At 61.9% G+C, this 56672-nt stretch carries 56 protein-coding genes and 2 pseudogenes (1 of these 58 only partly in view); 16 read left to right on the top strand and 42 right to left on the bottom strand.

What is annotated here, in order from left to right; all coding sequences use genetic code 11:
• The 9 genes from DWV00_RS03495 to DWV00_RS03455 form a co-directional block, all read right to left on the bottom strand.
• A protein-coding gene (locus tag DWV00_RS03495; RefSeq protein ID WP_115532097.1) for a dihydroxyacetone kinase family protein crosses the window boundary here: on the bottom strand, positions 1-1712 show its 5' portion. 4 nt of this gene lie to the left of the window's left edge; the window shows 1712 of its 1716 coding nt (coding positions 1-1712); it begins with the start codon at positions 1710-1712; its stop codon lies off the left edge, out of view.
• Positions 1713-1785: 73 nt separating this feature from the next.
• On the bottom strand, positions 1786-2508 hold the full coding sequence (locus tag DWV00_RS03490; protein ID WP_115532096.1) for an MIP/aquaporin family protein: 723 nt from the start codon (positions 2506-2508) through the stop codon (positions 1786-1788).
• Positions 2509-2533: 25 nt separating this feature from the next.
• Entirely contained in the window at positions 2534-3520 is a 987-nt protein-coding gene (gene dhaK, locus DWV00_RS03485) for a dihydroxyacetone kinase subunit DhaK (RefSeq protein ID WP_115532095.1), read from the bottom strand.
• Complete coding sequence (locus DWV00_RS03480; protein ID WP_115532094.1) at positions 3517-3969, bottom strand: hypothetical protein; 453 nt, start codon at positions 3967-3969, stop codon at positions 3517-3519. Before DWV00_RS03480 ends, dhaK begins: the two co-directional genes overlap by 4 nt.
• Positions 3970-4049: 80 nt before the next feature.
• Complete coding sequence (gene ptsP / locus DWV00_RS03475; RefSeq protein ID WP_115532093.1) at positions 4050-5657, bottom strand: phosphoenolpyruvate--protein phosphotransferase; 1608 nt, start codon at positions 5655-5657, stop codon at positions 4050-4052.
• Between the two features lie 19 nt (positions 5658-5676).
• On the bottom strand, positions 5677-5967 hold the full coding sequence (locus DWV00_RS03470; protein WP_115532092.1) for an HPr family phosphocarrier protein: 291 nt from the start codon (positions 5965-5967) through the stop codon (positions 5677-5679).
• Positions 5968-5990: 23 nt separating this feature from the next.
• Entirely contained in the window at positions 5991-6380 is a 390-nt protein-coding gene (gene dhaM, locus DWV00_RS03465; RefSeq protein WP_115532091.1) for a dihydroxyacetone kinase phosphoryl donor subunit DhaM, read from the bottom strand.
• Positions 6381-6383: 3 nt separating this feature from the next.
• Positions 6384-6986: a dihydroxyacetone kinase subunit DhaL gene (dhaL, locus tag DWV00_RS03460; RefSeq protein WP_115532090.1), complete on the bottom strand. Its 603-nt coding sequence runs from the start codon at positions 6984-6986 to the stop codon at positions 6384-6386.
• A 365-nt stretch (positions 6987-7351) separates the two neighbouring features.
• Entirely contained in the window at positions 7352-7789 is a 438-nt protein-coding gene (locus DWV00_RS03455) for a DUF29 domain-containing protein (RefSeq protein WP_115532089.1), read from the bottom strand.
• A 545-nt stretch (positions 7790-8334) separates the two neighbouring features.
• Between DWV00_RS03455 and DWV00_RS03445 the strand changes: the two genes are divergently transcribed.
• Positions 8335-8562 (top strand): SymE family type I addiction module toxin, encoded by a 228-nt coding sequence (locus tag DWV00_RS03445; RefSeq protein ID WP_115532087.1) that lies wholly within the window; start codon positions 8335-8337, stop codon positions 8560-8562.
• A gap of 131 nt (positions 8563-8693) precedes the next feature.
• On the opposite strand, the gene DWV00_RS03440 is transcribed toward DWV00_RS03445, so the two are convergent.
• The 5 genes and pseudogenes from DWV00_RS03440 to DWV00_RS03415 all read right to left on the bottom strand — a co-directional run bounded on the left by DWV00_RS03440 (position 8694) and on the right by DWV00_RS03415 (position 12407).
• Positions 8694-9287, bottom strand: coding sequence for a hypothetical protein (locus DWV00_RS03440; RefSeq protein ID WP_115532086.1), 594 nt, complete (start codon positions 9285-9287; stop codon positions 8694-8696).
• Positions 9288-9354: 67 nt separating this feature from the next.
• Positions 9355-9876 (bottom strand): DUF4410 domain-containing protein, encoded by a 522-nt coding sequence (locus DWV00_RS03435; RefSeq protein ID WP_181885335.1) that lies wholly within the window; start codon positions 9874-9876, stop codon positions 9355-9357.
• Positions 9877-10014: 138 nt separating this feature from the next.
• A pseudogene (locus tag DWV00_RS03430) lies at positions 10015-10652 on the bottom strand (two-partner secretion domain-containing protein); the annotation flags it as partial.
• An 862-nt stretch (positions 10653-11514) separates the two neighbouring features.
• Positions 11515-11802, bottom strand: a complete 288-nt coding sequence (locus tag DWV00_RS03420; protein WP_115532084.1) for a DUF1330 domain-containing protein — start codon at positions 11800-11802, stop codon at positions 11515-11517.
• Between the two features lie 137 nt (positions 11803-11939).
• On the bottom strand, positions 11940-12407 hold the full coding sequence (locus tag DWV00_RS03415; RefSeq protein ID WP_115532083.1) for a VOC family protein: 468 nt from the start codon (positions 12405-12407) through the stop codon (positions 11940-11942).
• Positions 12408-12753: 346 nt separating this feature from the next.
• Between DWV00_RS03415 and DWV00_RS03410 the strand changes: the two genes are divergently transcribed.
• From DWV00_RS03410 to folE, 7 genes are all read left to right on the top strand, one after another.
• Positions 12754-13401 carry a hypothetical protein gene (locus tag DWV00_RS03410; RefSeq protein ID WP_115532082.1) on the top strand — a complete coding sequence of 216 codons (648 nt, stop codon included), beginning with the start codon at positions 12754-12756 and terminating at the stop codon, positions 13399-13401.
• Between the two features lies 1 nt (position 13402).
• Positions 13403-13678, top strand: coding sequence for a hypothetical protein (locus DWV00_RS34290; RefSeq protein ID WP_220274648.1), 276 nt, complete (start codon positions 13403-13405; stop codon positions 13676-13678).
• 20 nt (positions 13679-13698) lie between these two features.
• Entirely contained in the window at positions 13699-14109 is a 411-nt protein-coding gene (locus DWV00_RS34285; RefSeq protein WP_220274647.1) for a hypothetical protein, read from the top strand.
• Positions 14106-14792 (top strand): hypothetical protein, encoded by a 687-nt coding sequence (locus tag DWV00_RS03400; protein WP_147297826.1) that lies wholly within the window; start codon positions 14106-14108, stop codon positions 14790-14792. Before DWV00_RS34285 ends, DWV00_RS03400 begins: the two co-directional genes overlap by 4 nt.
• A 318-nt stretch (positions 14793-15110) precedes the next feature.
• On the top strand, positions 15111-16436 hold the full coding sequence (locus tag DWV00_RS03395) for an MFS transporter (protein ID WP_220274657.1): 1326 nt from the start codon (positions 15111-15113) through the stop codon (positions 16434-16436).
• A gap of 198 nt (positions 16437-16634) precedes the next feature.
• On the top strand, positions 16635-16883 hold the full coding sequence (locus DWV00_RS03390; RefSeq protein ID WP_115532079.1) for a hypothetical protein: 249 nt from the start codon (positions 16635-16637) through the stop codon (positions 16881-16883).
• 125 nt (positions 16884-17008) lie between these two features.
• Positions 17009-17680 carry a GTP cyclohydrolase I FolE gene (gene folE / locus DWV00_RS03385; protein WP_181885334.1) on the top strand — a complete coding sequence of 224 codons (672 nt, stop codon included), beginning with the start codon at positions 17009-17011 and terminating at the stop codon, positions 17678-17680.
• On the opposite strand, the gene DWV00_RS03380 is transcribed toward folE, so the two are convergent.
• The 4 genes from DWV00_RS03380 to DWV00_RS03365 all read right to left on the bottom strand — a co-directional run bounded on the left by DWV00_RS03380 (position 17643) and on the right by DWV00_RS03365 (position 20923).
• The gene (locus DWV00_RS03380) at positions 17643-18608 is read right to left on the bottom strand and encodes a DMT family transporter (RefSeq protein ID WP_115532077.1); all 966 of its coding nucleotides are present in this window, start codon (positions 18606-18608) and stop codon (positions 17643-17645) included. The two genes, folE and DWV00_RS03380, sit on opposite strands and share 38 nt — an antisense overlap.
• A gap of 143 nt (positions 18609-18751) precedes the next feature.
• Complete coding sequence (locus tag DWV00_RS03375) at positions 18752-19603, bottom strand: AraC family transcriptional regulator (protein WP_115532076.1); 852 nt, start codon at positions 19601-19603, stop codon at positions 18752-18754.
• A complete protein-coding gene (epsC, locus tag DWV00_RS03370) occupies positions 19600-20562 on the bottom strand; it encodes a serine O-acetyltransferase EpsC (protein WP_115532075.1) in 963 nt (320 codons plus the stop codon). Before epsC ends, DWV00_RS03375 begins: the two co-directional genes overlap by 4 nt.
• A gap of 124 nt (positions 20563-20686) precedes the next feature.
• Positions 20687-20923: a hypothetical protein gene (locus DWV00_RS03365; protein ID WP_115532074.1), complete on the bottom strand. Its 237-nt coding sequence runs from the start codon at positions 20921-20923 to the stop codon at positions 20687-20689.
• A 397-nt stretch (positions 20924-21320) separates the two neighbouring features.
• On the opposite strand from DWV00_RS03365, the gene DWV00_RS03360 reads away from it, so the two are divergent.
• Together DWV00_RS03360 and DWV00_RS03355 are read left to right on the top strand one after the other, a co-directional pair.
• On the top strand, positions 21321-21791 hold the full coding sequence (locus DWV00_RS03360) for a hypothetical protein (protein WP_147297825.1): 471 nt from the start codon (positions 21321-21323) through the stop codon (positions 21789-21791).
• A gap of 60 nt (positions 21792-21851) precedes the next feature.
• Positions 21852-22454 carry a short chain dehydrogenase gene (locus DWV00_RS03355; RefSeq protein WP_115532072.1) on the top strand — a complete coding sequence of 201 codons (603 nt, stop codon included), beginning with the start codon at positions 21852-21854 and terminating at the stop codon, positions 22452-22454.
• Between the two features lie 104 nt (positions 22455-22558).
• Here the strand turns inward: DWV00_RS03355 and DWV00_RS03350 are convergent, their stop codons facing one another.
• The gene (locus tag DWV00_RS03350) at positions 22559-24139 is read right to left on the bottom strand and encodes an aldehyde dehydrogenase (NADP(+)) (RefSeq protein WP_115532257.1); all 1581 of its coding nucleotides are present in this window, start codon (positions 24137-24139) and stop codon (positions 22559-22561) included.
• Between the two features lie 677 nt (positions 24140-24816).
• On the opposite strand from DWV00_RS03350, the gene DWV00_RS35030 reads away from it, so the two are divergent.
• Both DWV00_RS35030 and bluB read left to right on the top strand, forming a co-directional pair.
• The gene (locus tag DWV00_RS35030) at positions 24817-25332 is read left to right on the top strand and encodes a c-type cytochrome (RefSeq protein WP_115532070.1); all 516 of its coding nucleotides are present in this window, start codon (positions 24817-24819) and stop codon (positions 25330-25332) included.
• Between the two features lie 102 nt (positions 25333-25434).
• Complete coding sequence (gene bluB / locus DWV00_RS03335; protein WP_115532069.1) at positions 25435-26109, top strand: 5,6-dimethylbenzimidazole synthase; 675 nt, start codon at positions 25435-25437, stop codon at positions 26107-26109.
• Positions 26110-26131: 22 nt separating this feature from the next.
• Here bluB and DWV00_RS03330 read toward each other — a convergent pair whose 3' ends face one another.
• The 8 genes from DWV00_RS03330 to DWV00_RS33900 all read right to left on the bottom strand — a co-directional run bounded on the left by DWV00_RS03330 (position 26132) and on the right by DWV00_RS33900 (position 37536).
• Positions 26132-26377, bottom strand: a complete 246-nt coding sequence (locus tag DWV00_RS03330) for an H-NS family nucleoid-associated regulatory protein (RefSeq protein WP_115532068.1) — start codon at positions 26375-26377, stop codon at positions 26132-26134.
• 676 nt (positions 26378-27053) lie between these two features.
• Positions 27054-31505: a response regulator gene (locus tag DWV00_RS03325; protein WP_245964692.1), complete on the bottom strand. Its 4452-nt coding sequence runs from the start codon at positions 31503-31505 to the stop codon at positions 27054-27056.
• 672 nt (positions 31506-32177) lie between these two features.
• A complete protein-coding gene (locus tag DWV00_RS03320) occupies positions 32178-32750 on the bottom strand; it encodes a flavodoxin family protein (RefSeq protein ID WP_115532066.1) in 573 nt (190 codons plus the stop codon).
• A 403-nt stretch (positions 32751-33153) separates the two neighbouring features.
• Positions 33154-34551: an aminotransferase-like domain-containing protein gene (locus DWV00_RS03315; RefSeq protein ID WP_115532065.1), complete on the bottom strand. Its 1398-nt coding sequence runs from the start codon at positions 34549-34551 to the stop codon at positions 33154-33156.
• Complete coding sequence (locus DWV00_RS33905; protein ID WP_181885333.1) at positions 34548-34691, bottom strand: hypothetical protein; 144 nt, start codon at positions 34689-34691, stop codon at positions 34548-34550. The genes DWV00_RS03315 and DWV00_RS33905 overlap by 4 nt, the downstream gene beginning before the upstream one ends.
• Complete coding sequence (locus tag DWV00_RS03310; protein WP_115532064.1) at positions 34688-36406, bottom strand: pectinesterase; 1719 nt, start codon at positions 36404-36406, stop codon at positions 34688-34690. Before DWV00_RS03310 ends, DWV00_RS33905 begins: the two co-directional genes overlap by 4 nt.
• A gap of 157 nt (positions 36407-36563) precedes the next feature.
• On the bottom strand, positions 36564-36767 hold the full coding sequence (locus tag DWV00_RS33590; protein WP_147297824.1) for a hypothetical protein: 204 nt from the start codon (positions 36765-36767) through the stop codon (positions 36564-36566).
• Between the two features lie 310 nt (positions 36768-37077).
• The gene (locus DWV00_RS33900) at positions 37078-37536 is read right to left on the bottom strand and encodes a hypothetical protein (protein ID WP_181885355.1); all 459 of its coding nucleotides are present in this window, start codon (positions 37534-37536) and stop codon (positions 37078-37080) included.
• 193 nt (positions 37537-37729) lie between these two features.
• Between DWV00_RS33900 and DWV00_RS03295 the strand changes: the two genes are divergently transcribed.
• Positions 37730-39400, top strand: coding sequence for a glycoside hydrolase family 28 protein (locus DWV00_RS03295; protein ID WP_245964691.1), 1671 nt, complete (start codon positions 37730-37732; stop codon positions 39398-39400).
• Positions 39401-39536: 136 nt separating this feature from the next.
• On the opposite strand, the gene DWV00_RS03290 is transcribed toward DWV00_RS03295, so the two are convergent.
• Entirely contained in the window at positions 39537-39866 is a 330-nt protein-coding gene (locus DWV00_RS03290) for an H-NS family nucleoid-associated regulatory protein (protein ID WP_115532060.1), read from the bottom strand.
• Between the two features lie 769 nt (positions 39867-40635).
• On the opposite strand from DWV00_RS03290, the gene tcuC reads away from it, so the two are divergent.
• Positions 40636-41934, top strand: a complete 1299-nt coding sequence (gene tcuC / locus DWV00_RS03285; RefSeq protein WP_115532059.1) for an MFS transporter — start codon at positions 40636-40638, stop codon at positions 41932-41934.
• A 54-nt stretch (positions 41935-41988) separates the two neighbouring features.
• Positions 41989-42771: a substrate-binding domain-containing protein gene (locus DWV00_RS03280; RefSeq protein WP_115532058.1), complete on the top strand. Its 783-nt coding sequence runs from the start codon at positions 41989-41991 to the stop codon at positions 42769-42771.
• A gap of 5 nt (positions 42772-42776) precedes the next feature.
• Here DWV00_RS03280 and DWV00_RS03275 read toward each other — a convergent pair whose 3' ends face one another.
• From DWV00_RS03275 to DWV00_RS03220, 13 genes and pseudogenes are all read right to left on the bottom strand, one after another.
• The gene (locus DWV00_RS03275; protein ID WP_115532057.1) at positions 42777-43700 is read right to left on the bottom strand and encodes a LysR family transcriptional regulator; all 924 of its coding nucleotides are present in this window, start codon (positions 43698-43700) and stop codon (positions 42777-42779) included.
• 121 nt (positions 43701-43821) lie between these two features.
• Positions 43822-44841, bottom strand: a complete 1020-nt coding sequence (locus DWV00_RS03270) for a methyl-accepting chemotaxis protein (RefSeq protein WP_245964690.1) — start codon at positions 44839-44841, stop codon at positions 43822-43824.
• Positions 44842-44931: 90 nt separating this feature from the next.
• Positions 44932-45408 (bottom strand): annotated as a pseudogene (locus tag DWV00_RS35025) (Tar ligand binding domain-containing protein); the annotation flags it as partial.
• A 53-nt stretch (positions 45409-45461) separates the two neighbouring features.
• Positions 45462-45803 (bottom strand): L-rhamnose mutarotase, encoded by a 342-nt coding sequence (locus DWV00_RS03265; protein ID WP_115532055.1) that lies wholly within the window; start codon positions 45801-45803, stop codon positions 45462-45464.
• 26 nt (positions 45804-45829) lie between these two features.
• The gene (locus tag DWV00_RS03260; RefSeq protein WP_245964689.1) at positions 45830-46150 is read right to left on the bottom strand and encodes a hypothetical protein; all 321 of its coding nucleotides are present in this window, start codon (positions 46148-46150) and stop codon (positions 45830-45832) included.
• A gap of 9 nt (positions 46151-46159) precedes the next feature.
• The gene (locus tag DWV00_RS03255) at positions 46160-47695 is read right to left on the bottom strand and encodes a UxaA family hydrolase (protein ID WP_115532053.1); all 1536 of its coding nucleotides are present in this window, start codon (positions 47693-47695) and stop codon (positions 46160-46162) included.
• A 23-nt stretch (positions 47696-47718) separates the two neighbouring features.
• On the bottom strand, positions 47719-48852 hold the full coding sequence (locus DWV00_RS03250; RefSeq protein WP_115532052.1) for a mannitol dehydrogenase family protein: 1134 nt from the start codon (positions 48850-48852) through the stop codon (positions 47719-47721).
• 31 nt (positions 48853-48883) lie between these two features.
• Complete coding sequence (locus DWV00_RS03245; RefSeq protein WP_115532051.1) at positions 48884-49894, bottom strand: zinc-binding alcohol dehydrogenase family protein; 1011 nt, start codon at positions 49892-49894, stop codon at positions 48884-48886.
• A gap of 21 nt (positions 49895-49915) precedes the next feature.
• The gene (locus DWV00_RS03240) at positions 49916-50800 is read right to left on the bottom strand and encodes an amidohydrolase family protein (RefSeq protein ID WP_115532050.1); all 885 of its coding nucleotides are present in this window, start codon (positions 50798-50800) and stop codon (positions 49916-49918) included.
• Entirely contained in the window at positions 50797-51813 is a 1017-nt protein-coding gene (locus tag DWV00_RS03235; protein ID WP_115532256.1) for an aldo/keto reductase, read from the bottom strand. Before DWV00_RS03235 ends, DWV00_RS03240 begins: the two co-directional genes overlap by 4 nt.
• A gap of 99 nt (positions 51814-51912) precedes the next feature.
• Positions 51913-52860, bottom strand: coding sequence for an ABC transporter substrate-binding protein (locus tag DWV00_RS03230; RefSeq protein WP_115532049.1), 948 nt, complete (start codon positions 52858-52860; stop codon positions 51913-51915).
• A 38-nt stretch (positions 52861-52898) separates the two neighbouring features.
• Positions 52899-53930 (bottom strand): ABC transporter permease, encoded by a 1032-nt coding sequence (locus tag DWV00_RS03225; protein WP_115532048.1) that lies wholly within the window; start codon positions 53928-53930, stop codon positions 52899-52901.
• Positions 53923-55473 (bottom strand): sugar ABC transporter ATP-binding protein, encoded by a 1551-nt coding sequence (locus DWV00_RS03220; protein WP_115532047.1) that lies wholly within the window; start codon positions 55471-55473, stop codon positions 53923-53925. Before DWV00_RS03220 ends, DWV00_RS03225 begins: the two co-directional genes overlap by 8 nt.
• Positions 55474-55705: 232 nt before the next feature.
• On the opposite strand from DWV00_RS03220, the gene DWV00_RS03215 reads away from it, so the two are divergent.
• A complete protein-coding gene (locus tag DWV00_RS03215) occupies positions 55706-56407 on the top strand; it encodes a FadR/GntR family transcriptional regulator (protein WP_115532255.1) in 702 nt (233 codons plus the stop codon).
• A 4-nt stretch (positions 56408-56411) separates the two neighbouring features.
• Here the strand turns inward: DWV00_RS03215 and DWV00_RS03210 are convergent.
• Positions 56412-56672: aldehyde dehydrogenase family protein (locus DWV00_RS03210; protein WP_115532046.1), on the bottom strand; the 261-nt coding region annotated here is incomplete at its 5' end.

Genomic DNA, 56672 nt, shown 5'->3' with positions numbered 1-56672 from the left:
CTGGCGGCGATGTAGGGCTGCAGGGCCTTGAGCCAGCAGGCGATCGCGACGGCACCGCCGTCGGGCGAACCGATGGCGCGCGCGCCGAGATAGCTGGCCCGCCCAGCGCGCGGGGTCATGTGCGCCGTCGCTTCGGCGCTGGACTCCGCGGCGCTGACCGCGCCCGCCCAAGCCTTGCTCGCGTCATAGCCGGATTTGAGCTCGCGCTCGAACGCGTCTACGGCAGGGACCAGCGCATCGAGCATCGTGCGATCCCCGGGCTTCGCTCCGCCCAATTCGCCGATGGCGTCCGCCGCGCCGCGCATGGCCGCGGCCCAATCCAACGCCGTCGGATGCGGATGGTCCGCTAAGATCCGAGCAGCCCGCACCAGGGCCGTCGCGTAGAACGGCCCCGAGCTGCCGGCGATCGCCCTGCGCAACGCCATGCCGAGCGCGGCCAACGCTTTATCGGGCGCGACGAGAGCCGTTGGCGGGACGGCCAGAATCGCTTCGGCAGCACGCTTCATGCTGGCGCCGAGGTCGCCATCGCCGGCCTTCGAATCGAGTTCGGTGAGGATCGCTTCTTTGTCGATCAGCGCGTGCGCCACGGCTTCCAGAGCCGGCTTGATCTTGCCGGACCATGCCCGGCCGTTATCGTCCATGGCCGCTGCGCCGATCTCCGAGGCGGGTGCCGTGCCGGCGGGTTCGATCAGGATATGGTGGTTGACTGCCCCGCCGCCGGGCCATGCGCGCGCCTCGGTATCGGCATCGAGCAACGCCAGCATTTCATCGTCGAGACGCAGGACCGAAATAGAACAGCCCGGCATGTTGAGCGCCGACAGAAACGTCCCGGCCCACGCGCGTTCGACGCTGATGTTCCTGCGCTTCAGGCTCTCGAACGCGTCCCGAAGCACGACCGCCAATTCCATCTCCGGCGTGGCACCGAGCCCGTTCACGAGCAATGCGACACGTTCGCCGCTCTTCAACGCGAGGTCTTCGATGATGTTGGCAAGCAGCGTTTCGGTCAGCTCGTTGGCTTTCATCGGGGCCGTGCGCTCGACACCCTTCTCGCCATGAATGCCGAGGCCCAGTTCGATCTCGTCGTCCGCGAGGTGAAAGCCTGCCTTTTCCGCACCGGGCAGCGTGCATCCGTCCAGCGCGACGCCCATCGTCCCGAGGTTCTCGGCCGTCCTGCGCGCAATGGCCGCCACCTCGTTCAACAAGCGCCCCTGGGCCGCGGCGGCGCCGGCGATCTTATGCACGAACACCGTCCCGGCAATGCCGCGGCGCTGATGGCGCTCGATTCGACCGCGCAGCGATACGTCGTCCGCTACGGTCACGATTTCGACTGGTATGCCTTCGGATCGCGCCATCTCGGCGGCGAGACCGAAGTTCAACCGGTCTCCCGTGTAGTTCTTCACGATCAGCAACGCACCGTTGTCACCGGCGGTAGCGTGAATCGCGGCATGGACCGCATCGGTGGACGGCGAAGTGAACACCTCGCCGCACACGGCCGCACTGAGCATGCCACTGCCCACGTAGCGGCCGTGTGCCGGCTCATGGCCGCTGCCGCCGCCCGAGATCAGCGCGACGGAGCGCTTCGACGGTTCGGGGAGCGCCTGGCGAACCAGGACGTTCTCGTTGCCGAGAATGGCGACATGAGGCGCTTGTCGTGCAATCCCTTCGAGCATCTCGCGAACGACAGCGGACGCATCGTTGATCAGTTTCTTCATTGACATTCTCTAAGTCTAAGCAGAGTTTGAGAAGCGATAGACGCAAATCCAGCAAACGGCCGGGTCAATACGATCACATCATCCCGGCGAGCCTGGCCACGCCGATCGCACTGATTCCGCCCAGAATCGGGCCTACGACAGGCACCCATGCATACGACCAGTCGGACGAACCTTTTCCAGGAATCGGCAACACCGCATGGGCAAGGCGTGCGCCGAGATCGCGGGCGGGATTGATCGCAAAACCGGTGGGGCCGCCCAGCGAGAGCCCGATGCCATAGACGATCAATGCCACGGTGAGCGGACCGAGCACACCGGTGGTCCCAACCGACTTATTGAAAATCGCGACGACCAGGAAAACCAAGACGAACGTGCCGATGAACTCCGTGAGCATATTGGCGAACGGCGCGCGAATAGCAGGCCCCGTTGAAAAGCACGCCAATTTGATCGCCGCATCTTCGGTGCTTTTCCAATGCGATAGATACGTCAGCCAAACGAGTACCGCCCCGATGATCGCGCCGATGATCTGACCGGATAAATACGGCAGAAGCTCATCTTTCGGAAAGTGTCCCAGCGCGAAGAATGCAAGCGTGACAGCGGGGTTGAGGTGCCCTTGACTACCCAGTGCGACGGCAGTCACGACACCTGCCAGTACTGCGAAGGCCCAGCCGGTTGCGATGACGATCCAGCCGGAGTTTTGTCCCTTCGATTTATTCAACAACACGTTCGATACGACGCCATTGCCCATCAATACCAGGATGGCCGTACCAACCATTTCACCAACGAATCCGCTTTCCATGTCTCTCTCCATCTTTCCATTTGGTTTATCCCCAGTGCAACGCCGACGTATGGACCGGCGCATCCCAGAGTCTTGTGAATTCAGTGTCGAGTTCCGTCAGCGTGATCGAGCAACCTGCCATCTCGAGCGACGTGACGTAGTTGCCGGTCAAGAATCGCGTGACCGGAATGCCGCGGCCGCGCAGCATCCGCGTTGCCGCGTTGACCATCAAATAGAGCTCCACCATCGGCGTGCCGCCGAAACCGTTGACGAACAGCAGGCACTCGCGCCCGCTGCGCGGCTGGAGATCCTGGACGATCGCGTCGACCAATTCCTCGGCAATCACATTCGCGGATTGCAGCTTGACGCGCCGGCGGCCGGGTTCGCCATGGATGCCCACGCCCATTTCCATTTCGTCGTCGGCGAGCGTGAAGGTCGGACTACCGGCTGCCGGTACCGTGCATGACGTCAGCGCCACGCCCATCGAACGGGTGCGATTGTTCACGGCTTGGCCCAGCGCCTGAAGCTCCTTGAGCGAGCGCCCTTCCTCGGCCGCGGCGCCCACGAGTTTCTCCACCACGAGCGTGCCGGCCACACCGCGACGACCGATCGAGTAGGTCGATTTCTCGACGGCGACATCGTCATCGACGAGCACCGTCATCACCTGCCCATCGGCAAGCTCGGCCGCCATTTCGAAGTTCATCACATCGCCTTCGTAGTTCTTGACGATGAGCAGGCTGCCGGCGCCGGTATCGACATCCTTGATCGCCTCAGCGATTTGATCGGGCGTCGGCGACGTAAAGATCTGTCCCGGACAGGCGGCATCGAGCATGCCCGCGCCGACGAAGCCCGCATGCAGCGGCTCGTGCCCCGCACCGCCGCCCGAGATGAGCGCGACTTTGCCGGACTTGAGCGTCCTGCGCCGGATGAACTTGTGCTCCGCGCCGAGCGTGATCAAGTGTTCATGAGCCGCGGCAAAGCCGTCGAGCGACTCGTAAAGCACCTTCTCCGGCGCGTTAATCAACTTTTTCATTGCGTCTCCTCCTTATCGTTCGGCGATGCAGCGAACGTGCTCGCCATGTGTGTAAGCGTTCGAGCAAAATCGGCAATCAGTTGATCCATCTTCAGATTCAGCTCGGCATCGTCGAGGTCCGGCACCGTCACGCTGACCGTACGGGTCCGATGCTGCGAGCCCGGTGGCAACTGGTGCCGCGGATGGGCCTGGCGATAGAGATCGAGAAAAGCCCCCCGCTCCGCGGCAGAGAAATGGCAAACCGAAAAGATCGTGTTCAGGTGATCGACGGGAATCGGCGTCGCGTACGCGGGATTGGTAATCTGCGAGACGAACGAACGATGTTTTCCCAGAGCCTGAGCCAAGTGTTGGCGCGTGCCTGAAGGGCGATTGTCCAGAACGCCGGTCAGAACGCGCTTGTATTCGGCTACCAGATCTTGCCGCGCGGGAGATTTCTCTTCTTGGTTCATGACGAATGCTTGCTTGGGTTCTCGGTTTCTTGAATCAATGTTCGATGAGTGTTCGGCGAATGCGCTTGGCGCCGCGCAGTTCACGCACTCAAATCGATCTTTGCGATGGCCGCCTTGACGCGTCCGATGCTGGCTATGCCGACGGAGATCGATCTCAATCCGCACGCGAGCAACTTCGGCAGCACACGCGGATCGGCGGCCGCGTCGCCGCACAGGCTCGTGCCGATGCCGGCGCTTTCTCCATAGCGAACCACGCTCTCGATCAGGCGCAACACGCCCGGGTTCAGCGGATCGGCCAACTCGCCCACCGCTTCGTTGTCACGCCCTGCCGCCGTCACGTATTGCGTGAGGTCGTTCGAACCGATGGAGAAGAAATCCGCGTTGAAGATTTCAGGCGCGATCGCCGCGGCGGGTACCTCGATCATCATGCCCAGCGACGGTACCTTGGCCGCGATCCCCGCCTGCCTCAGCGAGTTCGCTTCCTCATGAAACATCAATCGCACCGCTTCAAGTTCGGCCGGGATCGTGACCATCGGCACCATGACCTTCAAGTTGCCGTGCACGGCGGCCCGGGCCAGCGCACGAAGCTGAATGCGGAACGGCTCCGGACGCACGAGGGACAGACGCACGCCGCGTACGCCGAGAAACGGATTGCGTTCGCCATCGATGGTCAGCCCGGCAATCGGCTTGTCTCCGCCCGCATCGAGCGTGCGGACGATCACCGGCCGCCCGGCGGCCCAACCCAGCATGCGACGATAGACGCCGTACTGAAAATCCTCGGTGGGCTGTGCGTCCTTGTCCGCGAACAGCAATTCAGTGCGTACGAGACCGATGCCGTCGCAGATTTCAGGATCGAGCTTCTCGAGTTCCTCGACGCCGGCGACGTTGATGGACACCGCGACGGGGATACCGTTTTTCGTGACGGCAGGTTGGCGCGCGGCGCGCTCGATGGTGACGCGCTCGGCTGCATCGCTTTCCATGCGCAGATGGAATCGCCGCCGATCGTCGTCCGTCGGCGCGACGATCACTTTGCCCTGCACGGCATCGACGAGGATCTCTTTCGCGTCGAGGGGAATGCTGCCCCGCAGGCCCACGATCATCGGCACGCCGCGGGCCCGCGCCAGCATGGCAACGTGACTCGTGGCACTACCTTCGGTCAGTACGATCGCGCTGCCGCGCGTCCAATCGATCGAGAGGAAGTGCGACGGCGAGAGGTCGTTCCCTACGATCACCGCGCCGCTCGGCAGGGGATCCGACACGTCGACGCCGTACAAGCAAGCAAGCACCCGATCGCGTAAATCCTTTAGATCCGAGGCGCGCGCCTGAAAGTAGTCGTTGTGCGACTCCTCATAGGTCTCGATCTCGTCATCCAGTGCCCCGCGCCATGCTTCATCCGCTGCCACGCCTTGCCGAATCGCCGCGAAGATCGGTTCGCACAGTTCCTCGTCTTCGGCCAATGCGATCTGGAATCCGATGATCTCGGCGCCATGCGCATCGACGCGTGCCGTCAACGCTTCCAGCTGACGTGTCGCGGCGTTGATCGCATCGCGCAACTCCGCCAACTCCGTCTCCGCCTCCGTGCTCGGCACGCGATGCCCGGATCGCGCGTCATTCGCGGCGAGCCGCATCTGCGGGCCGGCAGCCAATCCCATCGATGCCGGGCGCCCCTGGAAAACCATGCTAACCATGACTGTCTCCGTCCTTGCCTCAGAGCGTGCCTTCGTCGAAGTTGCGCTCGACCAAAGCCACCATCGCCGCGACCGCATCGCTTGCGCCATCGCCCGTTGCGCGGAAGTAGAGCGACACGCCCATTTCGGCCTGGAAGCTCATCACCTTCACCGGGCTCTTTGCGTTGATCCACGGACCGTCGGGCGAGACCGCCAGTTCGACGTGTCCGTGAAACGCCTTGGCCAGTTGCGTGAGCTTCACGCTTGGACGGGCGTGCAATCCCGTTTCATTGATCAAGCGCGCGCTTCCGATGGCAACCGCATGCGACATTTATCGTTCTCCTCTTTGTTCTTTCACTGCCGATGCATTTCTTCGGCCATGCTCTTGACCTGATCGATCGGCGCGCCGCCCGACGCTTCGGCCGCGGCGATGATCGAGCCTTCGACGAGCGGGGCATCGCAGAGAAGGACCTTGCTCCGCCTATCGGCGTCGAGCATTTCGATGGCCATTTCGCTGTTCGTTTCAGCGCCGCCTAGATCGACGAGCACCACCACACCGGCGTCCGACCATGCCCGATCGATCGCGTTGATGATCGCGCCGACGTCGGTGCCGAGACCGCCGTCCGCATTGCCGCCCGTATAAGCTACCGGCACGCTGTTGCCCACCATTTGATGCACCATGTCCGCCGTTCCTTCGGCGATCTTCGCCGAGTGCGACACGATGACTATTCCGACGTTCGGCACAATTCAATCTCCAAGAAAATCGCATACAGCAGAAATAACCAGCGCGGATGAGTGCGCGCCTGGGTCCATGTGGCCAATCGATCGTTCGCCGAGGAACGATGCGCGTCCGCGCACGGCCAGCATTGGGATCGTCGCGTCGGCTGCGGAAGTCGCTCTGTGTTTCACGCGCTCGAGAACGTTGGCCGTGCCGGCCGACAGCTCCTCGTGGACGGGGACGAGGACGTCGAGTAGCGTCTTTTGTCCCGCGGACGATTTGCCTCGGCGCTCTACCGCCGTGATCGCGACGTTGAATGCGTGGCTTAGGTCGATGAGCGTGGGGTCGGCGGGCAGTTCTTTGCCTAGCGTCATGAAAAACGTGCCGTAGAGCGGACCCGATGCGCCGCCTACCGTCATCACCAGCGTTTTGCCGACTTCAGTCAGCGCTTGCGGAAGCGGGTGCTGCGAGATGTCGTCCGCCAGCTCCGCCACGCGCTCGAAGCCGCGCTTCATGTTGAGGCCGTGATCGCCGTCGCCGATTGCCTGATCAAGGGCGGTCAGCTCCTCGGCATGCGCGATCACGGTCTGCGCGACTGCCCGAAGCAACGCCTTGAGTGTCTCCTGTTCCACTGCCCGTCTCCGTTGTTTATGTTCGACCGGCCGGTTGCGCGACCCGCGGCCTGGTTTCGGGCCTGGGTGGGGTCGTTCGGTCTAGGTCGGTTGTTTAGTGACGTACCGCAATCACTAAACTTTGATTGGAGTCTAGCAGGTGAGTTTAGTGATGTTAGTAGGGAAAACCCGCTTGGCCCGCCTTGGGGCTTGGGGTGGGCCGTTCCGTAGGGAAATTTACTGAACTAAAGTTGAGTTCAGTGGGAGGGGCGGGATTGTCTCGCACGGAATCGCGATTGAGGACGGTCGGTGCTTTCGTTGGAAGGCCAGAAAAAGGCCAGCTCGAAAGCTGGCTAGCGGATGTCCGTGGCTCGACTTTGTCGACGTCAGTCCGGGTGAAACTCCTGCGACAGGACATCTTCCATCGGCCACGGACACGTTTCGGGGAAGAACGCGTAACCGATATTCGTCGCTTTGCTGGCATCCCTGAGCGCATCGGCCCACATATCCACTATCCACTCGGGATCAACTAACATCAGTTTCAGGCTGGGCGTTTTATGCAACCGCACGTTCAAACGCTCGCGCTGAACCCTGAGTAGCACCCGCGAACTGGGTGTCCTCAAGTCGGGCTGGTATTGCCACTTGAGTAAATCGGCTAGCAGCATCGCCACACGCCTTACCAGTTCTCGCTGTTCGCTCTTGCCCACGTCTTCAATCTCTTCTGCGATGTGCTCGATGTCGATGTCAGAAAGCTTGCCCGAACGCAGTAGCGCCGCCTGTTCGTTCGCCCATGCCACCACGTCACTTTCGTAATCATTTCCCATCTTCCAAACCTCCAAGTCCGAACAGTCGACACGACCAAAGCCCGATATGCTCGGCCCGTCTCAATCGCACGGCGACACTTCCCTCGGAAAATCAGAACAAATAACCCCTCAGCGCTCGAGCAGGGCTTCGGGCCCCTTGCGACCAGATAGGTTGAGCAGCTTGCGTTGCGACAGTGAAGTGGGGCGTTGTCTCGGACGAGACAGAGTCAGGTGGTTGCGTGAGTGGCCTTGCGCAAGCTGATGATCCTGATGACAACGTCTTGATACGTGAATGCCATGCAATACACCCGGCTACCCAGCGGTGGCGCGCGACTTACCCTCGGCCCTTCGTACATCTTCGGTGCCGAGCGCCGCTGCACATTACAGAACGTCCTATGCCACACGGTCGATGGTTAGCACTACTGAATTTCCATACAATCAAAGACTTAATATCACCACTAACAGAAGAACGGCTACCCCTTCCATCGTCGTAAACGCAGCGCGGGCCGCATGGGCTGCAACCCAGACGACCCGCTGACCACCATCAACTCGAACAGGAGTCGATCATGGCTGACGCCAATCTTAAAGCATTCGACGACGCTCACCCTTCGCGTAGCGTCACGATTCAGCAATCGCCACGCTGGCAACCCTACTCGCCCAAGCGACGCGCCGCCCCGCTCCTCGTGCCTTGGTTCAAGCTCTCAGGTCGTTGGCTGGAGCAAGCCGGCTTCCACCCACGACAGCACCTCAAGATCGAAGTCCAGCACGAGCGGCTTGTGATCACGCCAGCTTAAGTGCAAGGTATCTGCCGTGCTAACGGTCTGCGTATCGCCCGAATGACAGGGGCAACGAGAACACTAGCGGCCCCAGATAGGCCCGGCCGAAGCCGGGCCGAAACATTGCCGAAAACTTGCTGCTTGAACTGCTACTGCATACCTGAAGACTCAAAATTTACATCGCTGACAACTCCGTCCGAGCCGATCGTGATGGTCAGATCACGGTTGGAGAACTTCAGATCGAATGCGGACCCACGAGTCGTATGGTACGAATAAATCAACGCCTGCCCATTCCTGTCCTTGATTGCCGGATAGATCGCATAACCCGCTGGCCGCCCCAGTAACCCAATCACTTCGCCACGGGTCGTCTTGCCCTTGACGATCGCATCCCGCTTCGAGGCATCAAAATCGCTAGCATCATCCTTGAAGGAAGAAATAAATACGTTGGAGACCAAGACGCCTTTCCAGAATGCCAGAGCCAAAGAACGGGAAGGGACCACGCCGGTTTCCAATGGCGTGCCACCGGTAGTCGCATAGGCGTAACTCAGCAACGTGATGTTCTCGTCATTTTTTGTCACGCTGCTTTCGCGAAACGGCTTACCGTATTGCGCCCTCACATCATCTATCGTGGTCTTTCCATTCTGTAACGCTGCCTCGTTCGGGCGAACGAAATTTGTCCCCGCACAACCACTCATCACTCCCGCAAATACTACGCAGAGGCAAGCCATTAGAATTTTCTTCATATTGATCTCTATATCAAAGCACAGCTAACTGGTAACGTGGGTGAACCGCCCGTCAATCTCGCAGGCCTCACTGGCGAGACGATGCAGTTGTTTGCTCGGTCGGAATCGGCACACCGGCCAGTTCCGCAACACCGTTGGCTGCCTCGATACCCACATCTTCGGCGACCACACCGATCCCGTTCACAGTGGAATGCGCCGAGTCCTCGACCTGGTAGCTCGCATCCAGCAACTTCACCTGCGCCTTGATATGGTCACGGCCAGCCATGACCCCTAGCATGATGCGCGCGGCAGTCGAGCGCTTGCTGTATTCCTCGATCGTGATACTGACCGGAACACCCGTCGGCGAGACCGCAATTCCATCCTTCGCGGCCTGCTTGTCGAACGCCTCGATCAATCTCGCCTTCACGGCGGCGCTCACTTCCTTCCCGTTCGCATCGATTGTCGGCTCTGCTACTCCTTGCTTCAATGTCGTCCGAAGCGTCGAATCGTTTGCATGTGAAGCGTCGACGTCCGGCTTCGTCGCGGCACACCCGGCCAGCACGAGCAACAGACCCGCCAGGGCCGCGGAACCAAGAGTTTTGGTCTTCATTCGGTATTCCTCATTTTTCATGAAATGACAACAGGCATCCTTTTCTGCTCGACAAACGACAAGAGCTTCCTCTTGCCTCCTCCAGAGATTCGACGGTCATGCTTGTGCACGCGCCCGCGGATTGGCGATCTGCGTGTTGGCCAGCGTAAGCCAATCGTTGTTGTCGTCCGGCGAAACCCCTGTGTTCAGCGTCACCTGCGACGTGCCGCCAATGGCGCGGACATAAGCCGAGCCCGACGAGAACGCGTTCGTGACGGGGCCGTTCAACTGAATCTGCTTCGCTATCAGTTCGAGCCCGATCAGCGTGCCGGCTAGGCCGCCGGCCCGATCGTCATCGTCCCGCCTTGCGTATTGAGCACGACGTTGCGCTGGAACTGGCCGGGCGCCAGCTGCAAATCGACATAGCTCACCTGCCCCGTCGTGAGTGCAACGTGCCCCGTATTGATGAACGATCCGCCGTTGACGGTAATGCCGTTCGGATTAGCCAGTACGACGTTTGCACGCGAGCCGAGTACGGTGATGTCGCCTTCGATCAGGCTTGGGTTCGTGCTCGTGACTTGATTGACGATCGTGCGAGCGTTATCGAGGGTCGCACCGGCTGGCGTGACGTTGAAGCTCGAGTAGGTGTTGCTCGAAACGCCATAGGTGGAAGGCGCGATCGAAACGGTTTGGCGTCCGTTGCTCGAAGTCGTCACGCTGGTATGCGTGCCCCCGTCCGGCACGATACCGGGCGCGGCGCCTGCATGCGCAGCGCCGGCCGCCAAGAAGGCTAACAGCGCCGCGTAGCTTGTATGTCGATGCGCACGCGATGAACGCGCGCGCTCCGAAAAGACGGTCTTAACCGTGAACCCCGCACGGTGTATCCGTAATTGCATGGGTCTATCTCGCCGACGCACTTTTGCCGCCATGGCTGGCGATCTCGCGCTCGGTATTCTCAGTTGTTATTTAAATTGCTCCGCCATCGAACTGCGCAATGGCAGACGGCCCCCGGAACAGCGTGCGAATCGTATCAAAAGAAACCGGGAGACTTCCATATTAAAAATCAATCGATCGCGAAGCGAAGGGCAGACCGGTTAGTACAGTCGCGTAATTGCTCGATTCGATGAAAGGAAGTGCTGCGTATCGGTGCAACCGCGGTGCACCCAAGCGGGATGTGGGATCCCAGGCAGCGGCCATGCAGACAAGTGAAAGGACGATTCTTACCAAATCTTACACTAATACTTTCTAATTGCTTTCTATTTTATATAAATTCGCTTTGTCAATACCTGTTGTAAAAGCCCATCAACAATAATTAAGATTTGTCCGCAAACGTTTGCGCAATGTTGCGGGTCGATTCCAAGCGATTCTTTCTTATGCTGAGATCCCCCCTCAATATCAGAACAAATAACCCTCCCCCTCCCCGTCTGACATTCCTGCCAGTTTTCCGCGCGCACGTCTGCCACTACATTGCGCCCATACCCGCTCAGAGACTTTTCGAAGGAGGCCCCATGCCCATCGAACCCGGCCTGAGGGCCTAAGCCACGTACCGCGTCGACACGCTCTCGTTAGCCGATCAATGGGTTGGCGAAGCCCATGCGCTCGCAAGCCCGATCATGATCATCTTCATCGAGCAGACCTGCATGAAGGCAGAAAACGCGCCTACACGCCTTCAACGATGATCGCCCTGCCAGTCGCGGCGCGTTCGCGAATCGCTCTTGCCGCGCGATATTCGGGCGAGTCGTACCAGGTGCGTGCTTGCTCGATCGTGTCGAATTGCAGAACGACCACGCGCATCGGATCCCACTTGCCCTCGAGATTGCTCGCCGGGCCGCCGCGGACGATATAGCGCCCGCCGTATTGCTCCACGGAAGGCGCGGCGAGCTGCCGATACTCGCCGTATAGCTGTGCATCGTGCACATCGATATCGAAAATCGCGTAAGCGGCCATGGTTTCAATCCTCCCTATTCTTGTTCGACGCGTTGAGTTCCGAAATGTCGCTGGCCACGTGAACCGAGACCGTTCAATAGGAATTGGAATGGGATCGAGATCGGGCGGCGTACCGAGCCGCCCGAGCGATCAGCGGCTTACTTCTTTTGCATCTCCACCATCGCTTGCTGCATTTCTTCCGGGCTCGGATCGCGCATGTGCGAGGCGATGTGCCAGAAGTGTCCGAACGGGTCTTCGACCGCACCCCAGCGGTCGCCCCAGAACATGTCGGCCATCGGCATCTTCACGGTCGCGCCGGCGGACACGGCGCGATCGAATAGTTTGTCGGCGTCCTCGACGTAGAGGTAGAGGCTGACCGGCGTGCCTTTCAGCGCTTTCGGGCCGAGAGAGCCGCATTGCGGGTCTTCGTCGGTCATCATCACCACCGAGTCGCCGATCTTGATCTGTGCGTGTCCGATCTTGCCGTTGGGGGTCGGCATCCGGAACAGCTCCACGGCGCCGAGTGCCTTCTGGTAGAACGCGATCGCCTCGGCCGCGTTCGCGCAAACGAGGTGCGGTGTAACGGTATGCATGCCTTCGGGAATGGGTTTGACGGATGAGGTCATTGCAGGCGCTCCATTGTCAGTAGTCGTCAGTACGTTGTTAATGAATGGGCCTCGGTGGCAGCGGCAGGGCGAGCGGTGCGTGCGTTCGCAGCGCCGCTTGCATTTCGGGTTTTCACATTTCGCGAGGCTCCGACCTAACGACGAGCGACCACCGGCCATTTCGACATCGGCGCGTGATTTTTTGATGTGCGATCCGGTGCGCTCGCCTTGCGCACTGGAAATTTAGGTCATTGAGAGCAAAGCGGGCGAAAATCGACAGGTAGCATCCGTGCATTGACAAGTTGAGTACGCCCGCGCAGAATCTGTCCACAGTCCATGGACAGTGGACAGATGGGTTTTCCCAGAGATGAAAAGTCAAGACATTTTGCTTCTGCTCAAACTCGTTGCGCTTGAATGTGCGGCTGCTACGCCTGCCGGCCTTACAGGTGCAGGGGCCCGCAACGAGGCCGGTCGCGAACCCAATGCCGAGCTTGATGCGCTGGAGGACCGCGACGCGATCTCTCCTCCCGAGAAGCCCGATCTAGAATCGGATCCGTACAGCGTCCGTGCGCTATCGGCTACAACCGGCCTCAGCAAATCCGAAGTAAGCAATGCTCTCGGCCGATGCTACGAGAGCAGTCTGGCGAAACCCCAGCGGCGCGGCGGTGCCCCCATTGTGAATCGACGAGGCTTAGAAGAGTTCCTTTCGTATGGTGTGAGATTCGTCTTTCCAACAAAGGTACTTGGATTAGCGCGCGGAATTCCCACCGGCCTCACAGCGCCCATCTTTAAAGGCGAGCTGAAAAGCGCGGGAGAACAAATCCCAGTGTGGCCGGATCCACGCAGCGATACGCTAGGGCTCGCGGTCGAGCCATTGTATAAGACGGTTCCAATCGCTATCCGATCCGATCCGATGCTCTATATGCTCCTCGCATGCGTAGATTCGATTCGGATCGGGCAACCGCGTGAGCGTGGGCTCGCAGTAAAACGCTTACAACAGTTATTCGACTTCTAAAATGGCCGCTCTCGACGACTACATAACGATGATACGCGCGGTCGCCACTGCAATCGGACCGGAACTCTGTCGCGAGGTCGCATTCGTCGGTGGATGCACAACGGCCCTGTTACTAACGGACCGTTATACGAGACAGCAGGTCAGGCACACTGATGACGTCGATCTCATCGTCCATGTGCTGAGCCTCGCGCATTGGGACCAACTTTTACGTCGCCTGCGTGAGAAAGGGTTCCGTGAAGACATGACGGAAGATGCGCCGATTTGCGCAATGTTCTAAATGGGTTACGCGTCGATTTCATGCCGGACGACGAGACGATCCTCAAATTCGGCAACGCTTGGTATCGAGACGCTCTCGAAAGCGCTGAGTTGCATGACGTGGGCGAAGGGGTACAGGTCAGGGTCGTCCGGCCAGAGCACTTTCTAGCGACGAAGCTAGCTGCGTACCTATCGCGAGGAAACAATGACCCGCTTGGAAGCCGGGACGTAGAAGACGTTCTAACTTTGATCGATGGTCGCCCTGAAATCGCCGACGAGATGCTGCATGCTCCTGCCGAGCTACGCGCTTATGTCAGCGCACAGTTGGATTCTCTACGGCAACACCGAGATTTTGAATATGCCGTTGCATCGGCCAGCAATGATGACCCTGCTCGGGAAGAAGTGATTCATCAGCGAGTAGAGTTGATCATATCCTTCAATAAGCTAGCATGACCGAGAGTCGGAACGCTGGTTGGCAATGGCACAGTGAGCAAGGCTCTGACTGTACGGAAAACCGAGATGCCTGCGGCATCTATCAATGCGAGGCCTATACCTTTTGTGTTGTCATGGATGCATCCCCGCGTGGAAAACGCGGCCCACAGTTCAACGCAGCTTGGCTCAATCGTGTTCTCGAACGAATGGAACCGGAGCTGCCGTCGGACGCGACGATGCTTTCTGTTTTTCGCGACGCACAAGAGCACCTTCGGGAGCAAAAATTTGTAGCTGAGAAGGCATCGTATACGGCCATTCTGCTACCGCGCGATGAGCCGCAGATTCGAGCCTTCAACTGCGGCGACTGCTCTCTTGGGCATCGATCTCCTCAGGGAGAGATAACCTGGCTAACCGAAACCGACACCTTGGCCAATACGTTCGAAGCCTTCGGCATTGTCCCCGATGCCTCAAAGCGACATATTGTTGCGCGGACGCTAAACCCGAAAAGGTTTCAACTGCCGAGCGTGTCGACGATACAGGGCGCTTCTGCGGGATCGTGGGTGCTGGCTACCGACGGTTATCGCTACACCGACATCGACGATGACGGCCGCTCGATAGACGACCGCAGTTACCTACTGCTCGGAACCGAGGTGGAATCGCAGTCGGACTTGAGGCACACGAATTTGTTCGTTAGGTCAACGTAAGCTCGATTGCTGAGCGACCTCTGTCCCCTGAAATCAAGGTCCTCGCCGCGCTGTTTGACGCATTGCGTGCGACGCCGCACCGTAAGAATTCCTCAGCGTCCGTGTTCGCACCACTTGTTAAGTAGTTGACGACATGCCACATTGTCGAGCGTTGCCGGTGCGAGTGCTGTATCGTCAACACGCACGCGCCACAAGGCATTCGAAGACTTTCGACAGCAAAATGCAAAAGAACGGAAAGGGGCGAAGATGTCAAATCAGCAATCCTTAGCAATCGCAGCGCGGTTCGACCGGCTGCCGCCGTCGCGCACCGTCTGGACCATGGTGATGCTCATCTCGCTCGGCGGCGTTTTCGAGTTCTACGACCTGTTCTTCACCGGCTATGTCGCGCCGGGCATGGTGCAGTCGGGATTGTTCAAGCCCGAATCGCTCGGCTTTTTCTCGGCGCTTGCGCCGATCGCCGTCGCCGGCTTCGGCACCTTCGTCTTCGCAACCTTCGCCGGGCTGTGGCTCGGCACGCTCGTGTTCGGCTTCGTCGCCGACCGCTTCGGACGCCGGTTCATCTTCACCTGGTCGCTGATCTGGTACGTCGTCTGCACGGCGATCATGGCGTTCCAGCATTCGGGCCTCGCGCTCAACATCTGGCGGCTCATCGCCGGGATCGGCATCGGGGTCGAACTCGTGACGATCGACTCGTATATTTCCGAGCTGATCCCGAGCGGCGAACGCGGCCGAGCCTACGCGATCAATCAGTTCATCACGTTCAGCGTGGTGCCGGTCGTCGCCTTTCTCGCCTTCATTCTCAAAGGGACGCAGCTCTTCGGGCTCGAGTATTGGCGCGTCGTCATTCTGATCGGCTCGCTCGGCGCCGTCTTCGTCTGGATCATCCGCCGCAACGTCCCGGAAAGCCCGCGCTGGCTGGCGCGGCAAGGGCGCGTGGACGAAGCCGAGCGTATCGTCGCCGACATCGAGCGCCGCGTCGAAGCCGAAAAGGGCATCAAGCTGCCGCCGCCGAAGGCGATCGGCAACGAAGTGGAAGGTGTCGGCTCGTTCAGCGAAATCTTCGGCCCGCTCTATATCAAGCGCACGGTCTTGCTGTCCATCTTCAACATGGCGCAGGTGATCGGCTTCTACGGCTTCGCCGCCTGGGTGCCGACGCTGCTCGTCGCTCGCGGCGTGCACATCACGTCGAGCCTGATGTACGCGTTCATCATCGCCATTGCGAACCCGTTCGGCCCGCTGCTCGGCACGCTCTTCGCCGACAAGATCGAGCGCAAGACGCAAATCTGCGGCGGCCTGCTGATCATGGGCATCGTGATCGCACTGTTCTCGCAAGCCTCGGCGCCGCCGGTGCTGATCGTGCTCGGCGTGCTCTTCACGCTTGCCGCGAACGTGATGTCGTACGCTTACCACGGCTATCAGGCCGAACTCTTCCCGACGCGCATCCGCGCACGCGCGGTGGGCTTCGTCTATTCGTGGAGCCGGCTCGCCGCCGCGTTCGCGGGCCTCGCGATCGGTGTCCTGCTGCATAAGTACGGCGTGCCGGGCGTGGCCATCTTCATCGCCGCGGCAATGGTCATCGGCATCTGCATGATCCTGCTCGGGCCGTCGACGAAAGGCCGCGCGCTCGAGTCGATCAGCCACTGATCAACCGCTGGCTCGGCCGCCGCTCCACCACGGATCGGAGACCGAGCCAGCGCACGCGGTGCAACGCCGCGTGCGCTCGGTGCGCAACAGGCGTACTCTTTTTCCCAAGCGGGTATTCGTCATGACACGCAAGGTGGCGCGCAAGCGCCTGCTCGCGTCGATCGCCGAAGCGCTAACCTTGGTTTCGAGGAGGCCTAGATGACCGCACCGGTTCGCACAGGCACCCATATCGAAGGAATTCATTGGGTTGCCGAATATCTCGAGGACACGCATGAAATCCGCGTGCTGCGCGAGGGTTTCGAAGTGGGTGTCACCGACGCACCGCCCAGCCTGTTCGGCGAAGAAGCCGAAGCCGGCTCGAAAAGCGTCGCCGATCACCGTGCCCTCGAAGCTGCCCTGCGCGCCTATTTATTGCGCTTCATCGCCGAGCATGATGCCGAGGAGTAGCCGCGGCGCCGTCACGTTGAGTGGCTAGCAAGTTGAACGCTCCTTATGCGCAAAGAAGTAGAAATCGTGAAACAATGGCCCCCATTTCAGAGAGCCGCGCAGGCGCAGCAGACCAGGAGCACATCATGAAGGAAGGATCCCGAGCGAAGAAGGCCGGCCCGTCGAGCCCGCGCGGCAAACGCGCCGTGGCATCGGCCGCGGCGCCCGTGCGCCCGAGCCGCGATGAGGCCGAAGCCGCCGTGCGCGTGCTGCTGCGCTGGGCCGGCGACGACCCGGCGCGCGAGGGTTTGCTCGATACGCCGGCCCGCGTCGTGCGCGCCTACGAGGAGTTCTTCAAAGGCTACGAGCATGATCCTGCCGAGATTCTCGCTCGCACGTTTTCCGAGGTCGAAGGCTACGACGAGATGGTCGTGCTCAAGGACATCCGGTTCGAAAGCTACTGCGAGCATCACATGGTGCCGATCATCGGCCGCGCGCACGTCGCGTATCTGCCCGATCATCGCGTCGTCGGCATCTCCAAGCTCGCGCGGCTCGTCGATGCATTCGCCAAGCGGCTCCAGATCCAAGAAAAGATGACGGTGCAGATCGCCGACACCCTCAACGACATCTTGCAGCCCAAAGGCGTCGGCGTGATCCTGGAGGCTGCCCATCAATGCATCACGACGCGTGGCGTGCACAAACCGGGCGTGCAGATGGTGACGTCGCGCATGCTCGGCTCGTTCCGCGACGATCCGTCGACGCGGCGCGAGTTCTTGGCCATCATCGGCAACGTGGGCGCGGGTATTCCGAACGTTTGAGCGATGAAGCTCCGTTTCCGCGCAAGCGGACGCCGTCGCAAGCGATGAGCAGGACCGCGCCCAGCACGCACGCGATCGCCCACCATTGCGCCGGGCCGATCGCTTCGTGCAGCACGAGCGCCGCGAATGCCGCGGCCGAGATCGGCACGAACGCCGTCAGCGCGCCGGCTTGTGCGCCGGCAATGCGCTCCGCGCCCGCGAACCACAGCATGAACCCGCCGACGGTCGGCACCAGCGCGTAATAGATGACACCGGCGACGGCCATCCGCTCGTAATGGAGTATCCAGGGCCGCTCGATCAGAGCCGGCACGAGCGACAGGGCAAGACCGATGCCCGACATGAGCGTCGACATCTGCAGCGGTGAAACGGGCGTACGCAAGCGCTTGCCCAACAGGATGAACAACGCTTCGCACAGCACGGCCAAGAGGACGAAGACGTTGCCGAGCAGCATCGATGACGATGCCCCCTTGGCGGCCGAGCCCGATGCATCGCCGCCGTGCATCGTGCAGACGAACACACCCACCGTCGCCAATGCCACCGCGCCTAGCGTAAGCGCGCCCGGCCGCTCACGCAGCGCGACGATCGCAACGAGCGCCGCCACGGCCGGCAGGCTGCCCGCGATGACGCCGGCATCGGCAGCCGAGGTCAGCCGCATGCCGCTCAGCAGCAATACCGTGTACCCGACGCTGCCCGATCCCGACTGCAAGACCAGCAGCAGCGCCTCCCTCGCGCTCACGCGCGGCCACGTTTCGCCCATCAGTTTCATCGCCAGCAGGAAGAGCGGAAAAGCGAGCGCGAAGCGCATCGCCGTCGCCGTGAATGGCGGCAGACCGTGCGCAATCAGTTTGCTCGCCACCACGGTGCTGCCCACACCGATCATCGCCAGCGTGCAAAAGAAATAGCCCATCAAACGCGAACTGAAGGTCATCGTGCCGCTCCCAACGAAAAAGGATGCGACGCAGATTAGGCGGACAGGCGCGAACGGTCTTGAACGAAATTGCAGCGAGGGGGCGAGGCGCGCGCAAGGACGGTGAACGATGGAAGGACTGCTGGCGAACGGCTATCGAACGACTATCGAACCGCGCCCGCGTACTGCGCCGGCGTGACGCCGAAGGCGCGGACGAACGCGCGCGTCATATGGCTCTGATCGGCAAAGCCGGCACCGGCGGCCGCATCGGCCAGCACCATACCCTGCTCGATGAGCCGCCGCGCGAGCGAGATGCGCCGCTGAATCAGATAGGCGTGAGGCGGCAGCCCGGTATCGCGCGCGAAGCCGCGCAACAGTTGGAATCGGCTCAAGCCCGCGTCGAAAGCGAGGCCGGCCAGCGTGACGGGTTCGCACGGATCGTCGTCGATGCGCGCCTTGGCCCGCCGGATCGACGCGCTCATGCCGTCGATCGCGGCGCCGGCCGACGCACGCAACCGGACGGTCGTGTGGCGGCGTACGCATTCGGCCAGGAGCGCATACAGCCGCTCTTCGCACGCCAGCGTATCGAATCGGCCACCGGCGCTCACCACCGCAGGCACCGTGGCCACCGCGGCGAATGTCCTCTCGAAGCAAGCGGCAAACCCCTCGTCGCGCAGGACGGGCCGCTCGAGTTCCACCGAACTCGGCACCGCCGCCCCGAGCTCGAGCGCCACATCGTGCACGAGCTTCGGCTCGAAGTAGAGCATGCGCCAGGCACGGCCGCGTTCGTCGAATGGGCTGCCGTCATGGACTTCGCCGGGATTGACGGTGATGACGTCGCCGGCCCGCGCTTCGACAGGCCCGCGTCCGCTCGCCGATCGCTGGGCCCCGCGCCATACCACGCCGACGCCGAACGTGTCGTGCGAATGGCGGGCGAACGAACGCGTCGTATCGGCCGTCGTCGCCTGCACGCCGGCAACCGCGCAACGGTGCATGACGACGCGCCCGGCGTTCATCGACGCGGGCGCCCCCGCGCGTCGATGTCGTCACCGCGCTCGCCGCGGTCGCCGCGCGCGCCCTCGCGCACGTTGCCTTGCGACACGCTCGCTCCAGCCGCAACGCTATGCGTGAGCCAAACGTTGCCGCCGATGACGGCCCCGCGCCCGATCGTCACGCGGCCGAGGATCGTCGCGCCGGCATAGATGACGACATCGTCCTCCACGATCGGATGCCTTGCATGGCCTTTGACGAGCGTGCCGTCGGCATCGGCGGGGAAACTCTTCGCACCGAGCGTGACCGCTTGATAAAGCCGCACGCGCTCGCCGATGATCGCCGTCTCGCCGATGACGACCCCGGTACCATGGTCGATGAAAAAGCTGCGGCCGATCTGCGCGCCGGGGTGGATGTCGATTCCCGTCAAGGAATGCGCGATCTCGTTGATGAATCGCGCCAGCAGCGGCACCCCGAGCCCATGCAGCGCATGGGCGAGCCGGTGATGCATGATCGCGAGCACACCGGGATAGCACAGCAGGATTTCGGTGATGTGCTGCGCGGCCGGATCGCCGACGTGCGCGGCTTGGATATCGCTGACGAGCATCGCCCGGATACTCGGCAGCTGCGTGCCGAACGATCGCGTGATCTCGAAGGCGAGCGCTTCGAGCTCGGGCGCCGGCGTGTCGCCGTGCTCCGGCGCAAACCGCAGCGCGCGGCGCACCTGCTCGCACAGCAGCCTCAGCGTGCTTTCGAGCGTTTGTCCGACGTAGTAGTCGACGCTCTCGTCGGTCAGGTCGGCGGCGCCGTAATGCGTCGGAAACATGACGGCTCGCAGGCTCTCGACAATGCCGACGATGGCCTCGCGTGACGGCAGCTCTCGAATGCCGCGCGGATGGCGGGTTCGATGCAGCTCCTCGCGCGACGCGCGCAACTCGGCCACGATTTGATCGAGGCCCCAATGCTGGGAAAACGAATTCGACATGATCGTGAAAACGGCGGTGATACGGCTTCTACGGTTGCAATGAGTGATCCGAAGAGATTACCGCGTTTCATGCGACGTTGCCGGACTGTCTCCGATTCCGGCAGCGCCTTTGAACTCTTTGAACTTACACCGTCAAACTGCTCGCATCGATCCAGCGCACGGCCCAGTCGCGCGCGTGCGCAATTGCCGACGCTTCATCGGTAAAACGAAGATCGATGGGGAAAAAGCGGTTCGCGACGAGCTCGCCGTCGCTCGAGCGCGAGATCACGACATACGGCTGATAGCTGCCGTCTCCTGACCGGGCGGGCGCGCAATTGAGCAAGTATCCGCGATGCGTGAATGCGGCGTCGGGGTGATGCATGAGTCACCTGCCTCCCTGAATACGCTTGCTGCGACTTTGTGTGATGCGTCGCGCAGCCGCGAGAGCGAGCGCTTGACTGCGTTTTGACTACGGGCGCTGGCTCGCAGGATTCGAATCATACTCTGTAGGAAACGTCGGTTCTATCGAAAAAATTGCCGTTTTTTTGGCGCATTGAACCGAATCACCCGCCGCGCCAAGCCCCGCCGAAGCCGGAACAGCTCTTGCGTCCCAGGTATCGGGCCGCCCGGAAGCGATCGTTTACCCCGAAGCGTGCGCTGGCCCACCGGCAACGCTTGCAGTTGTTTCTGACTGCGCTACGATGGAGGAACGAGTGTGCATGCTCGATCCTTATGCGTCGCTTAAGACGAAGCATGCATGCCTACCTTGCGAGCGGACCATGAACGCGAGCCACCCGTTACCTGGCGCCCCGACACGGCGCGCAAGCCATGTGCTCTCCGCGCGCCGCGTGCCGCTCGAGCGCGGTTCGGCTAGGCGGTTCTCCATCGCGCTCGCGTGCCTAGGGGTCAGTTACGCCCTCGCTTGGTTCGAGCTTCCGCTCGGCCAAATCGCGTCGATGCCGGCGGAAGGCGCCTCGCCGGTCTCCTCCACACTGGCGGCCGCGCTGACGGCCCGCGTGCTCATCGGCCTGCTCTACGCATGCGTCGCGTTGCGCCATCCTTGGGCGCGTTGGATCACAGTCGTGCTCTGCTTCGCATCGGTCGCGCTCGTCGCGCCTTTGCTGCCGCTCGAATGGCGCGTGTTTCAGCTCGGCGCCCTCGTGACCGGTGTCGGACTGGCGGGCAAACTGATCGCGGCCGTCTTGCTGACCTTGCCGCTGCGCCCACAACGCGACACGCGCCCGTCATAACCGCCCGCGCGGCGTGCGCAGCGCGTCTTCTCGTTCGTCTTCGTTCGCTTAGGAGCCGAGATGAAAATCGTCATCATCGGGGCGAGCGGTACGCTCGGCCAGGCCGTTTGCAAGGAACTGAAGCCGCGTCACGAGGTGATCGAAGTTGGTGCGTCGCGCGGCAACTATCACGTCGACGCAACGAATCTGCCGAGCGTGGAGCGGCTGTTCCATGAAATCGGCCGCGTCGACGCCGTCGTCACGACGATCGGGAAGGTCCATTTCGGGCCGTTTCACGAAATGACGGCCGACCAGTTCTGGATCGGCCTGCGCGACAAGCTCATGGGCCAAGTCAACGTGGTGCTGGCTGCCCAGCACCATGTCAACGACGGCGGCTCCTTCACCCTGACGAGTGGCATCTTGGCGGAGGAGCCGATTCACGAGGGCATCAACGCCACCACGGTGAACCTCGCGCTCGAAGGCTTCGTCCGCGGCGCCGCGATCGAACTGCCGCGCAGCCTGCGCATCAACCTCGTCAGCCCGACCGTTCTCGAAGAATCGCTGGAGGCCTACGGCCCGTACTTTCGCGGGTTCGAAGCCGTCAGCGCGCAGCGCGCCGCGCTGGCGTTCTGCCGCAGCGTGGAAGGCGCGCAGACGGGCCGCGTTTACCGCGTGGGTGGGTGAAGGAACGCAAAGAAAAAACGCGCACCTAGGCCATACGGCCGGTGCGCGCCTTGACGCGATCGTGGATAAGGAGCGGCCGATGCCATCGCCGCCCCTTCGTTCGTTCAGCGACGCTCGAACGTGCCGTCGCGCAAGCGCCAGAGGTTGAGCGGATTGGCGTCTTGCACCGACTCGGGCAGCAGTTCGGCCGCCAAGTCCTGATAGCAGACCGGCCGCAAGAACCGCTCGATCGCGAGCGTGCCGACCGACGTCGAGCGCGGATCCGACGTAGCCGGGAACGGGCCGCCGTGCACCATCGCGTGCGCGACTTCGACGCCAGTCGAGAATCCGTTCGCCAAGATACGGCCGGCCTTGCGTTCGAGCGTCGGCAAGAGCTTGCGCGCGAGTTCGAGGTCGTCGCGCTCCATGTGCAGCGTGGCCGTCAACTGCCCTTCCACGTGCTCGGCCAACTCGATCATTTCGTCGATGTTCGCGCAGGTCACGACGAGCGACGTCGGGCCGAAGATTTCGTCTTCGAGCGGGGCTTCGGCCAGGAAGCGCGATTGCGTCGTCGCGAACAACTCGGGCAACGCCGAATGCTGTGCGTCGGTGCTGGCGCCTTGAGCCACACGCGTCACCCCTTCGACACCCGAGCGGCGCTTCACGCCGTCGCGGTAGGCACTCGCAATGCCCGCGGTCAGCATCGTTTGCGCGCCCTTCTTTTCGAGCGCCTTGGACGCGGCTTCGACGAATGCTTGGCGATGCGGGCCCTCGAGCACGACGACGAGCCCGGGGTTCGTACAGAACTGACCCACGCCGAGCGTCAGCGAATCGACAAAGCCGTTCGCGACCGCTTCGGCGCGCGCCGCAAGCGCGCCCGGCAACACGAAGCACGGGTTGATGCTGCTCATTTCGGCGTAGACGGGAATCGGCTCGCGACGGCGCGCGGCGATATTCATCAGCGCAATGCCACCGCCGCGCGAACCCGTGAAGCCGACGGCCTTGATCGCCGAATGCGCGACCAGCGCTTCGCCGACCGCGTTGCCGGCGCCGAGCACCAGTGCGAACACGCCGGCAGGCAAACCGCATTCGGCCACCGCTTCTTGAATCGCGCGGCCGACGAGTTCGGACGTCCCCAAATGCGCGGGGTGCGCCTTCACGACGACGGGGCAGCCGGCGGCCAACGCCGACGCCGTATCGCCGCCCGCCACCGAGAACGCCAGCGGGAAGTTGCTCGCGCCGAACACGGCCACGGGGCCGACCGGAATCTTCTGCAGACGCAGATCCGAGCGCGGCAGCGGCTTGCGCTCCGGCATCGCGGAATCGAGCGTCGCGCCGAGCCAGCGGCCGTCGCGCACCAGTTGCGCGAACAGCTTGAGCTGGCCGACCGTGCGGGCGCGCTCGCCTTCTAGGCGCGCCTTCGGCAGCGCCGATTCGGCGTGCCCGCGTTCGATGAGGGCATCGCCGAGCGCCATGATGCGCTCGCCGATTGCGTCCAGCAGGCGCGCACGTGTCTCCAGCGGCGCTTGGCGGAACGGATCGAACGCCGCTTGCGCCAGCCGGCACGCGCGATCGACGTCGTTTGCGTCGCCGGCGCCGAACGCCGGCTCCATCTCAGCGTTGCGGGCGGGGTCGAACGCGCGCAGCGTCCCGGCACTTCCTCGTACCGAACCGCCGCCGATCAGCATATCTCCCGTGATCTGCATGGTCAGATTCTCCAATTTAGCCGGCTCGCAGTCCGGCAAGTAGTCGCAATGGCGTTGACGGGCCAAGCCGCGTCGGAACCTTCGATGATCGCATGATTCCCGGTTCGACGTGACCGGCGGCCGAGTTGCCCACACTTTGGAACACTCCCGGAAACCCTCACCTTTGGCTCGCGCCGGCCGGATTGCAGTGAGACGCGCGATCGATCGACGCCTCACCAGGGAGCGGCGCTGGCCGTTTTTCAGGTGGAAAAACGCTGAATGAGCGGGTCCATGCAAGGTTGGAAGCGCTGAAAGGACGGATTCGCCGCTTGGACGCCGTATAACGTGAGGCCCGGCGAATACAAGAATCTCACCGCGCGCGAAGTCCCGAAAACCCTCACCTTCACGCCGGCGGCCGGCAAGCGCCTCGAGCACCTGCGATCTCGTGCGCGCACAAATCGGGAATGGAACCTGCTCGGCGCAACATGTCCGTCCGAACAAAAGACGACGGCGAACGCACATGTTTTCGTCTCTTATTGGTGTTACGTCGTATTGAGCTAACGGCCGATCTATGCGGTCATCTGTATTGCGCCGCGGCTTCCTTCTGCCATGACTGAAACCGGGCGTGGAGGCATTGCAGCGATGGAGACTCGGCTCGATTTGCAGCCAGGCTCGAGCATGACGGGGGAATCAAGACAATGAAAAAGCCGCCGCGGATGGCAACGGACTTGTTCGTGCTGACCCTGCCCGCCATTCTTGCAATTGCAATGGGTGGCGCGAAACACGGCGTGCCGTCGAAAGCGCCCGCCCCCGCCAGCTCGGTATTGCTCGTCCGCGGCGAGCATGTCGCCCAAGCAGCCAACTGCGCGGGGTGCCACACGGCCCCGAACGGCGGCGCACCGTTTGCCGGCGGACGCGCGATCAGTTCGCCGTTCGGCTCGATCGAAGCGAGCAACATCACGCCCGATCCGCGCTTCGGCATCGGCCGCTACACCTACGAGGATTTCGATCGGGCCGTCCGGCACGGTGTCGCACCCGGCGGCAAGGCACTGTATTCCGCGATGCCTTACACCGAGTTCTCGACAATGTCGGACGACGATTTGCGCGCGCTCTACGCCTATCTGATGCAACGCGTCGCGCCCGTTGCAAAGCCCGCCCTGCCGGCCGGCGAGCAGCCGCCGAACGACGATGATTCCCACTATTCGCACTCCTAAACAATTCGGCTGCGCGCACTCCCGCGCGGCCGCGCCGACGTCAGGGGTACACTTCGCCTATTGCCGCCCGCGCGGCTTTCCTTTCAAAACCCGCTCCATTCCATGGCGATGCAATTTGACGACGACGAACGCGCTGCGGTATATCGCGCGATTTACGAACGCCGCGACATGCGGCACTTCGTGCGAGGCGCGGTCGACGCCGGCGTCCTCGCCCGCTTGATCGACGCGGCCCATCACGCGCCGAGCGTCGGCTTCATGCAGCCGTGGCGCATTGCCCGCATTACGGACACCGCGCTGCGCGCGGCCCTGCACGACGCGGTCGAGCGCGAACGCGTGCGCACGGCCGATGCGCTCGGCGAGCGTCACGACGAATTCATGCGCCTGAAAGTGGAAGGCATGCTCGAATGCGGCGAGCTGCTCGTGATGGCACTGATGGACGGCCGGGAACGGCATGTCTTCGGGCGGCGCACGATGCCCGAGATGGATCTCGCATCGGTTGCCTGCGCCATTCAGAACATGTGGCTCGCCGCGCGTGCCGAAGGTCTCGGCATGGGCTGGGTATCGCTGTTCGACGTCGACGAAGTACGCACGCTGATGCGAATGCCGCAGGGCGCAAAGCCCGTGGCCATCCTATGTCTCGGCCATGTCGAGGCCTTTTATCCGAAGCCGATGCTCGAACTCGAACAGTGGGCCAAGCGGATGCCGATCGGCGAATGCGTCTACGAAAATCATTGGCCCGCTGAGGAAGCGGCCACCAAAACGTCCTACGAAGAGTGAAGCCTGGCGGACGTGCCGGACGTCAGCTTTCGCAGCGATAGAAATCCATTTGCTGTCCGGCCGCCACGACGCGTCGAAGCCAATCCGGCGGATCCCCGTAGCCGTCCCACGTGTTGCCCATCGCGTCGCGATAAAGGATGGGCCGTTCGGCCTCCTTATCGGCCGCAATCGATTCCGCGACGGCTTCAACGGTAATGCCGAACTCTTCCATGCGGCGTCGCAGCCAGCGAATCAACCGTTCGCGAGCTTCGCCTTCAAGCTGTTCCATCGATGATTCCGGTTATGGTTGATGCGGGGGTGGCTAAATCCCCCCGTTGACCCGAGCCGAATCATACGCGACTCGCGGCGGGAAAGTTGCAGCCGTCCACTGGCGCCTGCCCGGGAGGCAGCGCACGATCGTCTTCAGGCGGTGTCGACTTGAATTATCGATACAAACTCGACAAAAAGCAAAAGCGGCAAAAAGCCAGTGCACCTTTTCATATGCACGGACCGTTCCAACCGCCGGCGAACGCGCCTGCGTGTCGCGCCACGGCGGGCACCCTACCCGATTTCGTCACACGTTTTCCGGCTGCCGCCGAAGGGCGATGCCCGGGTCGGGCCGCCTGACGGCGCGCGGCCTCGGCGCGATCGGCATGCGCATTGACGGTTCTTTCGCGCGCGATTAACGTCCGCTCACCGACATTCCGATATTTTGCTCATAATCGTTTTCACTGAGGGAGTGGATAATTCCTACAACACAGTCCGTTTAATCATGCTGGCACGCATCGCGCGGCGAAAAGCACATCGGGTCGCCACTCCCGAAAACGCTCACCTTTCAAAAAGTCATGTGGCCATAAGGTGAGCGTTTCCGGGACGCGATGCGCGGCTCCCGAAAGCGCTCACCTTTACACCCATTGGGGCCGATCGCTTCGCCGCCATCTCGATTAAGACGGCGGCGAAGCGCCTCACACGGACGGTATCGGCTTCGCGGATTTCGAAGCGACAGCCGGTTCGGCACGGCCTTCGATCGAGACGAGCGATGCCCCCGCGGCCAACCGCGCCGCCATGGCGGCATTCATCGCTTCCTCGATCCGCTCCTTGTTGTACGGCTTGCGCAGCAGCATCGCACCGGCCAGGGCCTGATGATCGCTGTCCTCGGGCAGCGCATCGTAGCCGGTCGCGAATATCACCCTCAAGCCGGGCTGCAGCGCGAGCGCGCGCATCGCCAACTCGTCGCCCGACAAATCCGGCAGCGAAATATCAGTGACGATGACGTCGAACGCGTGCTCGCTAAGCAACCGCAACGCATCGGTCGCATCGCCCGCTTCCGTGACGGCGTGCCCTAGATACCCGAGCATATCGGCCGTCGTGAAACGCACCATCGCGTCGTCGTCGACGAGCAGCACGCGCGCCGTCATTCGCGAGGCGTCGGGCCGCGCCTCGTGCTCGGCCGGCAGCGGCGGCAACGTGGGCCGCTCGGGGGGCGGAGCGATTTCGCCGCGCGTTTGGCTGCGCAGCACATGGCGGATCTTGCGCGCCATCGCCTCGCGGCTATACGGCTTGCTGAGCAGATCCACGCCTTCGTCGAGCCGGCCGCCATGCACGATCGCGTTGTCGGTATAGCCCGATGTGAACAGCACGGCAACGTTCGGCAGGCGTTCGCGCGCCTTGCGCGCCAACTCCGGACTGCCGAGCGGGCCCGGCATCACCACGTCGGTAAACAGCAGATCGATCGGCACGCCGCTTTCGACGATCGCCAGCGCGCTCTGGGCGTCCTTCGCACGCAGCACGCGATAGCCGAGCTCCGACAGCAAATCGACGACGGTGCCGCGCACATCTTCGTCATCCTCGACGACGAGCACCGTCTCGGTGCCGCCCGTGATCGGCCCGATTTCGAGGTCGGTCTCGACGTCTTCGGGCTGCCGCGCACGCGGCAGATAAATGCGTACCGTCGTACCGTGACTCACTTCGCTGTAGATCTTGATGTGCCCGCCCGATTGCTTCACGAAGCCGTACACCATACTTAGGCCGAGGCCCGTGCCCCGGCCCTCGGGCTTCGTCGTATAGAACGGCTCGAAGACGCGCTCGAGCAGTTCGGCGGGAATGCCGCACCCGGTATCGGTCACGGCCACCATCACGTATTGCCCGGCAGCCACGTCGCCGTGGCGCGCGACGTAGGTGTCGTCCAGGAACGCATTGCCCGCTTCGATCGTGAGTTTGCCCTGCGCTTGCATGGCATCGCGCGCGTTGATCGCCAGATTCAACAAGGCGTTTTCGACCTGAACGGTATCGACGAACGTATTCCAGAGCCCGCCCGTGATGACCGTTTCGATCTCGACCCCCTCGCCCAGCGAACGGCGCAGCATGTCGTCGATGCCCCGGATCAGGCGGCCCAGATTCACGCTCTTCGGCGAGAGCGGCTGCCTGCGCCCGAACGCGAGCAGTTGCGAGGCCAGGCGCGAGCCGCGCGAGGTCGCCGCAATGGCCGTTTGCAGGCGCTGTTCGGCGCGCAAGTTGCCGGCCACGTCGCGACTGAGCAATTGGAGATTGCCCGCGATCACCTGCAGCACGTTGTTGAAATCGTGCGCCACGCCGCCGGTCAGCTTGCCGATCGCCTCCATCTTCTGCGCCTGCCTCAATTGAGCCTCCGTATGTACGCGCTCGGCGATCGCCGCCGCCACGCGACGCTCGAGCACGACGTTCGCCTCCTGCAAAATTCGTTCGGCCTCTTTGCGATGCGTGATGTCGGTGATGGAGCCGATATAGCCGAGAAACGCGCCGTCGTCGCTGAAGCGCGGCGCGGCGGCGCTCAGCGCCCAGCGATAGACGCCGTCCGATCGGCGCACGCGGCACTCGGCGCTGAACGCCTCGCCGTTCTTGTTCGCCGACACGAACGATGCTTCGTACTGCTTACGATCCTCGGAATGCAAGGATTCCCACGCGCCGTTGCCCAAGGCCTCGTTCAACGATTGCCCCGTGAACTCGCACCAGAGCCGATTGAGGTAGGTCAGCGAGCCCGTGGGATCGCTGACCCACATCATCACCGGGGCGTGGTTCGCCATGTTGCGAAAACGCGCCTCGCTCTCGAGCAGATCGCGCGTCGCGTCTCGCCGCAGGCGCGCCATTTCGAGATTCGCGTTCACGCGCGCCATGAGTTCGCGCGCCGAGAAAGGCTTCGTCAAATAGTCGTCGGCCCCCGATTCGAGCCCTTCGACGCGCGCCTCCTCACCCGCGCGCGCCGACAGCATGACGACCGGCAGATGACGCAGTTGGGCATCGATGCGGATCTCGCGCAATAAGCCGAAGCCGTCGAGTACCGGCATCATCACGTCGGTCAAAATGAGATCGGGCTTGTGCCGGCGAATCGCCGCCAGCGCCGCGCGGCCGTCCGCGGCCGTTTCGACGTCCCAGCGCGTCCTCAGCAAGCGGCCGATGTAGTCGCGCATGTCGGCGTTGTCGTCGACGATCAACACGCGCTCGCCCATCGTGCCCCGGCCGAACGACCATTCGGGCATCTCGTCGCCGCGCTCGGCCGGGCTCTCATCGTCGAGATCGCCGACGTCGGCGTCAGCGCCGCCGCCGGGCAGATCGCTCGGCAGCCAGCGCAGCGCCTCTTCCACGTAGGCGTCGGCACGGCCGAATCGCGGCGACGTACTGCGTGTCGGACCGACGTGTTCGGCCGGCAGATGCGAATAGCCGAACGGCAGCCGCAGCGCGAATGTCGTGCCGCGGTCCACTTCGCTCTCGACGGCGATCGTGCCGCCGTGCAGCTTCACGAGTTCTTGAACGAGGGCGAGCCCGATGCCCGAGCCTTCGAACGAGCGGCTGCGCTGCCCTTCGACTCGATGAAAGCGCTCGAACAGCCGCGACAACTCTCGCGGCGGAACGCCCACGCCCGTATCGCGCACGATGATTTCGGCGGCCGTGCCGTCCGCGGTCAGGCGCGTCTCGACGCCGATCTCGCCCTCGAACGTGAACTTGAACGCGTTCGACAGCAAGTTCAGGACGATCTTCTCCCACATGTCCCGATCCACATAGACCGGCTGCGGCAGCGGCACGCACTCGATCGAAAGCGTGAGGCGCGCCCGATCGGTTGCCGATTCGAAGTTCGAGGCGAGTTCGGCCGTCAGCTTCGAGAGGTCGACCGGTTCGAACGTCGCAACGACTCGCCCGGCTTCGATCCGCGAAAAGTCGAGCAGCGAATTGACGAGCTTGAGCAGACGCAGGCCGTTGCGGTGCGCCGTCACCAGACGCTGGCGTTGTTCCGCTGCAAGCACCTCCGTCGTCGTGTCGCCGAGCGCATCTTCGAGCGGCCCGAGCATCAGCGTGAGCGGCGTACGGAACTCGTGGCTGACGTTGGAAAAGAACGCCGTTTTCGCTCTATCGATCTGAGCCAGCGCCTCGGCGCGCCGACGCTCCTCCTCGTAAGCCTGCGCGTGCGCCACGGTGGCGCCGATTTGACTGACGACGAGATTCAAAAAGCCGCGATAGCCTTCGTCGAACAAACGGAACGGGTTCAGACCGACGACGAGCGCGCCCGCGTGACCTGTCTCTCCCGAGGGCAGAATCGGCATGACGACGGCCTGTGCCGGCGGCTCATGCCATGGGCCGCGAGGCAACGCCGTCCCCACGCGAGCCTGCAGATTCGATACGACGACGGGTTGGTGCGTGCGCAGCGCTTCCTGCACGGGCCACAGCGCGGGCCGATCGGCCGATATGTCGGCCGGCGCCGCTTCGTGTCCCGCTTCGATGCCCGAGGTACCGGCGAGCCGGACGTCGTCGCTGCCCGGCTCGGCGAGGTAGAGCAGCGCGAACGGCAAATCGCGGCCGTCTCGGCCAAGCGCGCGGATACTGCATGCGCTCGCCGCTTGCCAAGTGCGCGCATCGGCTGCGCCCGCCGCGAGATCGCGCAACAGCGCGAGTTGCCGCTCGCCGATCACACGCCGCGTATCGTCCGTATTGGCGCAGATAATCCCGCCGATGCTGCCGTCATCGTTAGGAATCGGACTATATGAAAACGTGTAGTGCGTTTCTTCGGGATAGCCGTTGCGTTCCATGATCAGCGGTTGAGCTTCCACGTACGTCGCCTGCCCGCCGGCCATGGCCTTTGCCAGCAACTCGCCGATATCGCCCCAGATCTCGTGCCAGACTTCGGCGGTCGGTCGCCCGAGCGCCCACGGATGCTTGCCGCCGATGATCGACTGGTAGGCATCGTTGTAGAAGTAGACGAGCGAGTCTCCCCAGCCGATCCACATCGGTTGGCGAGAGTTGAGAATAATGCTCAGCGCGAATTTCAGACTCCGAGGCCAGCCGCTCCGAGCGCCAAGCGGCGTCGTGTGCCAGTCGTAAGCGCGGACGAGTTTTCCCATCTCTCCGCCGCCGGATAAGAAATCTTTTTCGTCTTTGTTGGGTGACATGCTAGTTGCGTCGCTCATAGGGTGTCCCTATTCCGATTCACAGCAGAGATAGGCTCAAGGAACGCAAAAACCAACGGCCATTGGCCGATTTGGCGTGTCGAGTCGTAACCGGGAGTTTGGGGAACGGCGCCGTGAGCTATTCGTCCACAGCAAAAAATACCGTGTAGGCAAAACATCGGGCACTTGGGCCGACTGCAATAGAGCAGGCAAGCAAAACGCATCGGGGACACCCTGTGGCTCACGGCTCCTCACGTTCGCCGTGCAAAGCGGCGACACCGAAATGCTAGAAGGCTTAGAGAAGCACGGTGCATGCCATGATGCCGCGGCGAAAGCAAAGGGGAAGAGAGCGTATCCCTCGGCCTCTCCGGGATGACTTCGTGAATTGCGCGGACTCAGTGTGGAGGCCGTTGTGGCCTCTGCTGCATCGGCCAACCGGCAAGCTGGGCCACGACGCGCAAGGAAAACGCGACCGTCGTCGCGCCGTTTCCTTTTTTCACTCGCCATGAAGTAACGACAATGCGCGAGGACACGCGCATCGGCGGTCCGGGCCGCATACCGCCCAGAGACGATGCGGCCCGGACCGGGGACTCATTGGGAGCCGCCTGCACAGCCAAGCTCAAAGCTCCAATCGCTTAGGACTCCCAATCGTCGAACGTGGCGCTCCTTCAGCCTTTAGCGAAGCCGCGTCGCGAATTCGGCGACGCGCTTGCCAAGCAGCCGAGCCGTTTCGAGATCGCCCGAGCGCGGCGCTTCGTCGGGCGACGCATCGGAGGGCGAGATCGCCAGCACGCCGGCAAAGCCGGCCGTCCAGTTGACGTCCGCGGGGCCGTGCTCCTTTTTGTTGGCCGGCATCAGTCCGGTACCGATCCAGACCTGTCCGTGCTGCTGCGACAGCGTCCAGAAGTACTCCATCGTCGAAAACTTGTCGCCGTTCGTCGAGGCCGACGTCGTGAACCCGGCCGCGAGCTTGTTCTTCCACGCCTGCGTGAACCACGCTTTCGACGACGCGTCGGCGAACTTCTTGAACTGCCATGCCGGCCCGCCCATATAGGTGGGGCTGCCGTAAATCACCGCATCGGCCTTGGCGAGCTCTTCCCATGTGCCTTCGGGCAGATCGCCGTTGGCGTCGATGCGATAGAGCGTCGCCTTCGCGCCCGGCTCGGCCGCGGCGCCCGCGTGCACGGCTTCCGCGAGCTTGACGGTATGGCCGTAGCCGCTGAAGTAAACGATTGCGACGGTTGTCATTAAGAGGGGCTCCTCGGTGGGAAGACGATTAGGAAAGGGAATGTTCGCCGAACGCGGGCCACGCCGCGAACGGACGACGCAGTTTATCGTGCCGATGCAAAACGCGTCGGCCTACACGCAGGCCGCGGCATCGATTGCAATTGCGCCTCGGGCCGCATGCAGGGCGGGGCCCGGCCGGTCCCGAAAAGACTCACCTTTAACGACGCCAACGGGGGCACTTTCCAGGCGCTTCGGTATGGATCCCGAAAACGCTCACCGTTATCGAAGTCCGGCATGCTAGGCGACTAGACGCTCACACGCCCCTGAAGCGTTCTGGAAGGCGGGTCCCCCGCCGCCGCGCCCTCCCGAAAATACTCACCGTTTTCGATCCTCCCGGAAACCCTCACCTTTCGAGGTCCCGGCATCACGCACGGAGTGCGGCGGTCAACGCTTGCGCGAAGCGCGGATCGTTCAAATAACCGACGTTGAATCGGAACCAAGGCGACGGCGTATCCGCCTGTGCACAGAACACGGCGCCGGGTGCCAGCATGACGCCTCGCTCGAGCATGGCGCGCGCGAACGCGACGGAATCGTCCTGCCCCGGCAGCCGGGCCCATAGATAGAGGCTCTGCTCGGTCTTGCGATAAATGTTCGCGCCGAAATCCTCGAGCACCCGGATGCCCACTGCCGTTGCGCGCCGCAGCTTGTCCTGAAGGCGAATCGTATGCCGCAAAAAGTATCGGTCGCTCAGGACGGCTTCGACGATGCGTTCGCAGTATTCCGAACTGCTGACGTGCGTGAGCATCTTCACGTCGGCGAGATCGCTCGCAAGGCCGGCATCGCACGCGAGAAAGCCCACTCTCAGCGCAGCCGATACCGATTTCGAGAAGCTGCCGATGTAGATGGTCCGGCGTAGCTGATCCAACGTGGCCATGCGCGGGGTCGACCGCGGTTTGAGATCGGCGAGTGCGTCGTTCTCGACGATCAGCATATCGTGCGCTTCGGCCAACTGAAGAATGCGATGCGCTTTGGCCGCACTCGTATCGGTGGCGGTCGGGTTGTGCCCCACCGATTGCGTGAAGAACAGCTTCGGCCGATGCTGCTTCAACAGCGAGGCGAGCACGTCGACATCGGGCCCGTCCAAAGTGCGCGGTACGCCGATTGCCACGGCGCCGCACAGTTTCAGCTTGCCGAACAGCGGATAGTATCCCGGGTCGTCGACGAACACGACGTCTCCCGGGCGCACGAAGTAGCGCAGCACCATGTCCATCGCCTGGGTCGCGCCGTGCGTGAGGACGATTTGCCCGGGTGCGGCATGAATCTCGTATTCCGCGAGCTTGCGCTGCAGATGCTGCCGCAACGGCAAGTAGCCGTACCGGCTGCCGTGACGGAAGAGCGAACCGATACCGGTTCGCGCAATCCGTTGATGGACCAGATCCAGCCGCGTTTCCTCGAGCCATTTGATGGGCGGCGAGCCTTCCGCCAGATTCAGGACATCCGATTTCATCCGCAATTGCTCGCGCATGAACCAAACGGTGTCCATGGCCGAATCGAGGGTCGGCGCTGTCGGCGCTTCCCCTTCCTCCTGCTGGGCATTCATGGCATGGACGACGAAGAACCCCGCGCCACGGCGGGGTTCGACGAGGCCTTTCGCCGTCAGGATGTCGAAGGCACTGATGACCGTGTTCTTCGAGCAGCCGTTCGCTTCGGCGTACTCTCTGATCGACGGCAATTTGTGTCCTGCTCTCAAGAGTCCGCGTTCGATCTGCCGGCTCAAATTGGCCGCGATCGAATGCGTCAAACCGGGTCCCGACGGTGTCATCTCGCGATCGCTCTAGGGGTGCCTCGCCAGGCGGCAAGCAGTGCATGGCGCACCGCCGCCGCCGGCGAGTAAGGCATCGACATTCCGGTCAGTTCGGACAGGGGCAACGCGCTGCCGGTCGTCGTTCGGTCGTTCGTCAAGGCGTCGGCGTCCAGCCCGCGCCGTTGTTCCAGCCGGCGAAGACCACCGACGGGTTGGTCAGATCGAGCGCGGCGGTCCCGCCCGTCAGGGCAACCGTGTCCGTCCCCACGGTCGTGTCGCGGCCGGACAAACTCAGCGTGCCGCCGGTGCTGTTCATGCTCCCCCATTCGCGCCAGCCGGCCATTTCGGTTTGGCCCGTGCTCGGAGAAACATCGAGCTCTGTGCCGCTCGCGCCTTCCGCCGCGCCGAGCCAGCCGCCGGCCGAGATATGCGCGCCAATCTGCGTGTCGACATAGGCAACGTCGTCGCAGCCCGAGCCCTGCGCGCTCGCCGCGGCCGGCAGCGTACAGTTGATCTCCGCTCCACCCGCGCGCGCAAGGAAAGTACTGCCGGCCGGCACGTTGGAATCGGCGGTCAACGTGCTGTTGGACACGACGAACCCGGGCGTCTGGATGAAGGCGCTCGTGCTCGTGTTGACATAGCCCGTGTAGGCGCGCGCTTGGATCACATAGCCGCCCGTCGTCGGGGCCGTCACGTCGTAGACCGTGTGCAGCTCACTGTGGTCGAACATCGCGGCATAGGCGTTGCCCCACAGGAAATCGACGTCGCCCGCGATGTAGTCGTCGTAGAAGTAGGCCCAGCCCTTCGTCTGAATCGTGTCCTGCGCGCTGAGGAATTGCATGTGGCTCGCGACAAAGCGGCCGCCGTTTGTTTTCGTGTTGTTGAAGTACAGCGTCTCGGCTTGATTGTTGTAGCTGGACTGTTTCACGTGGGAATTTTGCAGCGTGAAGTTGCGCAGCGTCAGCAGATCGGAGCCTTCCATCAGAAAGACCGAACGCCCTCCGCCGAGCGCGCGCCGCGTGACCGCGCCCTCGGTGGTGTTCGACGTTCCCGCCGCGGTGTTGCTCCCGCCCGAACCCGGGTTGTAGCTCTCGAAGTTGTTGGCGGACACCGTGGTATCGGCCGCGCTGCTCGTCGAACCCGTGATCGTCAAGTTGTTCATGTTGCGCACGAACAGCAGCTCGTTGTACGCGCCCTTGTCGACCGTGATGGTCTTGATGACGGACGACGACGTGCATGCCGCCCCGCTGATGCCCGTATTGCAGTTTTGCATGAGCCAATCGAGCGCGCCCTGAACGGTATTGAAGTTGCCGTTTCCGGAGGCGTCCACCGTCACCGACACCGAGCCCGTCGTGCCCGATGGCGCATTGGCCGGAACCGTGTTCGACACCGTCAACGTAGGCAATGGGCCCGTCGTGAACGTCCACGCCGGCGCGGTTGCCGAACTGAAGCTCGAGAAGCTTCCCTGTGTACCGGAGAACACCGTGCTGTCGACGGTCACGTAGTACCGGGTGCCGGGCGACAGCTTCCCGTCATGGAGATGAATGGTCGCGGTATTACCCGAAATCGTGACCGGCGTGTAGTACACGTTGCGCGCGGAGCCGCTCAGCGTCGTCACGCCCGCAGCCAGCGCGTCGACCTCGGTGTCGGTTTCGCTGAAACCCGTGCCGCCGGTTCCGTACGTTTCGTTCGTGGTCTTCGTCGGCGCGCCGCTGATGTCGATCGAGTCGACCAGGACGTTGGTCGTCGCGTTGAACACGGAGATTTTGCCCGTCGTACCCAGCGTGGGCGGAGCGTTGAACGTGATTTGAAGCATCGTGTCGGGCTGAGCCGCGACCGCGCCGTTAACGGGGAACAGCGCCGCGGCGGACATCGCGGTGGTCGTCGCGGGCGATGACGCGGGTGTGGACGACGCAGGTGTCGAGCCCGTGGTCGTTGCAGCGGGAGTCGAGGCCGCCGTAGGGCTAGAGGCCGCAGTCGGGGTAGAGGCGGCGCTCGGGCTAGAAGCGGCGGTCGCCGCCGCAGCGGGACTACTGCCGGATGTGCCGCCTCCACACGCCGCCACCAGAATCGCCGACGAAGCGACGCCAAGCATCAAAATTTGCTTTTTCATATTTTTCTATCTGATTGGTTTCAAAGAAATTCATACCGAGCGTGTCTCCAACGCTCGATTGCCATAGGCACTCCCGCACCACCGCATCGACCGGTTGCGCCCGACAAAAAGCGACTTCCAAGAAATCCCGCCTGAGGAGATGCAGCCGCCGCTCCGCTTGAGAGCGATCGCTCGTGCCCCTTCCCGACTTGTTTTACAACATCAATAATTGTAAGTCCAGAAGTGTAAGCAAAAAGACATGCTCAGTGAGCAACGGCGTGGCGTTCCGGAAGATTCGACCGACAAGCGATCGACGGCTTTCGCACATAGTAGGCCAACGAGACGCCTGGAAAAGGTACAGAAGCCGAAGACAGTCGCGTCGCCTTACCCATGAACAGCAGCCTGATAGGAAAGGGGAGAGAGGCTGAAACGGCATCCGTGGGCCGGGGTTTTTATTCGTGCGAACGGACAATTCGAGCAGACAGATCGAAGGCAGCTTTACGCGAGTTAGCGGTCCGCGGCCCGCCGTAGGGGAATACGCTGACACCGAATGCCGTTTGAAATCGCATCGCAAGTTTTTGCTTGACAAGATGATTGACGTTTGACAACACTACCCAGCAAATCATCAGGAGACGCCGTTCGATTGCGCTCGGATCCGAGCGCGAATCCCAGGCACCGAGCGCCGGGCAGCTGCGGGACAACCCACCGTGAGCAGCGAAACAGGAGAAGCGATCTTTCGCCGGGATGCGACTGATCGAATAAAACCGTATCGCCGATTTTTCAGTGGCCAGCAGTGCGCCAGTAGCGCAAATGGCCGGCGTAATAACGCCGCGTGAACAATTAGCGATATCGAATAAGAAGTTGACTAGGAAAACAATGATGAAAATCGAACGGCTTCTAAATAAACGCACCGTTGCCAGCTCGGCAGCTGTACTGCTCGTTGCCGCATGCGGCGGAACGAGCGGAGGCGGATCAGCTACGCCCGTATCGAGCGCGACCGGCTCGACTTCTTCGCAACCGTCTTCGCCTACCGCGAGTACGAGTGCCGCCGGCTATCAAGTCGGCGCCGCAACGACGGACAGCACGCTGCCCGCCGCGCCCACTATGCCCTCTTCAGTACCGCTCGCGGCTACGTCGACATGCCGGCTGACCGCGAACCTGCAGACGCAGAGCGACGGCTCGCTGCCACCCGCCGCGGACGCCACGAACACGGCACCGGACACCGCGCGAATCCAGGCGCAGCTCAACGCTTGCGCCACCGCCGCCAATGCGTTCACGACCAGCAACACCTTGAGCACGAACGGCGTGGTCGAATTGAGCGCATCGGGAAACAACAATGCGTTTCTTTCCGGACCGCTGACGATGCCCGGCGGCGTCACACTCGTCATCGACAAAGGGGTGACGCTGTTCGCGTCTCGCGATCCCCGCCAATACGACAAATCGCCGAATGTGTGCGGCGTCATCACGGCCAGCGACGACGGCTGCAAGCCGCTGATCAGCAACCTGAACAAGTCGAGCAACAATGCGGTGATGGGACCGGGGACGATCGACGGCCAAGGCGGCTCGCCGCTGTACAGCACGACGTCGACGCCTGCTTTGCTCAAGCGTCCCGACGGCAGCAACATGAGCTGGTGGGACATCGGCTGGGAAGCGAACGCGGTGCAGAATCAATCGCAGAACAATCCGCGGCTGATCCAGTTCTCCTATGGCTATAACTTCACCCTGTTTAATCTCACCTTGCAGAACGCGCCGAAGTTTCATGTGGTGCCGAGCGGCGTGAATGGGTTCACCGCTTGGGGCGTCAAAATCTTTACGCCTACCGCCCGCTATCAGGCGATGAACAACTACCTTGGCCAGCCTTACAGCTATGCGACGGCCAAGAACACCGACGGCATCGATCCCGCAAGCGCGAGCCCCAGCTCGATTCCGAGCGGCTACGGAATCAGCGGTAATTTCTCGGGGGATGCAAGCAACATCTTGGTCGCGTTCTCGTACATCAACGACGGCGACGACAACATGGCGATCAAGGGCGGCACTGCCACGTCGAATGGACGAACCTATAACGTTACGGTGGCGCACGACCATTTCTACACGGGTCACGGGATGTCGATCGGCAGCGAGACCGCCGGGCTGGACAATGGAACACCCAGTGCCGGCGTGCTCGCCAATGTCGCGCCGGTCAACGGGGCCTACCCGAGCGTGAGCAATGTGGTCGTGAACGACCTCTCGTTCGACGGCACGGACAACGGACTGCGCATCAAGTCCGATTGGAGCCGCGGCGGCCTTGTCGCGAATGTCAAATACACGAACGTCTGCATGCGCGCGATGCCGAATCCGAGTCCGCTCGACAATGCGCCGCAGGCCGCGCTGCTGTTCACACCGTATTACTCGCCTACGACGAGCAACGGTTTGTATTCGAGCTTTCAGAACATCCTCGTCGATGGGGTGCACGAGTTGAGCGCCGCGACTTACACGCTCCAGGGCTTCAATTCCGCGAGTCCGATTCTGCAGCAAACGGGGTGGTCTACCGGGAGCGTCGGATTGCCGAACCCAGCGGTCGTGAATCCCCTCACCATCACGCTGAACAATGTCGTGGCCGATGCGGCGCCGCTTTCGATTACCGCGAACGATGCGGCGATTACGATGGGACAAAATGTGAATCTGCCGCTGCAGGCCAATGCTTCCAATAATGTGTCGGTCACGAATGGCGCGGCGGCGGCGTCCGCACCGGGAACGGTCGATTGCAGCGTGGCGTTCCCGGCGTTTCCGAGCTGACGATTTCGCGCAGACGCGTCATTAGAGTTGAAAGGTGAGGCTTTCCGGGAGTTAGCGGGACGGCGATCCGAAGACGGATCGTTGTCCCTCGGCAAAGCATGCACCCTCTGCATATCGCCGGGCCACCGTGCCGGCTTTACCGTTGCGGCATTGGCTCGAATAGCAGATCAAGCTGACGCGGACTTGCTTTGCTGCCGGCGCCGGCGATCTGTGGTTCTGCTTCGATGCGGAAGAAGTCGGGACTCACACCGGCATTCTTCGCGGCACGCAGCCAGTCCGGCATGTCACCTTCGCCGTTCCACTCGTTGCCGCGGGCGTCGCGGTAAATGGGGCGTTGACTGAGATCTTGCTGGATCGAGTCAGCAAGGGCTTGCGGAGTGATGCCGAACTCTTCCATTCGACGGCGGATCCAGATGATGAGCCGGTCGCGAGCCTCGCCGTCCGAGACTTTTGCCTTCGTGGACATAGGAAACATGAGTGACGTTGTGATGTAAGACGCAATCTATAGAAGCGCGGCCGCAGATGCCTCGGAGCCGCCATGACAGCCCACCCAGGGCGGAGAAAAGGCACCGAGCCGAGGTGGATCTCGAGGTGCCTGGTGCCTGGTCCATGGGTTGCCGGCAGACTCCAACCGGTTCGCTGACGCTGCCTCTTCCCTTCATTCGGGTCAAAGGCGGGGTATATAGCTTAACCGAACTCACGGCTCCGCCTCGATCTGCTTGATAAATTCGTCATCGTCCCCGGGGTGGGCCAAGAACCAATGCTCATCATTCTGCGCCACATCCCAAAGGCGGCCGTCCGCGGCGCGCACCACCGAATGGGGTGTCACCGGCCGCCCCTGCGGCTGGTGGATGCGGTGCTCGCGCTCTTCACGTTGGTGCCGGCCCTAGTGTGAGTGTGTCGAGCGGGGCGCGGTCTAGGAACGCTAGGTTATCCACAGAATCTGTTGATAAAGCTGTGGGTTCGCGCCTCGATTGACGAGCAACCCGTTGTTCGGAAAGGACTTTCGCTTGGCCGCTTCAGCGGCATTCAATACCATCCTTGTCGTCGACTGATAACCGGCTCATGCCGCCAGCCGGCACCCGTAGCGGGACTGATGTTGCTTTCTGATTGATAACCAACCAACATCAATCGTTCACAACATTGCACTTATCGTTTGACCGGTCGCGGGCGAATATTTCCGAAACGACGAAGCGCGGGCCATCGCATGCTTCGGGATTTCAGGAGACACCTCGATGCACCCCTCGCCCTCCACGCCAACGCCGGGACATTCCAAGGCCGCGGCGGTTTTCCGCGTAACGGCTGGAAATTTTCTCGAGCAGTTCGACTTCTTCCTGTTTGGCTTCTATGCGACGCAAATCGCCCACGTCTTTTTTCCGACGGGGAGTGACTTTGCTTCGTTGATGATGACGTTTGCAGTCTTCGGCGCCGGCTTTCTGATGAGACCGCTGGGCGCAATCGTCCTAGGCGCGTACATCGACGACGTCGGCCGCCGCAAGGGCCTTATCGTCACCCTCGCCATCATGGCGAGCGGCACGATCCTCATTGCGTTCGTACCGGGCTACGCGACGATCGGCCTTCTCGCGCCCGCACTTGTGCTGCTTGGCCGACTGCTGCAGGGCTTTTCCGCGGGCGCGGAATTGGGCGGCGTGTCGGTGTATCTTGCCGAGATGGCTACGCCCGGCCATAAAGGCTTCTACACGAGCTGGCAATCCGCGAGCCAGCAGGTAGCAATCGTCATAGCCGCGGGCCTCGGCTTCGCGCTCAATCAATCGCTGGACGCAGCCACCATCGCGGCCTGGGGATGGAGAGTTCCCTTTTTCGTCGGCTGCATGATCGTGCCGTTCATCTTTGTACTGCGTCGCAACCTGGCGGAAACCCAGGAGTTCAAGGCGCGCGCGCATCGCCCGAGCATGAACGAAGTGTTCCTCACGCTGGTCCAGAACTGGGCTGTCGTGGTCGCCGGGATGATGCTGGTGGCGATGACCACCGCGAGCTTCTATCTCATCACGGTCTACGCGCCGACGTTCGGAAGAACGGTGCTGCACTTGAGCACCGCCGATAGTTTGCTCGTGACGCTGTGTGTCGCCGTGTCGAACTTCGTATGGCTCCCGATCGGCGGAGCGCTCTCCGACAAGATCGGCCGCCGGCCGTTGCTCGTCGGCATGACCGTGCTCAACATCGCGACCGCATACCCGGCACTATCGCTGCTCGCGCACGCGCCGAGCTTCCTCAATATGCTGCTCGTCCTCCTGTGGCTCTCCTTCATGTACGGGATCTATAACGGCGCGATGATCGTCGCGCTGACGGAAGTGATGCCGGCTCAGGTACGCGTCGCGGGCTTCTCGCTCGCGTATAGCCTCGCGACCGCGGTGTTCGGCGGCTTTACGCCGGCGATCTCGACCGCGCTCATTCACATGACCGGCGACAAAGCCGCCCCGGCTTACTGGATGAGCTTCGCCGCAGCGTGCGCACTCATTGCAACGTTCGCACTTTATCGCCGCCGCACAGCTACGCTAACTCCGGCCCACTGATTTCGGTCTTCTTCTGCCCGCAGCCAATCACACTCAATCCGACACTGCTACATCATGAGAAACCTGTTTCTGAAACTGTGCGCGGCAGCACTCGTCGCAACCTCGGCGGCTACGGCAAACGTGCACGCCGCCGATCTGCACGTCATGACCTCCGGTGGCTTCACCGCAGCGTTTAAGGTGCTCGGCCCCGAGTTCGCGGCCAAGACGGGAGACACGCTCGAGACCACGCTAGGTCCATCTATGGGTAAATCGCCCGAAGCGATCCCCAACAGGCTCGAGCGTGACGAGCCCGCGGACGCCGTCATCATGGTGGGATATGCACTCGACGAATTGATCAGGAAAGGCAAGGTCATTCCCGGATCGCGCGTCGAGTTGGCCGATTCGCGCATCGGCATGGTGGTGCGCGAAGGCGCCGCGAAGCCCGACATCAGCACGGTAGAAGGCCTCCGGCAGACGCTGCTGCATGCAAAGTCCATCGCTTACTCGGACAGCGCGAGCGGTGTCTATATCCAGCGGGAGTTGTTCAAGAAGCTCGGCATCGAGGATCAGGTCAGGTCGAAGGCAAAAATGATCCCGCGAATTCCCGTAGCCTCGGTGGTAGCGAACGGCGACTTCGAGATCGGCTTCCAGCAGGTGAGCGAGTTGCGGCCCGTCAAAGGGGCAACCTTCGTCGGAAAAATTCCCGAGTCTCTGCAATCCGTCACGCGTTTCGCCGCCGGCATTCCCGTCAACGCACAGCATCCGAAGGAAGCGAAAGCCTTGCTCGAATATCTCGCTTCACCCGGTGTGCAAACAGAGGTGCAATTGACCGGGCTCGATACCGTTTCCGGCCATTGATGCTCCTAAGGAAGCCTTGCTTTGCTCGCTCCGCCGCCGCGCCTCGTTTCGACAATCGCTTTATGAAACTCCTGCGCGGCCGGTGTAAGCGGACGTCCCCGGCGTTTTAGGATTCCCACGCGTCGCTTCACCACCGGTTCGACGAGCGGCACGCTTGTGAGGACGGGGTGATCGCGCCCGGGCATGGCCATCGACGGCACAGCGGCGACACCAAGCCCCGCTTCGACTAATCCGAGCATCGTCGTGACGTGGCGCGTCTCGCAGACGCTCGGCGTACGCGGCGCCACCGCAGACAGCGCCTGATCGAGCAGCAAGCGGTTGCCGGAAGTCTTATCCAGCGAAACGTATTCGTGCTGGTACAGCTCGTCCCACGTCATGCGCTTCTTGCTTGCCAGCGGGTGATCGCGGCGGCAGGCGACAACGAAGCGCTCCTGCAACAGCACCTTGAACTCGACCTCCGAGTCCTGGCTTCCCATGAAGCTCACGCCGAAATCAGCCTCACCGCTGATGACGGCGGCAAGCACATCGTTGGCGCTTGCATCCAGCAGTTTGATCCTGATGCGCGGAAAGCGGCGACGATAGGCCGAGATAACGCTTGGCAAGAAATAGTAAGCCACCGATGGCACGCAGGCGATGGTGACGTGGCCGAGACGGCTCGATGAAACGTCGCGGATGCCGAGCAGGGCGACGTCGAGATCATTTAGCAGTTGCTCAGCGCTCGACGCAAACACGCGGCCAACCGTGGTGAGCGTAACGCTGCGGGTGGTGCGCTCGAACAGGCGCACACCGAGCGCTTCTTCGAGCTTATCGATGCGACGACTCAAGGCCGGCTGAGAGATGCTGACGGCTTCGGCAGCCTTGCGGAAACTGCCCAATTCCGCCACCGCGCGAAACGCCTGCAAGTCATTCAGATCGAAGTTGATACCCACGGGCCGTCCTCCACGTCTTAGACGTGGACATTTTGCATGATCCGGCTCAAAGCGCCCATCTCGAACTACTTGGTGCGACCATGCGGACTAGAACGGGTGTTCGTTCTCGACGCCTTCCGTCTTAGACGCTATCCATTCCACCCGGGACTGCAAAAGTCGGAACCAATTTGAACAACGCTACGGCATCTGTAAGCACGGATGCTTCTCCCTCGAGGGACGTTGCCGCCGCGCTCACCTCTTCAACCAACGCCGCATTCTTTTGCGTCGTGATATCCATTTTCGTCACAGCATCGTTGATGTCCGCGATGCCGACGCTCTGCGCTTGGACAGCGGAGGAAATGTCGGCCGTCAATCCGTTGACCGTCTCGAATGACGACACGACGTCCTTCATCGTTTCGCCCGCGCGGTCAGCGAGTGCCGAACCTTCGGAAATCTTGGCGACCGTCTCGTCGATCAGCTGCTTGATCTCCTTAGCCGCATCGGCACACCGCTGCGCGAGGTTCCGCACTTCATGGGCGACCACCGCAAACCCACGTCCAAGATCACCCGCCCGCGCCGCCTCGACCGCGGCGTTCAGCGCAAGAATATTGGTCTGAAACGCAACGCTGTCGATCAGGCGCACGATCTCCGCAATCTTGGTCGAATGAACTGCGATACCTTGCATGGTCCGAACGACTTCGCTCACAACCTGACCGCCCGCAACCGCGGTCCGCGATGCTTGCAGCGCGCGTTGACTGGCGTTATCGGCGTGCTCGGCATTGGTCCTGACGCTTTCCGTCAGTTGCTTCACGTTTTCCACCGTACGCTCCAGCGACGCCGCCTGCAGTTCGGTGCGGCGCGATAGATCCGCGTTGCCTGATGCTATCTCCTGCGCTCCCACGCTGATCGTTTCGGTGCCGTTTCTCACACTTCGCACCATATCGACTAGCGAATCCTGCATCGCCTTAAGATCGGCGAGGACGGCGCCCATTTCGTTGCGGTATTCGATTCGAATCTCTCCGCTAAGGTCCCCCGATGCGATGCGCCGCAGGTGAGTCATAGTCTCGGAAACAGGACGTACAACGACGCGTATCAGCATCGCCCTCGCAAAGAGGCCGAGCACCAGTGCCGCTACCGATGCGCCTGCGAGCAACCCGATCATCCTACGAAACCTCGCCTGCGCTTGCGCGTATCGTGCGCCTTGTACTTCCACGACAGCGCGCTCACGGTCGTTCACACCGGCTTCGTACACCTTTGCGAGCGATTCCGACCCCTCGCCCTGCAACGTCTTGAAGCTGCCGATATTCATACTTTCCAACGCCTGCAAACCCGGCAGCACTACCTTGTCGACGACGGCGCGGCGCTGGGCTTTCAATAGATTTGCCGCTGCTCGTGCTTGCGGATCGGCTTCCTGCAATTGGACGAAGCGCTCGAAAGTTCGGTCGGACTCGGTGATTCCCCGGCGAGCAGCGGCCAGCAGATCCGGTTGCGCGTCACCTAACGCATAAAGCGCCTGATAGCTATCTAGCGATATGCGAACACGCTGCAACACCGCATCGCTCGTCTGCAGCGCGGCAAGCGACTGCGTATCGCGCTCATACATCTCCCGCAAGGCGTCGTTGCTCAGCTTCAGTGCCCCGGCGCCCGCCAGGCTCGATACAAGCAAAATCGCGAAAAACGCAGATATGACCAGCGTAATGCTCATTCGAAAAGAGAGATGCTTCAACATACGTTCCCCGTCGCCCGCTCATGATCTTTGTTGTCTGACGATGCGCGGGCGCGCTATCGCTGCTGCTGCAAATCGAATATCCGATCCATCGGCACCCACTTCTGGCCGGCAGGCGTCCAAGGTGTGGGCGCCTGAAATTCCCACATCAGCGTTTCCCATTGTTGAACCGCCGGGTTATTCAACGCCCCTTGGGTCATTCGATCCATGTCGAAGACGGAATCGTCCGTGTCCATGATCATGAACAATCGAGTTCCGAGGCGGTAAATCTCCATGTTCGAGACCCCATGGTCTCGTATGTGGCTAACGACATCGGGCCAAACCTCGCGATGGAAGTCCTCGTAGCGGGCGATAAGTTCGGGATCGTCTTTCAAATCCAATGCAAGACAGTAGCGCATGGGTCCTCTTTCTCAAGCATGGCCGGTTATTCAACCAACGGCGTTTCCTGCTCGCTGAACCGCCGTTGAAGATCGACGATCGTCGGCAGCTGAAAGTCGTGAACGTCGGGCGCTGCAACGCCTTGTCTTCGACTGAACTCCGCGGTGAGTTGCAGCGCTCGAGCGCGGGTATCCGCCAGTAAGCGGAGCGCCTCTCCCAGAAGCCCTCGTTCCAGCGCTGTTAGCCGAAAGTCTCCACCGGCCGTATCCTGCAGGGGTACGGTCGCCACCGCATTCATCGATGCTTGCCCCAGACTCGTTACCTTCAACAACTGCGCAGAACGATCCACGATTTCCTCCAGCTTCACGATTACCCACTACATCACCGCGCCCTGAAGCCACGGCACGAACTCGCGATCGCCGATGCCGTTCATTTCGCTGCAGGTCCGCTGGCCCGATGCGACCGCCAGCATCAACCGAAACAGTTGTGCCCCGGCCTCCTCGATACTGAGCGTCCCATCGACGATCGGACCGCTGTTGAAGTCCATGTCCGAGCGCATCCGCTCGAAGAGGGCTGTTGTCGTGGCAACTTTGATGGTTGGAACGGGCTTCGATCCGAAAACAGAACCCCGCCCGGTCGTGAAGCAAATGAGGTTCGCCCCGCCCGCTATTTGTCCAGTGGCGGATACCGGGTCATAGCCCGGCGTGTCCATGAACACAAGGCCCGGCTCACGCACCGGCTCGGCATAGTCATACACGGCCCTAAGCGCCGTGCTTCCCCCTTTCGATACGGCGCCCAGCGATTTCTCGAGAATCGTCGTGATTCCGCCCGCCTTGTTTCCCGGCGACGGATTGTTGTTGAGCTCACCGCCTCCCGCAGCCGCATAGCGCTCCCACCAACGCAGCTTTTCGAGCAGGCTGCCCGACACGTCGCTCGACGCGGCTCTCGCCGTCAGCAAATGCTCGGCGCCGTATATTTCAGGCGTCTCCGAGAGGATCGCGGTGCCGCCGTTCCGAACAAGCAGATCGACGGCAACGCCGAGCGCCGGATTCGCCGTCATGCCCGAGTATCCGTCGGAGCCGCCGCATTGCAGTCCTAGCGTTAGTTTTGATGCCGGCACCATCGTCCGCGTTGCTCGATTCGCGACGCCGAGCAATTCTCGGACGATCTCGATTCCACGGGCTACCGTCTCTCTCGCACCGCCTTCTTCCTGTATGACGAGCGTTCTGACCGGGCATGGGCCGAGCGGCCCCAGCAATTCGGTCATTGCATTGACCTGATTGACTTCGCAACCGAGGCCGACGAGCAGTACCCCCGCAAAGTTGGGGCTTCTCGCATAGCCCATGAGCGTGCGGCGCAACAGCGCGATGCCGTCTCCAGTCGACGACATGCCGCATCCGCTCTGATGCGTAATCGGCACGACGCCATCGACATTCTCGAGCAATGCAATGGCATCGCCCTTGAAGGCATCGGCAATCGCGTGACAGACACTGGCCGAACAGTTGACGCTGGCGATCACGCCGATGAAGTTGCGCGTACCAACCTGCCCGTTAGATCGCTCGAAACCCATGAACGTATCCGAGCGCTCGGCGTCGGCACATTGGATTACCTGCCCGGCCTGCGGCTGTCGCAGCTCGTGCTGCTCGTGCTGCTCGGGCATGCCAACGTTGTGCACATGAACGTGCTCCCCGGCCGAGATATCTCGCAGCGCGATTCCGATCGTCTGGTGGTATTTGCAGACGCGCGCACCGCCGGCGATATCCCGAGTCGCAACCTTGTGGCCGGCGGGGATGTCCGACAGCACACGCACGCGACGTCCGCTGACGTCGATGAGCACGTCCTTGGACAATGAGCGCAGGGCCACCGCCACGTTGTCGTCGTCGTGTAGGAGTACAACGCTCCGATCCGTCATGATTGATGCCTAATCGTCGTTTATTAGATGAGTCCGCGCTTGCCAAGCAAGGCACGCAAGCGCGGCTGAGCGCTCGCCATCGACAGAGAATTCGCGAGTTCGATCAGAGGCAGTACTCGCCTTCTGACCTTCGCGACGTGGTTTTGCGCGATGTCCGAGATTCGGTGGTCGAGATACGGGTTGCCGAACCGTTCGCGGACGCTGGCAAGGTAGTCTTCGGCCTGAACGCGCATGCCCATCGCCCCGAAAACGGGCAAGACTTCCTCTTGCCACACAACGTCGATTTCAGCGCGCATCCGCGAATCCTGCATCGCATCGAGCACCGTTTCGGATGGCGACCGCTGCTCGGTAAGCCACTGCTCCGCCAGCCAACTATGGCCGAGGTTGAGGAAAAAGAGCTTCAGCCGTTCGTGGCTTCGCAAGTCGTCCGTCAGAACCATGCTCTCGTGGGTGCAGGGCAATTCCATTCCCGCACGCCGCTCGATCGCCCAAAGGGCGTATGGCTCGGCGACCGCGCCGACGGGATCGATGGGTTCCGACACGATTCGATCCACGAGCGAGTTCACCCAAATGCATCGGTGACGGACGTATTCGATGAACGGATCGGGCAACGACCATTGCTTCGCTAGACCAAGCACGATCTCGCGCAGGGTATCGCCGTTGTTCTCCACCAATTCGCAAGGGAAAATCGATACGCCGTCGCGGGGACGTTCTTGCCACCGTGAATGAAGCAAATCGAGAAGCTTCGCGGGATAGCTGCGGGGCACGGCTCCGGTACGCGCAAGCACATCGGGCGAATCTCGCTCGTCGAGGCGGTAGCCCGTGTCGCCGGTGTTCGACACGATGACGCGCACGTCTTCGACCGCCGCGCGGCGAACCGTCGCCCAGTCGCGATCGGCAATCCACGCGGAGCGAACGGCGTCACAGACGACAACGCTATCGACAGCCGCGCCGTGCTCTTTCCCGCGGATACGTACCGGATAGCCGGCTTGCCGCGACAACGCCGCGACACGCGCGCGACTGGCGGCATTGCCTGTGGTCTGCACGACGGCGATGCCGCCGATGGCATCGCCGCGCTCCAGCGCCTGCGAGACGAACAGCGCAACGTGGGCTAAAAGAAACCGGCTCGTGCCGAACTGAAGTATGGGTTCACTCATGGTAGCTGTCCCGAACATCCATGGAATTGGCTCAGCACTCCACCAACGCCTTCACCACCGTCTGCCCCTTCTCGAGCAAGCGCGGAAAAGCATCCGGAACATCGGCAAGCCGCATTCGGTGCGTGTTCAGCGCTTGATCAGGAATACGCCCCGATCGCATCGCTTCCAGCACGGTCTCGAAGTCGGCGGTGGTGGCATTCCGGCTAGCGAGCAAGGTCATCTCGCGCTTATGAAACTCCGGATCGGAGAACGTCACCTGCCCCGGCACGATCGAGATCAACGTATATTTGCCTCCGTGGGCCACAAATCCGAACCCACGGTTCATCGCGTCGATATTGCCCGTCGCGTCGAAGACGACATCGAAGAACTCGTTGTTCGTTAGCGAAGCGAGCTGTTCGGCGTCGGTGGGGCCGACACCGACGGTAGCGTCTACATTCAAACGAGTTTTGCAAAATTCCAGGCGATCGGAACGCGTATCGAGACAGGTCACGTTGGCGCCCCGCAGCTTCGCGAAGATCATGGCGGCCATGCCGATCGGGCCGGCACCGACTACCAGCACGCGTTGATCGGCCAACACCTCCGCCCGCCGCACCGCATGCGCCCCAATCGCCAAAAATTCGAGCATCGCGGCCTGATCGAGCGTGACGCCCTCGGCCTTGTGAACGAATTGCGCGGGCACGCTCAGGTACTCGGCGAGCGCGCCGTCTCGATGCACACCTAGCACCTTGATGTCGACGCAGCAGTTTGTCTTGCCTTGCCGGCATGCGACGCACTGCCCGCATGAGAGATACGGCATCACATAGACGCCGTCGCCCGGAGCAAATCCCGAGTTGTGTTCAGCTTCGACTACCACCCCGGAAAACTCATGCCCCATCACGCGCGGGTACTGCAGATAAGGTTGGTTGCCCGTAAAGATGTGCAGATCAGTACCGCAAATTCCAACGCGAGACACGCGAAGCAATACCTCGCCGGCGACTCGAACAGGTACGTCGGATTGCTGCGCGCGCAACACTCCCGGTGATTCGCAAATCACGCTAAGCATATGAATTTCCTCTTGATCAAATCATGCGTGGCGAAGGAAGTCGCCTACGCGATAAAACTTGGTTGCGTTGCCGCCGAAAACGTCGGGGACCGCCTCGGCACCCAAAAACCGAGCGCAATCGGCCTCGCACGCGGCCAGCCACTCGCCATAACCGCCACTGCATGGGGCAAGACGCAGCACGGGCCAGTCGCTGCCCCACATCAATCGCCGTGCGCCGAATAGCTCGGCCACGACTCGGACATACGGGCGGACGCGGTTCCTGATCACATCGTCAACGGTCGGATCGCCTGCGTCGCCGGCCTCGGTCCAAAGCCCGGAAAGCTTGCAGTGCACGTTGGGAAGGAGCGCGAGCCTAGTCATCGCCGACAACCAAGGTTCGACCGCCTTCGCCGCTATGCGCGGCTTCGCGCCGTGATCGACGACGATCCGCAGATCCGGATAACGTCGTGCAAATTCGTACAGCGCGTCGAGATGGCGCGGCATCACCAGTGCGTCGAAGCGCAGATCATGCTCGACCATGGCCGCCACGGCGTTATCCAAAATCGGATCGTCGATCCACGCGTCGTCGGGCAAGTCTTGAAGCATCGGCCGTAGCCCCCGTGCCTTCGGGTGCGCGGCAAACGCCGCAATTCTTGCTGCCGCGTCCGTGGCCTTCAAATCGACCCATCCGACGACGGCACATACGGCTTCCGTTTTGTCCGCGAGGCCAAGCAAAAATCGCGTGTCGTCCTCGGTAGGCAGCGACTGCACGAGAACGGTGCCGCTGATTCGGGCCGCCGCCAACTCGGGTGCCAAATCCTCCGGGCCGAAATCGCGATAGATCGCATCCAGCTCGCGAGGGGGCCAGTAACCTGCGCGCGCCCCGATTTGCCAGTAGTGCTGATGCGCGTCGATACGCAGCGTCATGCTTGCTCCTTTGGAACAGGTGCATGGGCGGCAATCAACCCGCTATCGCTCAGCGCTTGCCAATACTCCCTGGGGATGGGCCGCTCCAGCCATGCAATGTTCTGCTGCAGTTGCGCAACGCTGCGCGCGCCGACGACGCACGAAGCGACAGCCGGGTGCGCGAACGGGAATTGCAGCGCCGCTGCCGGCAGCGGGACGTCGAAACGCGCGCACAGGTCGGTTAGGCGCTGCACCTTCTTCACGACTTCGGCAGGTGCATCGCCGTAGTTGAACTTGCCATTGCCGGCGAGGACTCCGGAGTTGAACACGCCACCCACGACGACAGCCGTTTCCGCGCGCAGGCAAGCGTCGAGCAGCGGCTCGAGCGCGGTCTGTTCAAGCAGCGTGTACCTTCCGGCAAGGAGGACGAGGTCGAGAGGTACTTCATTCATGGCATCGACGACGATTTCCCACTCGTTGACACCGAGGCCGATCGCGCGCACCGCCCCACGCTCACGCAATTGCGTCAAAGCGCGAAAACCGCCTCCGTCCGTCAGCTGAGCCCAATAGTGCGGGTGGCGATCGCCGTGAGTCATCGGTCCGATGTCGTGCACATAGAGGATGTCGACGCGAGCCGTTCCAAGCCGCTGCAAACTATCCTCGTACGAACGCATGACGCCGTCGTAGGTGTAATCGAACACCGGTCGAAAGGGCAACGGCTCGGCCCAGCCATCGTCTCCAGGCTGCACACCGGCATCCGGGCACATCAAACGGCCGACCTTCGTGCTCAGCGAAAATGCGTCCCGCGCGCGGGCGGAGAGCGCTTGCCCCGCGCGCCGCTCGGACAGCGTATAGCCGTAGTACGGCGCAGTATCGAAATAGCGCAGGCCGGCAGACCACGCCGCATCGACGAGCGCCTCCGAATCGGCCCAAGAGATCGGACGATAGAGCCCGCCGAGTTGAGAACATCCGAGACCCAGGGCAGTCAGTTCTAGCCCACTGCGCGGCAAGGTACGTATTTCGCGAGCGTTGATCATCGAGGGACGCAATCGAGAAAATATCAATCGTTAGAAACACCGAAGCAGGTCCTGCGCCGATCGCGCACTGGCATCGACGCAGGTCATCGGCGTCAATCAGTAAAGGACGTTCTTCGCTGTGGGCGTATCGAGGTTCTGCTTGTCGACCATCACGACGCCCGTATCGATATCCTTCGCGACAGGCTTATGTTCGATGACGTTCACGACCGCCTGAATGCCCTTGTATCCCATCTGATAGGAGCCTTGAACGGCGATCCCTTGGATCGTCCCGTCGCGCACGAAATTTTGCAGATCCTGATTGCCGTCGAACCCGATCGCGACGACTTTGCCCGCCTTCCCGGACTGTTTGAGCGCGCGCCCCACCCCGATCGCCGTCGGCTCGTTTGCACCGAAGATCCCCTTCAGATCGGGGTTCGCGGAGAGCACATCGGTGGTCTGATTCAGCGCCGTCGCCATCTGAGACTGCGAGTAGTACGGGCCGACGATCTGCAGCTTCGAATGCGCCGCGAGGTATTTCTTGAAGCCGCCGACCCGCCCGATTTCAGATCCCGCTCCCGGCACGTAGGACATCAGCGCGATCTTCCCGGTCTGACCGACGCGGTCGATCAGTGCCTGCGCGCAAAGCTCACCGGCCTTTTCGTTGTCGGTCGACAAGAATGACTGGTAGTACTGCTTGCCGGCATCGGACAGCGCGGAGTCGACCAACACGACGGGGATATGCGCCTCCCACGCTTTCTTGATAGCCGGTACGAGCGCATCGGGATCGGACGGTGCGAGCACAATACCGGCGACGTGCCGATTGACCGCGTTCTCGACCATGTTCACTTCATCCGTAATATCGGATTCGGCGGCCGGACCTTGGAAGGTCATCGTGTATCCCTTCGCGTCGCCCATTGCGGCCTTCGCGCCCTTCTGCACGTTTTGCCAATAATTCGAATTGACCGTCTTGACGATCACGGCGATCTCGCCGCCCGCCGCATAAGCGCCCGAACTGAACGCCGCGCACAACAACGCCGATACCGCAAAAATCGAAAGCCTGCTCATGTCTCGCTCCTCTTTTTTCATGGTTGCACTACGTTTGATTACCGCTTCCTGCTTCGCAATTGATCGATCCAGACCGTGCCGAGAATGACGACGCCGATGATGATCTGCTGGATGAAACTGGATACCCCGTTCATGTTCAGGCCGTTGCGCAGCACACCGATGACGAACGCGCCGATGGCCGTGCCCGAGATCGTGCCCACCCCGCCCATCAGCGACGTTCCGCCGATCACGGCGCTGGCGATCGCATCGAGTTCGTACATGACGCCTTCATTGGGTTGGCCGGTCACGAGGCGCGACATCAGCACGCAACCGGTGACGCCGGCCAATGCGCCGGAGAGCACATAGGTGAACATCGTCACGCCGCGAACGTTCACACCGGACAGACGTGCCGCTTCGGGGTTGGAGCCGACCGCATAGATGTGCCGACCGAGCGAGGTCTTCGAGAGAAGGATGGCGCCCGCGATGAAGAACACGACCATGATGACGACGGGATACGGAATGCCCGGAAACGTCGTATCCGGAAATCCGTCCGCGCCGATATGGGAAATCCGGAACAATGCGCCGTTGCCCAGGACGCCGAATGCGTTGCTAAGATCCGAGACCGGCCGTGCTCCGGTGATCTGCAGCGCGAGACCTCGAGCGACCAGCATCATGCCGAGCGTCGCGATAAACGGCGGCAATCCCATTCGCGTCACGCAAATGCCGTTGACGTATCCGCACAGCGCACCCACGAGCACCCCGCCAAGCATGGCGACGGGCACCGGCATGCCCGCCTTGGCGAGCAGTGCGGCCGAAACGCCCGCGAGCGCAAGCACCGAGCCGACCGACAGGTCGATGCCGCCCGTGATGATGACGCAGGTCGCGGCAACGCCCAAATAGGCGATCGACGTTACTTGCAAGCTGACGGTCATCATGTTGCCGACCGAAAAGAATGCCGAGCTAGTGACCGAAAATGCAATCACAAGTGCAACGAGGCTCCCCAAGGCCGCGAACTTTTGAATGAGGTCGCGGCGCCGCTGCCGAGCCGAGCGGTCGGCGCTCTGACTACGATCCGATGTCATTTCAAGCATGTGTACGCCCCGAAGCAAAGTGCATGATCTCCTCCTGACTGGTGTGTTTCGTTTCGAGAACGGCCGTTATCCGGCCTTCGTGAAAGACAGCGATCCGATCTGTCATTCCAAGCAGCTCGGGCAACTCCGAACTGATCAGCACGACACCGACGCCGTCCGCGGCTAACCGATCCATCAGCCCGTAGATAGCGAACTTCGCGCCGACGTCGATGCCGCGCGTGGGCTCATCGAAGAACAAAATCTTCGATCCCCGGTACAGCCATTTGCCGATGACGACCTTCTGCTGATTGCCACCCGACAAGTTGCGAACGATCTGCTCGACAGAGGGCGTGCGAATGGCCAAGTCACGCACATAGCGACGTGCGATCGAAGCTTCTTCATCGAATCGCAAGAAACCCGTGCGTGACGAGATGCCCGAAACGTTTGAAAGCGTGATATTCGCGGCAACGGACATCCCGAGCGCGAGGCCTTCTTGTTTGCGGTCTTCCGACAAGTAAGCAATACCGTGACGAATCGCCTCGCGCGGCGAGCGGATCGCCACGCGGCCGCCATGCAACTCGATCTCGCCTTCGTCCAACCGGTCCGCACCGAAAATCGCTCGGGCCACCTCGGTACGGCCCGCCCCCATGAGACCTGCGAAGCCGAGAATTTCGCCTCTACGCAGATCGAACGACACGGGGCCGAATACGCCGTCTCGGCGCAGATTCCGCGCGCTGAGCAGCACATCTTCCGTCGGTATGGATTGCCGCGCGGGGTACGCGTCATCGAGGGACCGCCCCACCATGCGAGCGACGATGTCGTTCACCGTCAACGCGGCGAAATCGTCCGTCGAGATATGCCGGCCATCGCGCAGGACCGTCACGCGGTCGACGATCTGTGCCATTTCGTCAAGGCGGTGCGAGATGTAAAGGATCGCCACGCCGGCCGCGCGTAGCTCTTGAATGATTCGAAAGAGCTGGGCCGTTTCCGATTCGGTCAAGGACGACGTCGGTTCGTCCATGATCAGCACGTTCGAATCGAACGAAAGCGCTTTCGCGATTTCCACCATCTGCTGCTGCGCGATCGACAGTGTGCCTACCGGCGTCGTGGGCGCCACATCCAAACCAATCCGTTGCAGGCAGCGCACTGCGTCGGCGTTGAGCTTGCGGGAATCGACGAACGGCCCGCGCTTCGGCTCGCGTGCGAGGTAGAGATTCTCCGCCACGCTCAAATGCGGAACCAGGTTCAGTTCCTGATGAATGATCGCGATGCCCGCGGCCTGGGCCTCCGACGTCGAACTGAAACGGACCTCGGCGTCGCGATAGCGGATGGTGCCTTCATCGGGCTGGTACTGGCCGCTGATGATTTTCATCAGCGTCGATTTGCCGGCGCCGTTCTCCCCGCAGACCGCGTGAACCTCTCCCGCCCGAAGGTCCAGACGAATGCCATCGAGAGCGACCACGCCGGGAAATCGCTTCACGACGCCTTCGAGGCGCAGGATCTCCCGTCCCGGAGCATCCCGTTCGGCAACGGGAAGGCTTGATGAACTGCTGGGCACTGTCATTACGTCTCCATGTACGGCCAACCTGGCTTGCATCCGGTCAGTCCAATTTATGTGGATTAAAGCCAAATTTCACTTCTTGGTCAAGCCAATTTTTGTTTTTTCACATCGTCCTTACCAATAGTAGAAACCCCAAGAGACCAGGCAATCGCTTGCACAGCAATGGCTGTGGACCTTCATGCTAGACTTCGATGCAGGCTGTGCGGTCCTCCGCAGCGTCCCTCTCACGCACACGATGAAATCAACAGAACCCAAGCGGCTTTACCAATCCGTCGCCACCCAAATCCTCGCGTTGATCCGTCAGGGCGAATTCCCGCCGGGAGAGCGTTTGCCACCCGAACGAGAGCTGGCGCTGACGCTGGGCGTGTCACGGCCGTCGCTGCGCGAAGCGTTGATCGCGCTGGAGATCGGCGGGCAAGTGGAGATCCGAATGGGATCGGGTGTCTATGTTTGCGAGGCGAGTGAGGACGCCGCAGGCACCGTGGGAGCGTTAGGCGACAGTCCGTCGGAATTGATGCAGGCACGAGCCGCGATCGAAGGCAGTGTGGTGGTGCTCGCCACGGCGCATATGACCGCGGCCATGTTGGATCGGTTACGTCGCACCGTCGAGCGGATGCGCCGGCTCGCGGCCGCCGGCAAATCGCCTGTCGAGGCCGACCGGCAATTCCACATGCTCATTGCAGAGGCCGCAGGCAATTCGGTGCTCAGCCGCTATTTGGGAGAGTTGTTCGACAGCCGCCACGACCCGATCGCAGCCGCGATGCGAGGTCACGCGGAAAGCGCCCAAACCTGGACCGCGGCCGTCCAGGAACATGAGGCTGTGCTCAAGGCGTTGCAGGCCGGCGATCCCATCGCCGCGCAGACAGCGATGCGCGCGCACCTCATGGCTTCCGAAGATCGATGGATGAGCGGGGCGTTGAAACAAGGCGCGGACTAGCCCGTCACAATCCCGCGATACACGTGTATTTCAGCGTCGTATAGTCGTCGATTCCGAACTTCGAGCCCTCCCGCCCCAAACCGGATTGCTTGACCCCGCCGAATGGCGCCATCTCGTTGGAAATCAATCCGGTATTGACACCGACCATTCCGTACTCCAACGACTCCGACACCCGGAACACACGGCCGAGATCCCGGCTGTAGAGGTAGCTCGCCAGGCCATACTCCGGCACAAACACCTCGCGATCGGCTACGACCATCGTCAA

Source organism: Trinickia dinghuensis (genome assembly GCF_003367175.1).
Classification (GTDB): domain Bacteria; phylum Pseudomonadota; class Gammaproteobacteria; order Burkholderiales; family Burkholderiaceae; genus Trinickia; species Trinickia dinghuensis.
This window is presented reverse-complemented; position numbering and strand designations above follow the sequence as displayed.

Excerpts from the sequence above, each read along its gene's own strand:
- DWV00_RS03490 (WP_115532096.1), bottom strand. The coding sequence starts at position 2,508 with ATGGAAAGCGGATTCGTTGGTGAAATGGTTGGTACGGCCATCCTGGTA.
- dhaK (WP_115532095.1), bottom strand. The coding sequence starts at position 3,520 with ATGAAAAAGTTGATTAACGCGCCGGAGAAGGTGCTTTACGAGTCGCTC.
- DWV00_RS03480 (WP_115532094.1), bottom strand. The coding sequence starts at position 3,969 with ATGAACCAAGAAGAGAAATCTCCCGCGCGGCAAGATCTGGTAGCCGAA.
- ptsP (WP_115532093.1), bottom strand. The coding sequence starts at position 5,657 with ATGGTTAGCATGGTTTTCCAGGGGCGCCCGGCATCGATGGGATTGGCT.
- DWV00_RS03470 (WP_115532092.1), bottom strand. The coding sequence starts at position 5,967 with ATGTCGCATGCGGTTGCCATCGGAAGCGCGCGCTTGATCAATGAAACG.
- DWV00_RS03455 (WP_115532089.1), bottom strand. The coding sequence starts at position 7,789 with ATGGGAAATGATTACGAAAGTGACGTGGTGGCATGGGCGAACGAACAG.
- DWV00_RS03445 (WP_115532087.1), top strand. The coding sequence starts at position 8,335 with ATGGCTGACGCCAATCTTAAAGCATTCGACGACGCTCACCCTTCGCGT.
- DWV00_RS03440 (WP_115532086.1), bottom strand. The coding sequence starts at position 9,287 with ATGAAGAAAATTCTAATGGCTTGCCTCTGCGTAGTATTTGCGGGAGTG.
- DWV00_RS03435 (WP_181885335.1), bottom strand. The coding sequence starts at position 9,876 with ATGAAGACCAAAACTCTTGGTTCCGCGGCCCTGGCGGGTCTGTTGCTC.
- DWV00_RS03420 (WP_115532084.1), bottom strand. The coding sequence starts at position 11,802 with ATGGCCGCTTACGCGATTTTCGATATCGATGTGCACGATGCACAGCTA.
- DWV00_RS03415 (WP_115532083.1), bottom strand. The coding sequence starts at position 12,407 with ATGACCTCATCCGTCAAACCCATTCCCGAAGGCATGCATACCGTTACA.
- DWV00_RS03410 (WP_115532082.1), top strand. The coding sequence starts at position 12,754 with ATGAAAAGTCAAGACATTTTGCTTCTGCTCAAACTCGTTGCGCTTGAA.
- DWV00_RS34290 (WP_220274648.1), top strand. The coding sequence starts at position 13,403 with ATGGCCGCTCTCGACGACTACATAACGATGATACGCGCGGTCGCCACT.
- DWV00_RS34285 (WP_220274647.1), top strand. The coding sequence starts at position 13,699 with ATGCCGGACGACGAGACGATCCTCAAATTCGGCAACGCTTGGTATCGA.
- DWV00_RS03400 (WP_147297826.1), top strand. The coding sequence starts at position 14,106 with ATGACCGAGAGTCGGAACGCTGGTTGGCAATGGCACAGTGAGCAAGGC.
- DWV00_RS03395 (WP_220274657.1), top strand. The coding sequence starts at position 15,111 with ATGGTGATGCTCATCTCGCTCGGCGGCGTTTTCGAGTTCTACGACCTG.
- DWV00_RS03390 (WP_115532079.1), top strand. The coding sequence starts at position 16,635 with ATGACCGCACCGGTTCGCACAGGCACCCATATCGAAGGAATTCATTGG.
- folE (WP_181885334.1), top strand. The coding sequence starts at position 17,009 with ATGAAGGAAGGATCCCGAGCGAAGAAGGCCGGCCCGTCGAGCCCGCGC.
- DWV00_RS03380 (WP_115532077.1), bottom strand. The coding sequence starts at position 18,608 with ATGACCTTCAGTTCGCGTTTGATGGGCTATTTCTTTTGCACGCTGGCG.
- DWV00_RS03375 (WP_115532076.1), bottom strand. The coding sequence starts at position 19,603 with ATGAACGCCGGGCGCGTCGTCATGCACCGTTGCGCGGTTGCCGGCGTG.
- epsC (WP_115532075.1), bottom strand. The coding sequence starts at position 20,562 with ATGTCGAATTCGTTTTCCCAGCATTGGGGCCTCGATCAAATCGTGGCC.
- DWV00_RS03365 (WP_115532074.1), bottom strand. The coding sequence starts at position 20,923 with ATGCATCACCCCGACGCCGCATTCACGCATCGCGGATACTTGCTCAAT.
- DWV00_RS03360 (WP_147297825.1), top strand. The coding sequence starts at position 21,321 with ATGAACGCGAGCCACCCGTTACCTGGCGCCCCGACACGGCGCGCAAGC.
- DWV00_RS03355 (WP_115532072.1), top strand. The coding sequence starts at position 21,852 with ATGAAAATCGTCATCATCGGGGCGAGCGGTACGCTCGGCCAGGCCGTT.
- DWV00_RS03350 (WP_115532257.1), bottom strand. The coding sequence starts at position 24,139 with ATGCAGATCACGGGAGATATGCTGATCGGCGGCGGTTCGGTACGAGGA.
- DWV00_RS35030 (WP_115532070.1), top strand. The coding sequence starts at position 24,817 with ATGAAAAAGCCGCCGCGGATGGCAACGGACTTGTTCGTGCTGACCCTG.
- bluB (WP_115532069.1), top strand. The coding sequence starts at position 25,435 with ATGGCGATGCAATTTGACGACGACGAACGCGCTGCGGTATATCGCGCG.
- DWV00_RS03330 (WP_115532068.1), bottom strand. The coding sequence starts at position 26,377 with ATGGAACAGCTTGAAGGCGAAGCTCGCGAACGGTTGATTCGCTGGCTG.
- DWV00_RS03325 (WP_245964692.1), bottom strand. The coding sequence starts at position 31,505 with ATGTCACCCAACAAAGACGAAAAAGATTTCTTATCCGGCGGCGGAGAG.
- DWV00_RS03320 (WP_115532066.1), bottom strand. The coding sequence starts at position 32,750 with ATGACAACCGTCGCAATCGTTTACTTCAGCGGCTACGGCCATACCGTC.
- DWV00_RS03315 (WP_115532065.1), bottom strand. The coding sequence starts at position 34,551 with ATGACACCGTCGGGACCCGGTTTGACGCATTCGATCGCGGCCAATTTG.
- DWV00_RS03310 (WP_115532064.1), bottom strand. The coding sequence starts at position 36,406 with ATGTCCGCCGCGGCGCTGTTCCCCGTTAACGGCGCGGTCGCGGCTCAG.
- DWV00_RS03295 (WP_245964691.1), top strand. The coding sequence starts at position 37,730 with ATGCCCTCTTCAGTACCGCTCGCGGCTACGTCGACATGCCGGCTGACC.
- DWV00_RS03290 (WP_115532060.1), bottom strand. The coding sequence starts at position 39,866 with ATGTCCACGAAGGCAAAAGTCTCGGACGGCGAGGCTCGCGACCGGCTC.
- tcuC (WP_115532059.1), top strand. The coding sequence starts at position 40,636 with ATGCACCCCTCGCCCTCCACGCCAACGCCGGGACATTCCAAGGCCGCG.
- DWV00_RS03280 (WP_115532058.1), top strand. The coding sequence starts at position 41,989 with ATGAGAAACCTGTTTCTGAAACTGTGCGCGGCAGCACTCGTCGCAACC.
- DWV00_RS03270 (WP_245964690.1), bottom strand. The coding sequence starts at position 44,841 with ATGATCGGGTTGCTCGCAGGCGCATCGGTAGCGGCACTGGTGCTCGGC.
- DWV00_RS03265 (WP_115532055.1), bottom strand. The coding sequence starts at position 45,803 with ATGCGCTACTGTCTTGCATTGGATTTGAAAGACGATCCCGAACTTATC.
- DWV00_RS03255 (WP_115532053.1), bottom strand. The coding sequence starts at position 47,695 with ATGACGGATCGGAGCGTTGTACTCCTACACGACGACGACAACGTGGCG.
- DWV00_RS03250 (WP_115532052.1), bottom strand. The coding sequence starts at position 48,852 with ATGAGTGAACCCATACTTCAGTTCGGCACGAGCCGGTTTCTTTTAGCC.
- DWV00_RS03245 (WP_115532051.1), bottom strand. The coding sequence starts at position 49,894 with ATGCTTAGCGTGATTTGCGAATCACCGGGAGTGTTGCGCGCGCAGCAA.
- DWV00_RS03240 (WP_115532050.1), bottom strand. The coding sequence starts at position 50,800 with ATGACGCTGCGTATCGACGCGCATCAGCACTACTGGCAAATCGGGGCG.
- DWV00_RS03230 (WP_115532049.1), bottom strand. The coding sequence starts at position 52,860 with ATGAGCAGGCTTTCGATTTTTGCGGTATCGGCGTTGTTGTGCGCGGCG.
- DWV00_RS03225 (WP_115532048.1), bottom strand. The coding sequence starts at position 53,930 with ATGCTTGAAATGACATCGGATCGTAGTCAGAGCGCCGACCGCTCGGCT.
- DWV00_RS03220 (WP_115532047.1), bottom strand. The coding sequence starts at position 55,473 with ATGACAGTGCCCAGCAGTTCATCAAGCCTTCCCGTTGCCGAACGGGAT.
- DWV00_RS03215 (WP_115532255.1), top strand. The coding sequence starts at position 55,706 with ATGAAATCAACAGAACCCAAGCGGCTTTACCAATCCGTCGCCACCCAA.